At 47.1% G+C, this 55,406-nt stretch carries 72 protein-coding genes, 1 rRNA gene and 1 other annotated feature (1 of these 74 running past the window's edge); of the genes, 3 read left to right on the forward strand and 70 right to left on the reverse strand.

The features are described 5' to 3' along the window. From DMN77_RS20810 to DMN77_RS20820, 3 genes are all read right to left on the reverse strand, one after another. A 16S ribosomal RNA gene (locus DMN77_RS20810) occupies positions 1-93 on the reverse strand; the annotation flags it as partial. A gap of 302 nt (positions 94-395) precedes the next feature. Further along, entirely contained in the window at positions 396-626 is a 231-nt protein-coding gene (locus DMN77_RS20815) for a hypothetical protein (protein WP_068779141.1), read from the reverse strand. A gap of 126 nt (positions 627-752) precedes the next feature. Further along, positions 753-1,367 (reverse strand): stage II sporulation protein M, encoded by a 615-nt coding sequence (locus DMN77_RS20820; protein ID WP_068779140.1) that lies wholly within the window; start codon positions 1,365-1,367, stop codon positions 753-755. Positions 1,368-1,526: 159 nt separating this feature from the next. On the opposite strand from DMN77_RS20820, the gene pdaB reads away from it, so the two are divergent. Next, a complete protein-coding gene (gene pdaB, locus DMN77_RS20825; RefSeq protein ID WP_068779139.1) occupies positions 1,527-2,336 on the forward strand; it encodes a polysaccharide deacetylase family sporulation protein PdaB in 810 nt (269 codons plus the stop codon). 93 nt (positions 2,337-2,429) lie between these two features. On the opposite strand, the gene DMN77_RS20830 is transcribed toward pdaB, so the two are convergent. Beyond that, positions 2,430-3,047, reverse strand: coding sequence for a KinB-signaling pathway activation protein (locus DMN77_RS20830; protein ID WP_068779138.1), 618 nt, complete (start codon positions 3,045-3,047; stop codon positions 2,430-2,432). A gap of 127 nt (positions 3,048-3,174) precedes the next feature. Here DMN77_RS20830 and gerD point away from each other — a divergent pair, with 127 nt between their 5' ends. Beyond that, entirely contained in the window at positions 3,175-3,990 is an 816-nt protein-coding gene (gene gerD / locus DMN77_RS20835; RefSeq protein ID WP_179016224.1) for a spore germination lipoprotein GerD, read from the forward strand. Between the two features lie 52 nt (positions 3,991-4,042). Here the strand turns inward: gerD and DMN77_RS20840 are convergent, their stop codons facing one another. The 66 genes from DMN77_RS20840 to DMN77_RS21160 form a co-directional block, all read right to left on the reverse strand. Further along, positions 4,043-5,155 carry an Mrp/NBP35 family ATP-binding protein gene (locus tag DMN77_RS20840; RefSeq protein ID WP_068779136.1) on the reverse strand — a complete coding sequence of 371 codons (1,113 nt, stop codon included), beginning with the start codon at positions 5,153-5,155 and terminating at the stop codon, positions 4,043-4,045. A gap of 61 nt (positions 5,156-5,216) precedes the next feature. Continuing rightward, entirely contained in the window at positions 5,217-5,990 is a 774-nt protein-coding gene (gene cwlD / locus DMN77_RS20845; protein WP_179016225.1) for an N-acetylmuramoyl-L-alanine amidase CwlD, read from the reverse strand. 314 nt (positions 5,991-6,304) lie between these two features. Next, positions 6,305-7,474: a sulfate adenylyltransferase gene (gene sat / locus DMN77_RS20850; protein WP_068779133.1), complete on the reverse strand. Its 1,170-nt coding sequence runs from the start codon at positions 7,472-7,474 to the stop codon at positions 6,305-6,307. Positions 7,475-7,511: 37 nt separating this feature from the next. Further along, positions 7,512-8,204: a phosphoadenylyl-sulfate reductase gene (locus DMN77_RS20855; RefSeq protein ID WP_068779132.1), complete on the reverse strand. Its 693-nt coding sequence runs from the start codon at positions 8,202-8,204 to the stop codon at positions 7,512-7,514. A 120-nt stretch (positions 8,205-8,324) separates the two neighbouring features. Then, positions 8,325-8,645 (reverse strand): hypothetical protein, encoded by a 321-nt coding sequence (locus DMN77_RS20860; RefSeq protein WP_068779131.1) that lies wholly within the window; start codon positions 8,643-8,645, stop codon positions 8,325-8,327. Between the two features lie 178 nt (positions 8,646-8,823). Beyond that, positions 8,824-9,216 (reverse strand): 30S ribosomal protein S9, encoded by a 393-nt coding sequence (gene rpsI, locus DMN77_RS20865; RefSeq protein WP_068779130.1) that lies wholly within the window; start codon positions 9,214-9,216, stop codon positions 8,824-8,826. A gap of 20 nt (positions 9,217-9,236) precedes the next feature. Then, on the reverse strand, positions 9,237-9,674 hold the full coding sequence (gene rplM / locus DMN77_RS20870; RefSeq protein ID WP_068779129.1) for a 50S ribosomal protein L13: 438 nt from the start codon (positions 9,672-9,674) through the stop codon (positions 9,237-9,239). Between the two features lie 186 nt (positions 9,675-9,860). Beyond that, a complete protein-coding gene (locus DMN77_RS20875; protein ID WP_179016226.1) occupies positions 9,861-10,181 on the reverse strand; it encodes a TFIIB-type zinc ribbon-containing protein in 321 nt (106 codons plus the stop codon). Between the two features lie 66 nt (positions 10,182-10,247). Further along, the gene (gene truA, locus DMN77_RS20880) at positions 10,248-11,066 is read right to left on the reverse strand and encodes a tRNA pseudouridine(38-40) synthase TruA (protein ID WP_068779127.1); all 819 of its coding nucleotides are present in this window, start codon (positions 11,064-11,066) and stop codon (positions 10,248-10,250) included. A gap of 304 nt (positions 11,067-11,370) precedes the next feature. Then, a complete protein-coding gene (gene rplQ, locus DMN77_RS20885; protein ID WP_068779126.1) occupies positions 11,371-11,736 on the reverse strand; it encodes a 50S ribosomal protein L17 in 366 nt (121 codons plus the stop codon). A gap of 44 nt (positions 11,737-11,780) precedes the next feature. Then, entirely contained in the window at positions 11,781-12,725 is a 945-nt protein-coding gene (locus DMN77_RS20890; protein WP_068779125.1) for a DNA-directed RNA polymerase subunit alpha, read from the reverse strand. Between the two features lie 132 nt (positions 12,726-12,857). Then, positions 12,858-13,253, reverse strand: coding sequence for a 30S ribosomal protein S11 (gene rpsK, locus DMN77_RS20895; protein ID WP_009226663.1), 396 nt, complete (start codon positions 13,251-13,253; stop codon positions 12,858-12,860). Between the two features lie 20 nt (positions 13,254-13,273). Next, on the reverse strand, positions 13,274-13,642 hold the full coding sequence (gene rpsM, locus DMN77_RS20900) for a 30S ribosomal protein S13 (RefSeq protein WP_068779124.1): 369 nt from the start codon (positions 13,640-13,642) through the stop codon (positions 13,274-13,276). A 20-nt stretch (positions 13,643-13,662) separates the two neighbouring features. Further along, positions 13,663-13,776: a 50S ribosomal protein L36 gene (gene rpmJ / locus DMN77_RS20905; protein ID WP_068779123.1), complete on the reverse strand. Its 114-nt coding sequence runs from the start codon at positions 13,774-13,776 to the stop codon at positions 13,663-13,665. A gap of 258 nt (positions 13,777-14,034) precedes the next feature. Further along, the gene (infA, locus tag DMN77_RS20910) at positions 14,035-14,250 is read right to left on the reverse strand and encodes a translation initiation factor IF-1 (protein ID WP_068779122.1); all 216 of its coding nucleotides are present in this window, start codon (positions 14,248-14,250) and stop codon (positions 14,035-14,037) included. A gap of 2 nt (positions 14,251-14,252) precedes the next feature. After that, entirely contained in the window at positions 14,253-14,561 is a 309-nt protein-coding gene (locus DMN77_RS20915; protein WP_068779121.1) for a KOW domain-containing RNA-binding protein, read from the reverse strand. 9 nt (positions 14,562-14,570) lie between these two features. After that, positions 14,571-15,323 carry a type I methionyl aminopeptidase gene (gene map / locus DMN77_RS20920; RefSeq protein WP_068779120.1) on the reverse strand — a complete coding sequence of 251 codons (753 nt, stop codon included), beginning with the start codon at positions 15,321-15,323 and terminating at the stop codon, positions 14,571-14,573. Further along, positions 15,323-15,973, reverse strand: a complete 651-nt coding sequence (locus DMN77_RS20925) for an adenylate kinase (RefSeq protein ID WP_068779119.1) — start codon at positions 15,971-15,973, stop codon at positions 15,323-15,325. Before DMN77_RS20925 ends, map begins: the two co-directional genes overlap by 1 nt. A 93-nt stretch (positions 15,974-16,066) precedes the next feature. Further along, positions 16,067-17,365, reverse strand: a complete 1,299-nt coding sequence (gene secY / locus DMN77_RS20930; RefSeq protein ID WP_179016227.1) for a preprotein translocase subunit SecY — start codon at positions 17,363-17,365, stop codon at positions 16,067-16,069. Further along, positions 17,365-17,805, reverse strand: a complete 441-nt coding sequence (rplO, locus tag DMN77_RS20935; RefSeq protein ID WP_127002982.1) for a 50S ribosomal protein L15 — start codon at positions 17,803-17,805, stop codon at positions 17,365-17,367. Before rplO ends, secY begins: the two co-directional genes overlap by 1 nt. Positions 17,806-17,902: 97 nt before the next feature. Next, on the reverse strand, positions 17,903-18,088 hold the full coding sequence (gene rpmD, locus DMN77_RS20940; RefSeq protein WP_068779116.1) for a 50S ribosomal protein L30: 186 nt from the start codon (positions 18,086-18,088) through the stop codon (positions 17,903-17,905). Between the two features lie 13 nt (positions 18,089-18,101). Beyond that, positions 18,102-18,599: a 30S ribosomal protein S5 gene (gene rpsE / locus DMN77_RS20945; protein WP_068779115.1), complete on the reverse strand. Its 498-nt coding sequence runs from the start codon at positions 18,597-18,599 to the stop codon at positions 18,102-18,104. Between the two features lie 26 nt (positions 18,600-18,625). Next, a complete protein-coding gene (gene rplR, locus DMN77_RS20950) occupies positions 18,626-18,994 on the reverse strand; it encodes a 50S ribosomal protein L18 (RefSeq protein ID WP_068779114.1) in 369 nt (122 codons plus the stop codon). A gap of 81 nt (positions 18,995-19,075) precedes the next feature. Beyond that, entirely contained in the window at positions 19,076-19,618 is a 543-nt protein-coding gene (rplF, locus tag DMN77_RS20955) for a 50S ribosomal protein L6 (RefSeq protein ID WP_179016228.1), read from the reverse strand. Positions 19,619-19,648: 30 nt separating this feature from the next. Next, on the reverse strand, positions 19,649-20,047 hold the full coding sequence (gene rpsH, locus DMN77_RS20960; protein ID WP_068779112.1) for a 30S ribosomal protein S8: 399 nt from the start codon (positions 20,045-20,047) through the stop codon (positions 19,649-19,651). A 30-nt stretch (positions 20,048-20,077) separates the two neighbouring features. Beyond that, positions 20,078-20,263, reverse strand: a complete 186-nt coding sequence (locus DMN77_RS20965; protein ID WP_010348808.1) for a type Z 30S ribosomal protein S14 — start codon at positions 20,261-20,263, stop codon at positions 20,078-20,080. A gap of 46 nt (positions 20,264-20,309) precedes the next feature. Next, a complete protein-coding gene (rplE, locus tag DMN77_RS20970; protein WP_068779111.1) occupies positions 20,310-20,852 on the reverse strand; it encodes a 50S ribosomal protein L5 in 543 nt (180 codons plus the stop codon). Positions 20,853-20,885: 33 nt separating this feature from the next. After that, complete coding sequence (rplX, locus tag DMN77_RS20975; RefSeq protein WP_018753983.1) at positions 20,886-21,239, reverse strand: 50S ribosomal protein L24; 354 nt, start codon at positions 21,237-21,239, stop codon at positions 20,886-20,888. Positions 21,240-21,296: 57 nt separating this feature from the next. Further along, complete coding sequence (rplN, locus tag DMN77_RS20980) at positions 21,297-21,665, reverse strand: 50S ribosomal protein L14 (RefSeq protein ID WP_068779110.1); 369 nt, start codon at positions 21,663-21,665, stop codon at positions 21,297-21,299. Between the two features lie 36 nt (positions 21,666-21,701). Then, on the reverse strand, positions 21,702-21,965 hold the full coding sequence (gene rpsQ / locus DMN77_RS20985) for a 30S ribosomal protein S17 (protein ID WP_068779109.1): 264 nt from the start codon (positions 21,963-21,965) through the stop codon (positions 21,702-21,704). A 50-nt stretch (positions 21,966-22,015) separates the two neighbouring features. Further along, on the reverse strand, positions 22,016-22,213 hold the full coding sequence (gene rpmC, locus DMN77_RS20990) for a 50S ribosomal protein L29 (protein ID WP_068779108.1): 198 nt from the start codon (positions 22,211-22,213) through the stop codon (positions 22,016-22,018). Continuing rightward, positions 22,203-22,637, reverse strand: coding sequence for a 50S ribosomal protein L16 (gene rplP, locus DMN77_RS20995; RefSeq protein ID WP_019635775.1), 435 nt, complete (start codon positions 22,635-22,637; stop codon positions 22,203-22,205). The genes rpmC and rplP overlap by 11 nt, the downstream gene beginning before the upstream one ends. Before the next feature lie 2 nt (positions 22,638-22,639). Further along, a complete protein-coding gene (rpsC, locus tag DMN77_RS21000) occupies positions 22,640-23,308 on the reverse strand; it encodes a 30S ribosomal protein S3 (RefSeq protein WP_068779107.1) in 669 nt (222 codons plus the stop codon). A 13-nt stretch (positions 23,309-23,321) separates the two neighbouring features. After that, positions 23,322-23,654: a 50S ribosomal protein L22 gene (gene rplV / locus DMN77_RS21005; RefSeq protein WP_068779106.1), complete on the reverse strand. Its 333-nt coding sequence runs from the start codon at positions 23,652-23,654 to the stop codon at positions 23,322-23,324. Positions 23,655-23,690: 36 nt separating this feature from the next. Next, complete coding sequence (gene rpsS / locus DMN77_RS21010; RefSeq protein WP_068779105.1) at positions 23,691-23,969, reverse strand: 30S ribosomal protein S19; 279 nt, start codon at positions 23,967-23,969, stop codon at positions 23,691-23,693. 72 nt (positions 23,970-24,041) lie between these two features. Beyond that, entirely contained in the window at positions 24,042-24,872 is an 831-nt protein-coding gene (rplB, locus tag DMN77_RS21015; RefSeq protein ID WP_068779104.1) for a 50S ribosomal protein L2, read from the reverse strand. A gap of 28 nt (positions 24,873-24,900) precedes the next feature. Next, the gene (gene rplW / locus DMN77_RS21020; RefSeq protein WP_068779103.1) at positions 24,901-25,191 is read right to left on the reverse strand and encodes a 50S ribosomal protein L23; all 291 of its coding nucleotides are present in this window, start codon (positions 25,189-25,191) and stop codon (positions 24,901-24,903) included. After that, the gene (gene rplD / locus DMN77_RS21025) at positions 25,191-25,814 is read right to left on the reverse strand and encodes a 50S ribosomal protein L4 (protein WP_068779102.1); all 624 of its coding nucleotides are present in this window, start codon (positions 25,812-25,814) and stop codon (positions 25,191-25,193) included. The genes rplW and rplD overlap by 1 nt, the downstream gene beginning before the upstream one ends. A 26-nt stretch (positions 25,815-25,840) precedes the next feature. After that, positions 25,841-26,464: a 50S ribosomal protein L3 gene (gene rplC / locus DMN77_RS21030; protein ID WP_068779101.1), complete on the reverse strand. Its 624-nt coding sequence runs from the start codon at positions 26,462-26,464 to the stop codon at positions 25,841-25,843. Between the two features lie 44 nt (positions 26,465-26,508). Further along, positions 26,509-26,817 carry a 30S ribosomal protein S10 gene (gene rpsJ / locus DMN77_RS21035; RefSeq protein ID WP_006676490.1) on the reverse strand — a complete coding sequence of 103 codons (309 nt, stop codon included), beginning with the start codon at positions 26,815-26,817 and terminating at the stop codon, positions 26,509-26,511. A 466-nt stretch (positions 26,818-27,283) separates the two neighbouring features. Then, the gene (locus DMN77_RS24055; protein ID WP_256872519.1) at positions 27,284-27,409 is read right to left on the reverse strand and encodes a hypothetical protein; all 126 of its coding nucleotides are present in this window, start codon (positions 27,407-27,409) and stop codon (positions 27,284-27,286) included. 79 nt (positions 27,410-27,488) lie between these two features. Continuing rightward, positions 27,489-28,679 carry an elongation factor Tu gene (gene tuf / locus DMN77_RS21040; protein WP_068779100.1) on the reverse strand — a complete coding sequence of 397 codons (1,191 nt, stop codon included), beginning with the start codon at positions 28,677-28,679 and terminating at the stop codon, positions 27,489-27,491. A gap of 100 nt (positions 28,680-28,779) precedes the next feature. Then, entirely contained in the window at positions 28,780-30,858 is a 2,079-nt protein-coding gene (gene fusA / locus DMN77_RS21045) for an elongation factor G (RefSeq protein WP_068779099.1), read from the reverse strand. A gap of 48 nt (positions 30,859-30,906) precedes the next feature. Next, positions 30,907-31,377 carry a 30S ribosomal protein S7 gene (rpsG, locus tag DMN77_RS21050; protein WP_068779098.1) on the reverse strand — a complete coding sequence of 157 codons (471 nt, stop codon included), beginning with the start codon at positions 31,375-31,377 and terminating at the stop codon, positions 30,907-30,909. A 46-nt stretch (positions 31,378-31,423) separates the two neighbouring features. Beyond that, entirely contained in the window at positions 31,424-31,843 is a 420-nt protein-coding gene (rpsL, locus tag DMN77_RS21055; RefSeq protein WP_068779097.1) for a 30S ribosomal protein S12, read from the reverse strand. A 142-nt stretch (positions 31,844-31,985) separates the two neighbouring features. Next, entirely contained in the window at positions 31,986-32,237 is a 252-nt protein-coding gene (locus tag DMN77_RS21060; protein ID WP_068779096.1) for a ribosomal L7Ae/L30e/S12e/Gadd45 family protein, read from the reverse strand. A gap of 205 nt (positions 32,238-32,442) precedes the next feature. After that, positions 32,443-36,057, reverse strand: coding sequence for a DNA-directed RNA polymerase subunit beta' (gene rpoC, locus DMN77_RS21065; RefSeq protein WP_068779095.1), 3,615 nt, complete (start codon positions 36,055-36,057; stop codon positions 32,443-32,445). Positions 36,058-36,112: 55 nt separating this feature from the next. After that, positions 36,113-39,658: a DNA-directed RNA polymerase subunit beta gene (gene rpoB / locus DMN77_RS21070; protein WP_068779094.1), complete on the reverse strand. Its 3,546-nt coding sequence runs from the start codon at positions 39,656-39,658 to the stop codon at positions 36,113-36,115. 613 nt (positions 39,659-40,271) lie between these two features. Further along, positions 40,272-40,871 carry a class I SAM-dependent methyltransferase gene (locus tag DMN77_RS21075; protein WP_068779093.1) on the reverse strand — a complete coding sequence of 200 codons (600 nt, stop codon included), beginning with the start codon at positions 40,869-40,871 and terminating at the stop codon, positions 40,272-40,274. Positions 40,872-41,207: 336 nt separating this feature from the next. After that, positions 41,208-41,573: a 50S ribosomal protein L7/L12 gene (gene rplL / locus DMN77_RS21080; RefSeq protein ID WP_068779092.1), complete on the reverse strand. Its 366-nt coding sequence runs from the start codon at positions 41,571-41,573 to the stop codon at positions 41,208-41,210. 65 nt (positions 41,574-41,638) lie between these two features. Further along, entirely contained in the window at positions 41,639-42,148 is a 510-nt protein-coding gene (gene rplJ / locus DMN77_RS21085; RefSeq protein ID WP_068779091.1) for a 50S ribosomal protein L10, read from the reverse strand. A gap of 36 nt (positions 42,149-42,184) precedes the next feature. After that, positions 42,185-42,318 (reverse strand) — a sequence feature (ribosomal protein L10 leader region). Positions 42,319-42,400: 82 nt separating this feature from the next. Further along, on the reverse strand, positions 42,401-43,093 hold the full coding sequence (gene rplA, locus DMN77_RS21090; RefSeq protein WP_179016229.1) for a 50S ribosomal protein L1: 693 nt from the start codon (positions 43,091-43,093) through the stop codon (positions 42,401-42,403). 128 nt (positions 43,094-43,221) lie between these two features. Then, on the reverse strand, positions 43,222-43,647 hold the full coding sequence (rplK, locus tag DMN77_RS21095; protein ID WP_044482537.1) for a 50S ribosomal protein L11: 426 nt from the start codon (positions 43,645-43,647) through the stop codon (positions 43,222-43,224). A gap of 70 nt (positions 43,648-43,717) precedes the next feature. Further along, complete coding sequence (nusG, locus tag DMN77_RS21100; protein WP_068779089.1) at positions 43,718-44,251, reverse strand: transcription termination/antitermination protein NusG; 534 nt, start codon at positions 44,249-44,251, stop codon at positions 43,718-43,720. Positions 44,252-44,274: 23 nt separating this feature from the next. After that, positions 44,275-44,466, reverse strand: coding sequence for a preprotein translocase subunit SecE (gene secE, locus DMN77_RS21105; protein WP_068779088.1), 192 nt, complete (start codon positions 44,464-44,466; stop codon positions 44,275-44,277). 21 nt (positions 44,467-44,487) lie between these two features. Then, the gene (gene rpmG / locus DMN77_RS21110) at positions 44,488-44,637 is read right to left on the reverse strand and encodes a 50S ribosomal protein L33 (RefSeq protein ID WP_009226622.1); all 150 of its coding nucleotides are present in this window, start codon (positions 44,635-44,637) and stop codon (positions 44,488-44,490) included. A gap of 265 nt (positions 44,638-44,902) precedes the next feature. Further along, complete coding sequence (gene sigH, locus DMN77_RS21115) at positions 44,903-45,526, reverse strand: RNA polymerase sporulation sigma factor SigH (RefSeq protein WP_218653073.1); 624 nt, start codon at positions 45,524-45,526, stop codon at positions 44,903-44,905. 184 nt (positions 45,527-45,710) lie between these two features. Then, positions 45,711-46,232 carry an NYN domain-containing protein gene (locus tag DMN77_RS21120; RefSeq protein WP_179016230.1) on the reverse strand — a complete coding sequence of 174 codons (522 nt, stop codon included), beginning with the start codon at positions 46,230-46,232 and terminating at the stop codon, positions 45,711-45,713. 5 nt (positions 46,233-46,237) lie between these two features. Next, on the reverse strand, positions 46,238-46,990 hold the full coding sequence (gene rlmB / locus DMN77_RS21125) for a 23S rRNA (guanosine(2251)-2'-O)-methyltransferase RlmB (RefSeq protein ID WP_179016243.1): 753 nt from the start codon (positions 46,988-46,990) through the stop codon (positions 46,238-46,240). A 256-nt stretch (positions 46,991-47,246) separates the two neighbouring features. Further along, positions 47,247-47,735 (reverse strand): Mini-ribonuclease 3, encoded by a 489-nt coding sequence (locus tag DMN77_RS21130; protein ID WP_179016231.1) that lies wholly within the window; start codon positions 47,733-47,735, stop codon positions 47,247-47,249. Next, entirely contained in the window at positions 47,732-49,141 is a 1,410-nt protein-coding gene (cysS, locus tag DMN77_RS21135; protein WP_179016232.1) for a cysteine--tRNA ligase, read from the reverse strand. The genes DMN77_RS21130 and cysS overlap by 4 nt, the downstream gene beginning before the upstream one ends. A 41-nt stretch (positions 49,142-49,182) precedes the next feature. Continuing rightward, complete coding sequence (gene cysE, locus DMN77_RS21140; RefSeq protein WP_068779083.1) at positions 49,183-49,842, reverse strand: serine O-acetyltransferase; 660 nt, start codon at positions 49,840-49,842, stop codon at positions 49,183-49,185. A 704-nt stretch (positions 49,843-50,546) separates the two neighbouring features. Then, a complete protein-coding gene (gene gltX, locus DMN77_RS21145; protein ID WP_179016233.1) occupies positions 50,547-52,001 on the reverse strand; it encodes a glutamate--tRNA ligase in 1,455 nt (484 codons plus the stop codon). A gap of 98 nt (positions 52,002-52,099) precedes the next feature. Next, a complete protein-coding gene (gene ispF, locus DMN77_RS21150) occupies positions 52,100-52,588 on the reverse strand; it encodes a 2-C-methyl-D-erythritol 2,4-cyclodiphosphate synthase (protein WP_068779080.1) in 489 nt (162 codons plus the stop codon). 290 nt (positions 52,589-52,878) lie between these two features. Continuing rightward, positions 52,879-53,574: a 2-C-methyl-D-erythritol 4-phosphate cytidylyltransferase gene (gene ispD / locus DMN77_RS21155; protein ID WP_068779079.1), complete on the reverse strand. Its 696-nt coding sequence runs from the start codon at positions 53,572-53,574 to the stop codon at positions 52,879-52,881. A 211-nt stretch (positions 53,575-53,785) separates the two neighbouring features. After that, on the reverse strand, positions 53,786-54,871 hold the full coding sequence (locus tag DMN77_RS21160) for a PIN/TRAM domain-containing protein (protein WP_179016234.1): 1,086 nt from the start codon (positions 54,869-54,871) through the stop codon (positions 53,786-53,788). A gap of 231 nt (positions 54,872-55,102) precedes the next feature. Between DMN77_RS21160 and DMN77_RS21165 the strand changes: the two genes are divergently transcribed. Then, positions 55,103-55,406 carry the 5' portion of a nucleoside triphosphate pyrophosphohydrolase family protein gene (locus DMN77_RS21165; protein WP_068779077.1) on the forward strand. It continues 92 nt past the right edge of the window, so 304 of the gene's 396 nt are visible here — the first part of the coding sequence; its start codon is at positions 55,103-55,105; its stop codon lies beyond the right edge, outside the window.

Here is a 55,406-nt window from a genome sequence, read left to right on the forward strand (position 1 = left end):
CGGAGAGCAAGCTCTCCATCAAGTCCGCTCGACTTGCATGTATTAGGCACGCCGCCAGCGTTCGTCCTGAGCCAGGATCAAACTCTCCAATAAAGTGTTGCTCATTGAAAAGAGCGATTAGCTCATTTTGAATCTGACTTATTTCTTAGATTTCACTTGACGTGAAACCCGCTCACTCGTTGTTCAGTTTTCAAAGATCAACTTCACTTTCGCACGTCGCTGCGTTTCAGCGGCGACTTTTATAATATAACATGTTGTTTCATATTTTGCAATAGTTTTTTTGGCTTTTTAATGATCAATTCGAACTACTGCGTTTTGGCAACTTATTCCGTCAAAAATCGGAACGTTTCATAATTTATCACATTACGAACAGCAAAGTCAAATACAATTTTATCCTATTGCTTGACCCGAGGGAAGCGTGAATTTCTAGCGTATTTGGAGAGCTCTTTGGAGGGGGCGAACCGAGCGTACATACGAAATACAGTTTTATATCTCTTGGCGATCGCGTCGCGGATATCCTGATCCAAACGCTGATCGCTCATATCAAGCAGCATCTCGTCCAGTTCTTTGCGCAGAACATAGTCGAGCTCCTTGCATTCTTTATCATTGAACATCATTCCCAACATAAATACAGCTCCTCTATCGACTCAGTTAATATCTATCTGCCATATCCCTAACTGCACATAACCTATTCGCGGCTTTTGACCGCTTTACTGTTATGCACAGTTTTTGGGAAAATTATGACATCAATATTAACGAACCAAGTAAAAAGTGAGCGTACTTTCAATTACCGCCGCAATCAACAGCAATGCCACCGTCCAAAAAGCTGCTCTAATGAGCGAGTTAAAGAACTCCCGCCATTGGATCGTTCGCTCACTGCGATCCCGGGCCCCCAGCTCTCCAAGACCTTTAAGCACATAGTAACCGAACTGAATCCCAAAGGCAGCAGCCATAATGATGGCCGGGATCTCGATAATTCCATGAGGCAGCAGTCCTTTTACAATGAGATCAAATAAATTGGCCCCATGCTGTGCCGAGGTGGTGACTAGGAAACCAAGAACAAGCCCATTCATCAGCAGGAACACGGCTGGCAATATACCAAACAATGCACCCAAGAAAATAACCCCCAGGCTTTTAAACACATTATTCAGAAAGATAAATTTAAAAAAGCTTAGCTCTGGTACTGCGGATTGGGATAATTGCTCGCTATAATTTCGCAATGTCTCAATATCAGGCATGACCAGGTTAGTGATCCGCTCCGTCTCCACCGCTCCCATCAAAATGCCGACGGCAAAGAAAGCTAGCGAGACCCAAAGCGACTTTTTATATTTTCGTAAATCACGCAGAAACAAGCGAAATGACAGCATGATATCTCCTCCAATAGATAGTTTGATTACTTCAGGAGCACAAGAAGGCTTTGACCCTCTCCTAAACTTTTGGGACAAGAAAGGTCATATTCCCGAAAGGTACAGGCATATATTGTACAAGCGAAATTCATTCTGATAACGAGAGGGGCTAATCAAAGCATGAACAACTTCTTCTATGTCCTTAACGGGAAGAAAATCAAAAGGTTTTTCTTTGTTTTTGCGGCGGCCCTGTTTGCAGCAGGTATCGTCTATGTGGAGCAGAGCCATATCACCGTATTCTCCGAAGAAAGCAGCCCCGCCGCCATCTACAGTGTACCTACGGAGAAGAAAGTGATTGCCCTGACCTTCGATATCAGTTGGGGAGACAAACGGGCAGAACCCATTCTGAAAGTACTCAAGGACAAAAATGTTCAGAAAGCAACCTTCTTCATCTCATCCCCTTGGGGAAAAAGTCATCCGGAAATTGTGAAAGCAATCCAGGAACAAGGATTTGAAATTGGCAGCCATGGACACAAACATGATAACTACAGCGAATTGACCGATGAAGAAATCTCCAAGCAAATTACTACAGCCCATTCTATTTTAACCGAATTAACCGGAAAAGCACCAAACCTGCTGCGTCTTCCTAATGGCGATTTTGACAAACGTGTGTTATCCATTGCTGATGGACTTGGTTACAAAGTAATTCAATGGGATACAGATTCTCAGGATTGGCAAAATAAAGGCGTCGACAAAATCGTTAATCGCGTCGTTAACAAAGCGCATCCAGGTGATATTGTTCTCCTGCATGCCAGCGATTCAGCCAAGCAGACGCATGAAGCCCTCCCTGCTATTATCGATCAATTGCGGCAAAAGGGATATGACTTTGTAACAGTCACTGATTTGCTTCAGGAAGCAGGGGTAAAAGGAACCGAGGTCCGCGATCAGGCCTGGATTCAAGAGCAGATCGATACAGCGGCTGGGATGTAATCGACCAGAACTGTATTTATAAAAAAAGGGACCCTATCTCCGTTCTTACAGAGATAGAAGGTCCCTTTTACATTTTATTCTTTCGAATAATTCCTAATTGATCATTTCTTGACTATGTATCTGTGGAGACTGTTTAGGTTTTAATACGCGGTGCAAAATCAATATCTGATAGGCATTACAGGCAATCAATGGACCGGCAATCCAGGCGGTCGCCTGATCCACCTCAATCTTCAGCACGCCGATCGTCTCTACAATGGTTACGGCAATCATGAAGAATAATGTAGGGATCCATGCGGAGCCATTAGTCATTTTTGCTTTGAAATAGGCCACAGCTATGGCGACAAGCAAAATAATCCCCCCCAATACAACATCGGAGTAAGAACTTTTGTTACCGCCTACAAAAATCCGCAGAAACATTAATTCAAATAAGGCCAGCGCTGTCAATACAAGCTGAACATATTGCCAGGTTCTACGGGAGAACACACCCGTTCCCATATAATTGACCATCATATATGCGAAGAATCCCATTTGGGAATATACGCTTACCATGACCCCAACACCTAACAATAAACCGATATTGACAAAAAGATCTGCCGTCCCGTTCAGCTTCATAGTATCCGTCAACTGCAGAGCCAGACCAATCACGAGCGAACCGGCGGCTCCAACCACCAAGGTCGTCCAGAATAAATGCAACCATCTTTTTAAATTCAAATAAGCCACCTCCCACTACCGAAATATTTTACCAATGATGGCAGCAAAAAACCATCGTTTTCACTCGGATAATTCTTTTTTTTAGCCACATACTACAAACATTGATACTCATAAGGAGGCTGGAACCATGAAGTGGGTGGGTTATTACCGCTGGTCATTATGCATCATACTTACACTTACATTAACGGCATGCGGCTCTGATCAAGGCTCATCGCAATCTTCCCAAGGCGGATATAAAGATACAAAATCGATGGTTATCGACATTTTAAAAACCGACGACGGTAAAAAGGCGATTTATGAAGCGTTAAGTTCACCGCAGACCGAATCCGGCAGCAGTTCAAGCTCTTCCTCTGAGTCCGGCTCTGGATCTGAATCCGGTTCTGGGTCTGGATCAGACTCCGGAGGCTCCTCCGGATCAGGCAACAGTTCGGGTGGTTCGGGTGGCGGAAGTTATGGAATCAAGATGCTCCTGCCTTCCCACACCTCTGAGGAAGTCAGAATGGCTGTAAAGGATACGATCACCTCTCCACAATACAAAAAAGAAATTGAGAAGATTATGACCGATCCTCAATTTGCCGGGAATTTTGCCAAGGCGATTAGCGCTCAAAACAAGCAGCTGCATATGGACCTGATCAAAGATCCGACTTATCAAAAATCGATGCAGGAAATGATGAAATCACCTGAAATCATGCAGATGTTCCTGGACTTGACCAAGACATCGGACTATCGGAAGCAGACGATGACTATCATGCAGGAAGCGATGCAGAGCCCTCTTTTCAAAATGGAGGTTATGGACCTGCTCAAGACGGTGGTTCAAGAGCAGCTCATCCCTAAGGTTGAGAAATCAGGTGAGAACCAGAATCAAGGTGAAAGTCAAGGCGGCAAGAATGGCGGAGAGCAAAAGAAACAAGGCGGTGACAGCGGCTCCGGCGAAGAAAGCTAAGCTTAATCAGTTCCACTTTCGATATATAAAGAAAAGACTGAACCCTTTAGGTTCAGTCTTTTTGACATTTTGCGATGACAGTATCCGCGATCTCGCCATAAATACGTCCGGTTGGTGTATCCTCCTTATAAATCGAAGGAGAGAAGTCTGGTTCCGATGGATGATTGTCCGGCGTTCCAAGCGGAATTTGCGCCAGCAGATTCGTATGCAGTGTCTCGGCTAAGCGTGCCCCACCACCACGACCAAAGATATAGTCCTTCTTATGGCAATCCGAACATTCATAATAGGCCATATTCTCCACCACACCAAGCACTTCATGCTCGGTCTTCAGCGCCATAGCCCCGGCTCTGGCAGCTACGAAGGCCGCCGTCGCATGTGGTGTTGTTACAATAATCTCGCGGCTTTGAGGAATCATCTGATGTACATCCAGCGCTACGTCCCCCGTTCCCGGCGGCAGGTCAAGCAGCATATAATCCAGTTCTCCCCAATGGACATCAGCGAAAAATTGTCGCAGCATCTTCCCGAGCATCGGTCCGCGCCAGATCACAGGTGTGTTCTCCTGGATGAAGAAGCCCATCGACATTACCTTAACGCCGAATCTCTCCACTGGCTGAATAACCCCATCCTCGATCGCCGGAGCTGTCTCGATCCCCATCATATCCGGAACGCTGAAGCCATAGATATCGGCATCAATCAATCCGACCCTTTTACCCAGACGGGCCAGTGCTACCGCTAAATTTACAGCGACCGTGGACTTGCCAACTCCGCCTTTGCCGCTGGCGATTGCGATGAAATGCACTCCGGATTTAGGATCCAGGATCGATAATTGCTCCAGCCCTGCTCCATGTCCCCGTGGCCCTTGTGATGCATTTCCTTCGGTTTCATTGGACGTCACGGCTTGTCCCGCTTCCTGACGCTCATGCTCGGAAGGCTCGCGGAAGCGCATGTGCACGTTGTTGACACCAGCTTCCTGAAGACGGAAACGTACCTCCTCCTCCAGCTTTTGGCGCGTCTTCTCATCCTGCTTCAAGCTGATTACTGTCAAAGAAACCTTCTCTTCCTTGATCATTACATTGCGTATCCAATTCAAATCGATCAAGCTACGGCCCAATACAGGCTCTGCAATAGGTCTAAGTATGGCCTCAAGCTGTTCCTTCGTTAACACAGACAACACCCCGGATCTATTTAGTAATCGAATAATCAGTATAAATATGATATTAATTATATCATTTCCTGGTGTTGTCTGCTTTGCTTCCACTTTCTTTTTTAGAAATATATTTCATAATACCTTGATAAATCGAAGCCGCCACTTTCTGTTGGTACTTCTCATCCCCAAGCAATCTGGCTTCCTCCGGGTTCGATAAGAATCCGACTTCTACCAATACCGCAGGAATTTTTAATTCCTCCAGCAAATACACCGACTTATCGGAACGCTTGGCAACCCTGTCCGTATTATTTAGATTCTTACGCAGCTCATCCTGAATATACTCGGCCAGTGTTACGCTATCCCCATTATTGGTTGAAAAGAAGGTTTGCGCCCCGCTCCAGCGTGAGGAGGGAACACTATTCATGTGAATGCTGACGAACAACCCTGCCTTCTTCTCCTCAATATAACGAACCCGCCGCGTCAAATCCTCCGTTTTGCGCTTCTTATACCCTTTTGTATCCGCACTCGCCAAATCGCGATCTTCTTCCCTCGTCATAAATACGAGCGCACCGGCCTGCTGCAGGTAATCCCGCAAGTACAGCGTTACTGCCAGGTTAATATCCTTTTCAATGACCCCCTGCTTGCTTACCGCACCGCCATCCGGTCCTCCATGACCCGCGTCGAGAGCAATCGTCGTCCCCGCCAGCGGCAGACTCCAATAGCTGGCGGTCTTTATGGCCGGAACTTCATATTTTGCAAATCCAATCAATAATCCAAGCAGTCCAATTCCAAGCAGTCCCCACTTGATATGATTTAACTTCAGCCAGACATTTACTTTATCCTCGGAGTCCATAAAAAAGCCACCTCCATCCCATAAATGACACTAATCATCTATATGGGACGAGGTGGACAAATATTACAAGTTTACGCTTCGATTATATAAGTGCATGTTCAAAAAGGCCGATTTTCAGCACTGAAACTTATCCTTCCAATGTGTGTTTTTCCAAACGCTGCAGTTGGATGAAGGTAAGGATTAAAGAAGCTACACCTTTTTGGAGAAAACGGGCTCGGAAGCATTGGCTCACGGTTCGTACAAGATCATCCGTAACGTTTAAACAGGAAACAGAACTTCGTAAGGCATTCGCTTAGACCCTGGTGTTAAACTACCTATATAACAACCTGATGACTCATTCCTTCGATCAGTACTCTCGCGACTTCGGGACGAGTAAATTCAGGCGGAGGACAAATTCCTTCGCGAAGCAATCCTCTCACCTTGGTTCCGGACAAGGTCAGGTGATCCTCTGCGGGGTGCGGGCACGTCTTACTTGAAGCCATATTGCCGCATTTTGTACAGAAGAAGCTATGCTCAAAAAATAAGGGCGTAATCCCTAATTCCTCTGCCGTAAAATGACTGAATATCTCCTGTGCTTCGTAAGTCCCATAATAATCCCCTACACCCGCATGGTCGCGTCCAACGATAAAATGGGTACAGCCATAATTTTTGCGAACCATGGCGTGAAAGATCGCTTCCCGCGGACCTGCATAGCGCATCGCTGCCGGAAACACGCCAAGAAATGTACGATCTTGTGGATAATAATTGTCCAACAGCACCAGGTAACTCTGCATTCTCACATCCGCTGGCACATCATCCGACTTCGTCTCGCCAACTAGCGGATTAAGGAATAAGCCGTCGACAATCTCCATTGCACTCTTCTGGATATATTCATGAGCCCGATGAACCGGATTTCTCGTCTGGAAGCCGACCACTGTATCCCATCCCTTATCCTCGAATATACGCCGAGTCTGTGCTGGATCGTAATAGAATTCTGTAAAGCGGCCCGGTCTCGGACGATGCAGCACTTGCACCGATCCGCCAATATAAATAGGTGAACGCTCCAGCAGCTTCTTAACACCTGGATGCTCTGGATCTGTCGTCTTAAATACTTGTTTGGCCTCATACAGTTGATCTACCTTATAAATACTTCCTACTTCAAGCACGCCATATACTATGCCATCCTGCTCGCCCACTAAGGCAATCCGCTCTTCAATAGAGAGCTCCGCAGCTTCCTGTTCGCTAACCGACAAGGTAATTGGAATGCTCCATACCGTGCCGTCTGCAAGCCGCATCTGCTTAACCACAGAATGATAATCGTCCTCGTTCAGAAAACCTGTTAAGGGAGAAAATGCGCCAACTCCAATCAAATCGAGATCAGAGATGGTCCAGCCATTGATAAGCACCGATTTCAGCTTCTTTGCATCCTCTAGCAAATGTTCGCGTTCCTCGCCTGTGACCAGTCGGTTGACGAGCGTACCACCATGTGGTGAAATTGCAGTCATACTGTATCCTCCCTACTCATTAGCCTCATCCTATGCATTATTTATGCAATCCGCACTCTGTCTTCTCTGATTCTGCCCAGCGGCCTGCACGCGGATCTTCTCCTGGCATAACCGGTCGTGTACAGTGTTCGCAGCCGATACTTGGGTAATTCTGATCATGCAATGGGTTGTATACGAGATTATGTTCCCGAATGTAGTTCCATACATCTTCGCTGGACCAGTCTGCAATCGGATTGAATTTGACAAGTCCAAACTTCACATCGTATTCAATCTTCTTGGCATTTGCTCTTGTTGGAGCCTGATCGCGTCTGATTCCAGTTATCCAGGCCTCATATTTGGATAAAGTCGTGCTTAACGGAGCTACCTTACGGATGTTACAGCAGGCGTTCGGATTGCTTTTCCATAATTCCACACCATATTGCTGCTCCTGCTCCTCTGGTGTAATTTCCGGGGATACTCTCACGAACTCTAGACCGTATCTCCCCACTAGCCGATCCCGGGTCTCATAGGTCTCCTTGAAATGAAAGTCGGTATCCAGATAGAAGATATCCGTCTTTGGACTAATCTTCTGAAGCATGTCTACAAGCACGACATCCTCCGCGCCGAAGCTGCAGGCAAAGGTTATGTTGGGAAATGTCTCAACTGCCCAAGCGATAATCTCCTGCGGCGTAGCCGACTCAAACTCTACAGCTTTCTCCTCAATCAGTGCCTCTTTCTCCAGTAAATTCATGCTCCGCCCCCTGTCTTGGAATAAGTCCTACTAATCAGATTTGAATTATCAATTTATAGTATAAATATTTCCAGATAGAAGTCAATAAAAAAGCACCCATTTGGGCGCTTTAATTCAATATTAAAATCTGTAGGTGGAGTCCGTATAATGGTCTGATGGCTTCTGGGCCGCGCTAATCATAAGAAGAAGGCCAGTAATCAAGTGCATAATCATACCCAGGATAGGAATCCAGGCGACGACCGAGGTAACGATCCCGACAATCGAACCATATTTCGATTCGTTATTATTTGCCGACAAGACTAATGTAATAATATGTAGTACAAACATGATGAACAGCGGTATGTATGAAGTTCCCACAATAATCAGCCCGCCGATAAGCGGAATACCGAAGAAAATTTCCAGGCCCCCAGTAACCCATTTTAGCGTTCTTGAGTTAGACATAGAATTACCTCCTTTCTATAATAATTTGTTTAACAAGCTGAATATACCAAAGCAACTCGCCAGTTTCCACCATTTTATTTATATTCAGGAATACGGTTAAGGATGATTCCTATACTCATATCTTCAATAAAATGCAAAAAGCCCCTGACCAAATGGCCAGAGGCATATAATGCAAATATTAACGCTTCGAGAATTGTGGTGCGCGACGAGCGGCTTTGAGACCGTATTTCTTACGTTCTTTCATCCGTGGGTCACGAGTCAGGAATCCTGCTTTTTTCAATGCAGGACGGAATTCAGGGTCAGCCTTGAGCAACGCACGGGAAATACCGTGGCGAATTGCGCCTGCTTGACCGGAGATACCACCGCCATGAGCAATAACGATTACGTCATAGCTGCCAAGCGTTTCCGTCAAAGTCAAAGGTTGTTTTACGATCAGTTTAAGAGTTTCCAGACCGAAATATTCATTGATATCACGCTTATTAATGACAATGCGTCCTTCACCCGGTACAAGGCGAACACGAGCTACCGAATGTTTACGACGACCTGTCCCATAGTATTGTACTTGTGCCATGAAACTGTCCTCCCTTTTTATTATCCGCGAAGTTCGTAAACTTCAGGTTTTTGTGCTGCATGTGGATGCTCTGTGCCAGCATAAGCTTTCAATCTCAGCTTCATCTTCTCGCCCATGCGAGTCTTAGGCAACATTCCGAATACAGCCGATTCAATGACGCGTTCAGGTTTCGTGTTCAAAAGATCCTTAGCAACAGTCACTTTCAAACCGCCTGGATGCAGGGAATGACGATAGTATTTCTTGTTATCCAACTTCTTGCCAGTAAGAGCAATCTTCTCAGAGTTGATTACGATCACAAAGTCACCGCCGTCAACGTGTGGAGTAAAGCTTGGTTTATGTTTGCCGCGGATAAGTGCAGCAACTTCGCTAGCCAGACGGCCCAGCGTTTTGCCTTCGGCATCAATGATGTGCCATTTGCGCTCAACTTCAGCTGGCTTCGCCATGTAGGTGGTACGCATGTAATGATCCTCCTTCATTCTCGTTCAAATGGTTCATTTATCTTCGTTCATTGTCAATTACTAATCAAGCATTTCGTAAATTAACGTACTGTGTATTCTTAATCGGGGCTGTGGGATAGCCATTAAGAAACACAACTTCTATTTTACAGGATGAAAAAGTAATGCGCAAGTGTTTTTTGAATGAAATCAGTCAAAAAGATCTCCAAATACATCGAGCACAGACTTCTTCTTCCTATACTTGTTGTTGTACCCCTGATTATGCTTCCCGGCATAAGGATCCTCATAGCCGCGGCCATGATTTGCTGAGTGATTGGTATGCTGCTGCGACTGATCCCGATGATCATACCACTCATTAAAAGCCGGTCTGATCTCACGCACCTCACTCATCAGCTTCTCCAGTTCACCACGATCCAACCATACACCTTTACATTCCGGACAGACATCAATCATAACTCCATCCTTCTCAATCTCTCTCATCCGAACATCATCGCACACAGGACATCTCATACAACATTACCTCCTAATAGTAACGTAATTGACTCATTCTGTATTCATGTACGGACATAGGTACGATTAAGTTTCGTAATTATTCGGATCGGTTAGATCACCTGCAGTGAGATCCGCCTCCTCATAGAGAACCTCCCACAACATCAGCCCTTTACTCTCTGCGGTTGGTCCGGCGGCAGCACGATCGTAGGCCTCTAATATTCTCTTCATATCCTCCGGCTTCCGTTTACCCTCGCCTACCTGAAGCAGAGTACCCACGATAATCCGCACCATATGCTGCAGAAAGCCGCTCCCGGTCATAAATATATGGATGACCCCCTGCTCATGCGAACCGGAGCACTTCCCCGACCGATCTACTTCAATCCAGGCCTTATAAATCGTACGCACATGGCTCGCCTTGGTCGAATGACGAGAAGCAAAGGAAGTATAGTCATGAGTTCCAATCAAATACTTCAGACCCTCCTGCATGCCCTCCACATTTAACCGACCAGGATGATGAACTTGATAACGACGGTTAAATACATCAGGCACCCGATTCGCGTTGATCGAGAATCTATAGGTCTTCCGTTTTGCCGATCGGCGGGCATGAAAAGACAGCGAGACCTCCTGCACATCCGTTACGCGTATATCGGCCGGCAGCCGGCCATTCAGCGCCATTCTCCAGCGATCCACCGGAATCTTCGATTCCGTATGCATATGGAAAGGCTGCTCTCTGGCATGAACCCCAGCATCTGTACGCCCCGAACCGTGGATCTTCACAACCTCGCCTGTCAACCCTAGAATCGCTGTCTCCAGATGATCCTGAATGGTATTGCCATCGGGCTGGGTCTGAAACCCGAAATATTCAGTTCCATCATAGCTGACGGTCATTAACAGGTTACGCATTAAGATCCTCCCTCCGGTAAACAATAAGGTTAGAGGCGGTTCAAAAAGCAGATTCGGCATCGCAGCTTGAATTCAGCCGGGCCTCGGTGTTTACGTACCAACGACGTACTTGTCCCCAAGAATCCGGCTTCTTCCAACTAAAGCGTTTGGTAAAACGCACATTAAATCTTAGGCTTCGGTGCAGAAAAATGATCTTTTTGAACTTGATATAAAAACTTCCCTTTGCACAGAAAAACTCTCCGCTAGCTAAGCCACATAAGCCGAGCCGACAGAGAGTTTCACGTACAATGGGTTATCCCCGGTATTAAGCGCGGTCTACCAGTTCCAAGTAAACCATAGGCGCAGAGTCACCGCGGCGTGGTCCCAATTTCAAGATACGAGTGTATCCGCCTGGACGCTCAGAGTAGCGTGGTGCCAGCTCCGAGAACAGTTTTTGAATTGCATCTTGCTGACCGTCGATGGATTCACGACGAACATAAGCTGCAACTTGACGACGAGCATGCAGATCTCCCTGTTTTGCCTTGGTGATCAGCTTCTCAGCGATTGAACGAACTTCTTTCGCTTTAGCCTCCGTCGTTTGGATACGTTCATATAAGAACAGGTCGGTTACCAGGTCACGAAACAAAGCTTTACGAGCACTGGAATTACGGCCCAACTTTTGGTATGCCATTTGAGTTTTCCCTCCTTCGCTAGAGACGATTCAATAAAAAGAGTTTATTCTTCCGTACGAAGTCCTAAACCAAGCTCCTCGAGCTTCTCTTGAACCTCTTCCAAAGATTTACGACCCAGGTTACGCACCTTCATCATATCTTCTTCCGTCTTCGTGGTCAGCTCTTGCACCGTATTGATGCCGGCACGTTTGAGACAGTTATAAGAACGAACGGACAGATCGAGCTCTTCAATCGTCATTTCAAGAACTTTCTCTTTCTTGTCTTCTTCCTTCTCAACCATGATTTCAGCGTCCTTCGCTTCGTCAGTCAACCCAACGAACAGAAAGAGATGCTCGGTCAAAATTTTTGCTCCGAGACTAACCGCTTCTTCAGGTTTAATGCTGCCATCGGTCCATACTTCAAGCGTCAGCTTGTCATAGTTGGTCACTTGGCCAACACGGGTATTCTCTACAACGTAATTGACGCGAGTAATCGGGGTATAGATCGAATCGACGGGAATGACTCCGATCGGCTGATCGTCTCGTTTATTACGATCTGCTTGAACATAACCACGACCACGTCCCGCATAAATGCGCATATGAAGTCTCGAACCCGGCTCCAGCGTTGCAATATGAAGCTCCGGATTCAGGATTTCCACATCGCTGTCCGCACGGATATCTCCTGCTGTAACTACTCCTTCACCTTCCGCATCGATCTCAAGGATTTTCTCCTCATCCGAATGGATTTTAAGTGAAAGAGCCTTCAGGTTCAGAATGATTTCCGTCACGTCCTCCATTACACCTGGGACAGTCGAGAATTCATGCAGAACACCATCGATTTGGACCGAGGTTACCGCAGCACCAGGCAGGGAAGATAGCAAAATCCGGCGAAGCGAGTTACCCAAAGTGGTGCCATAACCACGCTCTAGTGGTTCCACTACAAATTTACCATAGGTGCCTTCATCGTTAACTTCAACGGTCTCAATTTTCGGCTTTTCGATTTCTATCACGAAAGTACCCCTCCTTCAAACACTCGTTCCTACGCAAACTGCCATGTCTACTGAAGTCTTATCATGTAGTATGCCTAAACAACCATTGTTACCAAAATATGCTGTTGCTATACCACACTAGATGCGGCTTCATTATACACGACGGCGTTTTGGAGGACGGCATCCATTGTGAGGAATCGGAGTCACGTCTTTAATCATGTTAACTTCAAGGCCTGCCGCTTGCAAAGAGCGGATAGCGGCTTCACGGCCGGCTCCAGGACCTTTAACCATAACCTCGACAGTTTTCATGCCATGTTCCATAGCTGCTTTTGCAGCAGATTCAGCTGCCATTTGTGCAGCAAACGGAGTGGATTTACGGGAACCCTTAAATCCAAGACCGCCGGAGCTTGCCCATGAAATTGCGTTGCCATGTGGGTCTGTAATCGTAACGATCGTATTGTTGAAGGTGGAGCGGATATGCGCTACACCAGACTCAATATTTTTGCGATCACGACGTTTTGTACGTACGACTTTTTTTGGTTTAGCCATTGTTCAGTTATCCTCCCTTCTTATTTCTTCTTGTTCGCTACAGTACGACGAGGACCCTTACGAGTACGGGCATTCGTTTTTGTACGTTGTCCGCGAACAGGCAGGCCACGACGATGACGTACACCGCGGTAGCATCCGATTTCGATCAAACGCTTAATATTTAAAGAAATTTCACGACGCAGGTCACCTTCAACCTTGACCGTCTTGTCGATCGTTTCGCGTAGTTTGCTAACCTCATCTTCCGTCAAATCACGAACACGAGTGTCCGGACTGATGCCTGTTGTGCTCAGGATTTTCTGGGAAGTCGTTTTACCGATTCCGAAAATGTAAGTTAAGGCGATCTCAACGCGTTTATCACGTGGCAAATCCACACCAGCTATACGTGCCATTTTACGCTACACCCCCTTCTTTAACCTTGTTTTTGTTTGTGCTTTGGATTTTCACAAATCACCATGACGTGGCCTTTGCGACGAATGACTTTGCATTTTTCGCAAATAGGCTTTACAGAAGGTCTTACCTTCATGTTGACTACCTCCCTAAAGTTTTGCGAAGCAAAACTCTCTTCCTAAGGATTAGCTAGGTTGCAGTGCAATCCTAACTTCTAACATTGTGATCGAGCTCTGCTTGGCAAAGCCCTCTTCACAAAGATGAACAAGTCTTACGTATCGTAAAACTTGTCTCGATAGCAGCCTGTAATACAGACTATTCCATCATACTGTAAAGACTAAACTTCAATCAACCTTAATATAGTACCACAAAATAAAAGTAAAAGATATGGTATCTATTTACGATACGTAATACGTCCCTTGGTCAGATCATATGGTGATAATTGAACCACCACTTTGTCTCCCGTCAGAATCCGAATAAAGTGCATCCGCAATTTACCGGATACGTGAGCGAGAATTTGATGACCGTTCTCAAGCTCTACCTTGAAGGTAGCGTTAGGCAACGGCTCAACCACCGTTCCTTCTACTTCAATGACATCTTCTTTGGACACATTCAGTCTCCTTTCTCTTCGGCATTAGCATTGGCGGATGCTATATATACGCTAACTGCATGACGCAGTTTACCGTTTGTCACCCTACCGCTTTCTTGCAAACTTTGAACAACCTCGCTGCTGATCATGGACTGAAGTTCAAGATGTTGAACGTTCTTACGTTTAGGCTGATCGAATTTGCGTTTGTCTCCATTCGCGATCAACACGAACCGGTCATCCACAATCTCAATGATCACATAAACGTCGCCTGCATCTCTGCCTTTCAGCACCTTCGCCAGCTGGCCAACTTGTGGTACAGAGCGGTGCATCATGATAACCACCTACTCATCCAGCTTGGTAAGGATCTCCATGCCGTCCGCCGTGACTGCTACTGTATGCTCAAAATGAGCACAAAGTGAACCGTCCACCGTAACGACTGTCCAATTATCTTCCAGCGTTCTTACGAATCGCTCTCCCGCATTGACCATCGGTTCAATAGCAAGCACCATACCCGCTTTGAGCCTAGGTCCGCGATCAGGCGTACCGTAATTCGGAATCTGCGGCTCTTCATGCAGTTCAGTTCCTACGCCGTGACCGACATATTCACGAACGACCGAGAAGCCTGCATCTTCAATGTAACGTTGGATTGCATGCGATATCGTATATAAGCGCACATCGGGTTTAACAAGAGCCAGGCCAGCGAACAGAGATCCTTCTGTCACATCCAGAAGTTTCTGTGCCTCAGCGGATATTTCACCAACTGGATACGTCCACGCCGAGTCTCCATGATAGCCACGATATTGCGCACCTATATCAAGCGTAATGATGTCGCCTTCGTTCAATTTGCGTTTGCCGGGAAAGCCATGTACCAATTCATCGTTGACCGAAGCGCAAATGCTGTAAGGAAAACCGTTGTAATCCTTAAAAGACGGCAAAGCGCCTTGACTGCGTATGAACTTGTCGGCGATGTGATCGAGTTCACCCGTCGTAATTCCAGGCTCGATTGATTGCGCCATGAGCCTGTGCGTTTCCGCGACGATCCGCCCTGCTTCTCTCATAAAGCCTAGTTCCGTTTCGGATTTACATATGATCATTACACCTGACCTCGCAGTATAGATACGATCTCTTTGGAAACCGAATCAATTTCCTGTTCTCCATCAACTTGACGAAGCAAACCTTTATCTTCATAAAACTTGAGGAGAGGTGCAGTTTTGTTGATATATTCGTCCAGCCGAGTGCCTACGCTCTCTTCGTTGTCGTCGGAGCGTTGGTACAGCTCACCGCCGCACTTATCACAAACACCTTCCTGAGCAGGAGGATTAAAGATCACATGGTACGTAGATCCGCATGACTTGCAGATACGACGTCCGGTAAGACGCGCCATCAGCTTGTCACGATCTACCTTCAGGTTAATGACATGCTCCAGCTTTCTGCCAAGCCCGTTCAGCAGTTCTTCCAGCGCTTCCGCTTGCGAAAGGGTTCTTGGAAAACCGTCCAATAAAAAACCATTTTCGCAATCGGACTGCTGCAGGCGCTCACGAACAATGCCAACTGTAACATCATCAGGCACCAGGAGGCCTTTATCAATATACTCCTTCGCTTTCATTCCAACAGGAGTACCCTGCTTCATCGCCAGACGAAATGCATCGCCTGTCGAAATATGCGGAATGCCGAATTCATTAACGATAACCTCAGCTTGTGTCCCTTTACCTGCTCCAGGAGGCCCCATGAATAAAACGTTCATGTTTTTTTCACTCCCTCCTAGAATCTCCTTACAAGAAACAGCATAATAGGCGCCAGGAGAGCTAAAGTTCAAACTCGGCCTGGTACCTATCTACTATTTATTAATAAAGCCTTTATAGTGCCGCTTAATCAATTGTCCCTCAATCGTCTTCATCGTATCCAGTGCAACACCAATTACGATCAGAATCGAGGTTCCGCCGATTTGTACAGTCTTAGGCAGGTTAGCCAAAGCGCCCAAACCAACTGGAAGAATTGAAATCACAGCCAGGAACAGAGCTCCTGTCATTGTCAGACGCGTCAATACCCGTGTCAAATACGTTTGTGTCGCTTTACCCGGACGAATGCCCGGAATAAATCCGCCATTTTTCTTCATGTTCTCAGCAAGCTGCTGCGGGTTCATCTGCACGAAGGTGTAGAAGAACGTGAATCCGATAATCATCACAACATAAAGCACCATACCTAATGCATGGTCAATAGCGAGGTTCTGGCTCACCCAGCGTGCCCAGCCATGAGTTGACCAGAAGCTGGCAATGATAACCGGGAATTGCAGAAGCGAGACAGCAAAGATGACTGGAATAACGCCCGCCGAGTTAATCTTCAGCGGAATATGTGTATTCTGGCCACCATACATCTTATTGCCCACCACGCGCTTAGCATATTGCACTGGAATTTTACGAATCGCTTGTTGGATGTAAATTACACCAATAACGATAAGTACGCAGACCAATATGATTGCAATCGCCTTTACCACATTCATGAAGGTTTGTCCTTCAACGATAAATTCGGAGCGGGCAATACTCTGGATATGAGACGGGAACGCAGCGACGATCCCGGCAAAGATAATCAGCGAAATCCCGTTGCCGATCCCTTTGTCCGTAATCTGCTCACCAAGCCACATCAAGAACGAAGTACCTGCTGTCAACACGATAGCGATGACAAGATAATTCGCAAATGTTGCGTTAGGCACCATCTCAGTACCATACAAGCGGTTGAATCCGATCGAAGTCGCAAACGCTTGAATCAATGCCAGAACTACCGTACCGTAGCGGGTAATCTGGGCCATTTTCTTCTTGCCATACTCCCCTTGCTTCGCCCATTCCGCAAATTTCGGAATGACATCCATAGAGAGTAGTTGAACAATAATGGACGCCGTAATATACGGCATGATCCCGAGCGCAAAGATGGAGAAATTCTTGAGAGCACCGCCCGAGAAGGTGTTCAGGAACCCGAACAAGTCGCTTCCTGCATTGTTGACCGTCTCAAACACCCGGGTATCAACACCCGGAACCGGAACGAAGGATCCGATCCGATAGATGATAAAGATAAACAATGTAAACAGAATACGTGTGCGCAGGTCCTTCACGTGCCAAATGTTCTTAATGGTTTTAAACATTAGATCACCTCGGTTTTACCGCCGGCAGCCTCGATTTTCTCTACCGCAGATTGAGAGAACTTATTAGCTTTAACCGTCAATTTGACAGTAACTTCACCGTTGCCAAGAATCTTGATGCCGCTTTTAGCGTTTTTCACGATACCTTGATCCATCAACAGTTCAGGAGTAACCTCTGTACCCGCCGCAAAGCTGTTAAGTTCCTCGATGTTCACAATCGCATACTCTTTCCGCGTCGGATTGATAAATCCGCGTTTTGGCAAGCGACGATACAACGGGTTTTGACCGCCTTCGAAGCCCGGACGAACACCACCGCCGGAACGAGCGTTTTGACCTTTGTGACCACGCGTAGATGTTTTACCCATACCGCTACCAGTACCGCGGCCAACGCGTTTGCGTTCGTGACGGGAACCAGCAGCTGAGGAAAGCTCATGTAACTTCATCGTTCGTTGCACCTCCTTATTTATTGTTGGCATTAGCCCATAACGTTAACCCGCTTTATGCGGATCAGTTAGTACTGAATGCAGTTATCGCTTCAGATTACTCCGCAATCTCTTGAACCTTAACCAGATGGCTTACTTGGTTAACCATGCCACGAATAGCAGGATTATCAGTATGAACCACGGTTTGGTTAATTTTGCGAAGTCCCAATGTTTTCACGGTAGTACGTTGGTTCTCCGGACGTCCGATCAAACTACGCACGAGGGTAATTTGCAATTTAGCCATGAGAATTCCCTCCTTAACCGAGTAGTTCTTCGACGGATTTACCGCGTAATTTCGCAACATCTTCAGCGCGTTTCAGACGGGAAAGACCCTCCAAAGTCGCGTTGACCATGTTGATGGAATTCGAAGAACCTAAAGATTTTGTAAGAATGTCGCCTACGCCTGCAAGTTCGAGAACCGCACGAACAGGACCACCGGCGATAACTCCTGTACCTTCTGATGCTGGTTTCAACAGAACGCTACCAGCGCCAAAACGTCCAGTTACCAAGTGAGGGATTGTAGTCCCTACGATTGGTACGTAGATAAGATTTTTCTTCGCATCGTCAATACCTTTGCGAATCGCATCTGGAACCTCGCCAGCTTTACCGATACCAGCACCAACCCAGCCTTTGCCGTCACCGACAACTACCAGTGCGCTGAAGCTAAAACGACGTCCGCCTTTAACTACTTTAGCAACACGGTTAATGTGTACTACTCTTTCAGTCAGTTCTAAAGTGTTCGGATCTACACGCAAGTGATTTACCTCCTTTTATAAATATTTTAGAATTCAAGACCTGCTTCACGAGCTGCTTCTGCCAAAGCTTGAATTCGTCCATGATACAAGTAACCGCCGCGGTCGAATACCACAACTTTCTTGCCTTGCTCTTGTGCACGCTTAGCGATCATTTCTCCAACTTTACGTGCGGATTCAACGTTAGCGCCGTTCTTGATTTCACCGTTCAGTTCTTTTTCAACTGTCGAAGCGGATACGATCGTTACACCAGCCACATCATCGATCAATTGAGCATAGATGTGTTTGGAGGAACGGAATACGTTCAGTCTTGGACGTTCAGCCGTACCAGTCACTTTTTTACGTACACGCAGATGTCTTTTCAGACGTGCTTTATTCTTATCGCCTTTAGTGATCATGACTTTCATTTCACTCCCTTCGGTTTACCTTCAAACCATTTCGATTATGCTACCCTCAGGCAAGCACAATAAGAAGAAACATTATTTCTTCTTACCAGCTTTACCTTCTTTACGAATAATACGTTCGCCTTCGTACTTAATACCTTTACCTTTGTAAGGCTCAGGTGCACGTACAGCACGAACTTTCGCAGCATATTCGCCTACGCGTTCTTTGTTGATCCCTTTAACGATGATCTTTGTGTTGGCAGGGACTTCAAATTCGATTCCTGCTTCCGGAGTGATTTCTACCGGATGGGAGTAACCCACGTTGAGTACCAGTTTCTCGCCGGATTTGCTTGCGCGGTATCCGACACCAACTAGTTCAAGAGTTTTGGAATAACCTTCAGTTACCCCGCTCACCATGTTGCTCACTACACTGCGAGTAGTACCGTGCAGAGAACGATGCAATTTATTATCAGAAGGACGTTCTACGAGGATTTGGTTGTCTTCAACCGTTACCTTAATGTCCTTATGAATCTCACGAGTCAAAGTGCCTTTAGGGCCCTTCACTGTAATGACGCTATTATTAAGTGTGACATCCACACCACTAGGTACTGTAATTGGTTTGCGACCAATACGTGACATTTGCTGCACCTCCTTGTTTTGTGACGTTAATTACCAAACGTAGCAGAGAACTTCTCCGCCGGCTTTCGCTTGACGAGCTTCCTTGTCGGTCATAACTCCCTTGGAAGTAGAGATAATCGCGATACCCAAGCCGCCGAGAACGCGAGGAACTTCGTTGCTCTTTGTATAGACGCGAAGACCTGGTTTACTGATTCTTTTCAAACCAGTAATAACGCGCTCGTTGTTGGATCCGTATTTCAAGAAAACACGAATGATCCCTTGTTTATTATCATCGATATACTCCGCATCACGGATGAAACCTTCGCGTTTCAAGATCTCAGCGATTTGTTTCTTGATCGTGGATGCAGGCATTTCCACCGTCTCGTGACGAACTGTGTTCGCATTACGAATACGTGTAAGCATATCTGCAATTGGATCTGAAATGTTCATTCATGAAACCTCCTTCCCGTTGTTGATGGTTTACCAGCTTGCCTTCTTAACGCCAGGGATCTGGCCTTTATATGCTAATTCGCGGAAGCAAATTCTGCAGATTTTAAACTTTTGCAATACTGAGTGTGGACGACCACAACGTTCGCAGCGAGTATAAGCCCGCACTTTGAATTTTGGCGCACGTTGTTGTTTAACTTTCATTGAAGTTTTTGCCACTGAACCTGACACCTCCTAAATAATTTCGGAGCTGTTATGCCATTTATTATTTAACAAATGGCATTCCGAGCCCTGTAAGCAGCTCGCGGGACTCTTCGTCCGTTTTAGCTGTTGTAACGATAACGATATCCATACCACGTACTTTGTCTACTTTGTCATACTCGATCTCAGGGAAGATCAATTGTTCCTTAAGACCAAGTGTGTAGTTACCGCGTCCATCAAACGCTTTGTTCGATACGCCGTGGAAGTCACGAACGCGTGGAAGCGTTACGTTGAACAATTTGTCGAGGAAATAATACATGCGTTCGCCGCGAAGAGTTACCTTCACACCGATTGGCATGTTCTCACGGAGTTTGAAACCAGCGATGGATTTCTTAGCGCGAGTGATTACTGGCTTTTGACCAGCGATAAGTTGCATATCATTAACTGCAGAGTCAAGCACCTTCGAGTTAGCAACAGCATCACCAACACCCATGTTGATAACTACTTTCTCAACTTTCGGCACTTGCATCACTGTAGAGTAGTTGAATTTTTGAATCAAAGCAGGTGTTACTTCGTTCAAATAGCGTTCTTTTAATCTAGCTGCCATGAATCATGGACCTCCTTTCTTATCATTCCTGGATTAATCGATCACTTCACCGGACTTCTTAGCTACACGAACCTTCTTGCCGTTGTCCAATACTTTGTAACCGATACGAGTTACTTTTCCGCTCTTAGGATCAACGTGCATTACGTTCGATACATGAATCGGAGCTTCCTTCTCGATAATGCCGCCTTGTGGATTCAATTGGTTCGGCTTTTGGTGTTTCTTCACCATGTTCACGCCTTCCACAAGAACGCGGTTCTCACGAGGATAAGCGGCGATGACGCGGCCTTTTTTGCCTTTGTCTTTACCGGAGATCACGATAACCGTGTCATCCTTCTTAACATGAAGCTTATTGTTGTGGGATTCCAAAATCTTTTTCAATCTAGGCATCTATTTACACCTCCTGTTTCGCACAGCTTAACGTACCACTGGGATACGCTATCTTTATTAGATAACTTCCGGAGCCAAGGAAACGATTTTCATAAAGTCTTTATCGCGAAGTTCGCGGGCAACTGGTCCAAAAATACGAGTACCACGTGGGCTCTTGTCTTCTTTAACAACTACCGCTGCGTTCTCATCAAACGCGATGTAAGAACCGTCTTTACGACGTACGGAACGTTTTGTACGAACAACAACCGCTCTGACTACATCACCTTTTTTGACAACGCCGCCTGGTGTTGCTTGTTTCACAGAACAAACGATCAAATCGCCAATTTGTGCTGTGCGACGACCAGTACCACCCAAAACGCGAATGCACATCAGTTCCTTCGCGCCAGAGTTATCAGCCACATTCAAACGTGTAAATGGTTGAATCATCGTTATATCCTCCCTTCAATCGAAACTACGGTGCTATTAAATAACAATTGCTTTTTCGACAACTTCAACGAGTCTCCAGCGCTTGTCTTTAGACAACGGACGTGTTTCAGCAATTTTAACAGTATCACCGATTTTAGCTGTGTTATTTTCATCATGCGCTTTAAATTTCTTCGTATATTTCATGCGTTTATGATAAAGGTCATGTTTCTTGTAGGTTTCTACTGCTACAACAATGGTCTTATCCATTTTGTCGCTTACGACTTTACCAATTTGCACTTTACGGGCGTTACGTTCGCTCATGGTTAGCCTCCTTCCTGAACATTCGCGCTTGGTCCGAGCCAGGCGCAATATTAGCTAATCCCAAGTTCTCTTTGACGTAATACGGTTTTAGCACGAGCTATTTCCTTACGCACATCACGGATCCGAGTCGGGTTATCAAGCTGGCCAGTAGCCAATTGAAAACGGAGGTTAAAGAGTTCTTCTTTAAATCCTGCAACTTTTTGTTCAATCTCAGCAGTGGTTAAGTTGCGAAGTTCATTAGCTTTCATTTGCTTCACCACCCAATTCTTCACGTTTCACAAACTTAGTCTTGATTGGCAGTTTGTGAGCGGCAAGACGCATAGCTTCACGAGCAATTTCCTCCGATACACCGGCAAGTTCAAACATGATCTTACCCGGTTTCACAACTGCAACCCACTTCTCTACGTTACCTTTACCGCTACCCATCCGAACTTCAAGAGGCTTTTGAGTAATCGGCTTGTCAGGGAAAATTTTAATCCATACTTTACCGCCCCGTTTGATATAACGCGTCATTGCAATACGCGCTGCTTCAATTTGACGGTTTGTAATCCAAGTTGGCTCAAGAGCTTGCAGACCGTATTCACCGAAGTTCAATTCAGTGCCGCCTTTTGCTTGGCCTCTCAGACTACCGCGTTGTTGCTTGCGGTGTTTTACACGTTTTGGTACCAACATGATTAGTTGCCTCCTTCCTGAGCAGCTGGTTGTTTCTTAGCCGTAGGAAGAACCTCTCCACGATAGATCCATACTTTCACGCCAATACGTCCATAAGTCGTATGTGCTTCTGCCGTACCGTAATCGATGTCGGCGCGGAGCGTATGAAGTGGAACAGTTCCTTCACTGTAGCCCTCTGTACGAGCAATTTCAGCACCGCCGAGACGACCGCTGACTGCTGTCTTAATCCCTTTCGCTCCTGAACGCATAGTTCTTTGGATTGCTTGCTTCAAAGCACGACGGAAAGAAACACGACGTTCCAATTGTTGTGCGATGCTCTCAGCAACGAGAATTGCGTCAAGATCAGGGTGTTTAATTTCAGAAATATTGATGTGAACCTTCTTGCCACCTGCGATCTTCGTAATTTCATTACGCAGATTTTCAACTTCCGAACCACCTTTACCGATAACCATACCTGGTTTCGCAGTGTGGATCGTCACATTCACACGATTAGCCGCTCTCTCGATTTCAATGCGAGATACTGCGGAGTCTTTCAATTTATTCTTCAGGTGTTCACGAATTTTAACGTCTTCAAGCAAGAGATCACCGAAATCTTTGCCTGCATACCATTTGGATTCCCAATCACGGATAATCCCTACTCGTAATCCGACCGGATTTACCTTTTGGCCCACACGTTTTCCCTCCTTATTTTTCGGATACCACCAAAGTAATGTGGCTTGTGCGTTTGTTGATCCGGCTAGCACGTCCCATTGCACGAGGGCGGAAACGTTTCATTGTCGGACCTTGGTTTACGTAAGCTTGCGTAATAACCAATTTATTTACATCCATAGAATAGTTGTGTTCAGCATTAGCAATCGCCGAATTCAGAAGCTTCTCCAAGATCGGGGATGCGCCCTTTGGAGTATGGCGGAGAATTGCGATCGCTTCGCCAACTTGCTTACCACGGATCAAGTCAACTACGAGTTGAGCTTTGCGGGGAGCAATGCGAACAGACTTTACATGTGCTTTAGCTTCCATGTGTTGTTACCTCCTCTCAAACGAAGAACTTATCGTTTAGCGTCTCGTTTTCTTGTCGTCATCCGTATGACCTTTGTAGGTACGGGTTGGAGCAAATTCACCAAGTTTATGTCCTACCATGTCCTCTGTTACGTATACAGGTACGTGTTTGCGTCCGTCGTATACACCAAAAGTATGGCCGATGAATTGTGGGAAAATTGTCGAACGGCGCGACCAAGTTTTAATAACCACTTTCTTGTTCGATGCGCTCGCTTCTTCCACCTTTTTCAACATATATCCGTCAATAAAAGGTCCTTTTTTAAGACTACGGCTCATTTAATATCCTCCCTTCATACTGCTTGTTTCGAACTATAATTCACTGCCGTGAAGTGATCCGCGAGGCGCGGATTACTTCGTGCGGCCACGAACGATATACTTATCAGATGCTTTGCCTTTTTTACGCGTCTTGTAACCAAGGGTTGGTTTGCCCCAAGGAGACAATGGCGATTTACGGCCGATCGGAGCACGACCTTCACCACCACCATGAGGGTGATCGTTAGGGTTCATAACAACACCGCGAACTTCAGGACGTTGGCCCTTCCAGCGATTGCGGCCCGCTTTACCGATCTTGATCAATTCATGGTCTGCATTACCTACAGAACCGATTGTAGCGCGGCAAACTTTAAGAATTTTACGCATTTCGCCAGAAGAAAGACGAACGGTTACGTATTTGTCTTCTTTACCGAGCAATTGAGCTTCAGTACCGGCAGCACGAACGAGTTGTCCGCCTTTACCTGGTTTCAGCTCGATGTTGTGGATAACTGTACCCACCGGGATGTTCTCAAGTGGAAGTGAGTTTCCGATTTTGATGTCGGAACCTACGCCAGACTCGATAACGTCGCCTACTTTAAGCCCTTGTGGAGCAATAATGTAGCGTTTTTCACCGTCAGCATAGTTGATCAAAGCGATGTTAGAAGTCCGGTTCGGGTCGTACTCGATAGTAGCAACGCGGCCTGGAATTCCATCTTTGTTCCGTTTGAAGTCGATGATACGATATTTACGTTTGTGTCCACCGCCATGGTGACGCACAGTAATTTTACCTTGGTTGTTGCGACCAGCTGTTTTGCTCAGTGGCGCAAGCAAGGATTTCTCCGGAGTATCTGTGGTGATTTCTTCGAATGTCGATACGGACATTCCACGTCTTGCCGGAGATGTCGGTTTATACTTTTTGATAGGCACTAGATTTCCCTCCTTACTTTAGACAATTTTATACCGATTCAAAAAATTCGAGCGGTTTGCTGTCCGGAGTCAAAGTCACGAACGCTTTCTTCCATTCCGGAGTATAACCGAAATGACGTCCATAACGTTTTGGCTTGCCAGGAACACGCAGAGTATTCACATTGCTCACTTTAACTTTGAAGATCTCTTCAACCGCTTTTTTAATTTCGGTCTTGTTGGCACGAATGTCGACTTCGAACACATATTTAAGTTCGTTCATGTAATCAGCAGTACGTTCTGTGATTACCGGACGCTTAATAATATCACGAGGATCTTTCATTACGCGAGCACCTCCTCTACCTTCTGAACTGCTTCCTTCGTAATGATCAGTTTGTCGTGCGAGAGCACGTCAAGAACATTAATGCCGTCAGCTGCTACAAATTTAACACCAGGGATATTACGAGCGGAAAGTGCTACATTGTCGTCATAGCTAGGAGCTACAACAAGCGCCTTGCGATCAACCTTCAGGTTGTTCAAGATGGCAGCAAATTCTTTAGTCTTAGGTGCATTCAAGCTCAAAGCATCAAGTACGATAATGTCCTGATCGATAACTTTAGCAGACAAAGCCGATTTGATCGCCAGACGACGAACTTTTTTCGGCAATTTGTAAGCATAGCTGCGTGGAGTCGGTCCGAATACGATACCGCCACCAACCCATTGCGGAGAACGGATCGAACCTTGACGGGCACGTCCTGTTCCTTTTTGCTTCCAAGGTTTACGACCACCGCCGCGAACTTCGGAGCGTCCTTTTACTTTATGGGTACCAAAGCGAAGGGAAGCGCGTTGCATAACAACAGCTTCATGAAGCACATGAGTGTTCGGTTCGATACCGAATACTGCATCGTTCAATTCTACCTCGCCAACTTGGCTACCGCTAACATTAAAAACTGCTACTTTTGGCATTTTTTGTTCCTCCTTTCTTCAGTTAATTATTTTTTGATGGTTTCTTTAACTTTTACGAAACTATTTTTAGGACCTGGGATCGAACCTTTAACGAGCAGTACATTACGTTCTGCATCAACCTTCACGATTTCAAGCTTTTGAATCGTTACAGTTTCGCTACCCATATGTCCTGGAAGACGTTTGCCTTTAGGAACACGGTTTGCTTGGATGGAACCCATGGAACCAGGTCTACGATGATAACGGGAACCGTGAGCCATAGGGCCGCGGCTTTGTCCCCAGCGTTTAATTACGCCTTGGAAACCTTTACCCTTCGAAATACCTGTTACGTCAACAAATTCGCCCTCAGCAAAAATATCAACTTTGACCTCCTGGCCAACTTCATATCCTGCCAAGTCAACACCGCGAATTTCGCGAACGTAGCGCTTAGGCGTTGTATTTGCCTTTTTCGCATGACCAGCTTCCGGCTTAGTTACTCTGCTTTCTTTCTTATCGGAGTAGCCAAGTTGGATCGCTTCATAGCCATCGTTCTCTACGTCTTTCTTTTGCAGAACTACGTTAGAGCTTGCTTCAATAACTGTAACAGGAATGACATTACCTTCTGGGGTAAATACTTGAGTCATCCCGAGCTTTTTCCCTAAGATACCTTTCATGTTGACACCTCTTTTCCTCTTTCGTTTCCATTCAAAAATGGATATTACAATTTAATCTCGATATCTACACCGGACGGCAGGTCCAAGCGCATCAAGGCATCCACAGTTTGTGGAGTCGGGTTCACAATATCGATCAAGCGCTTATGAGTGCGCATTTCGAATTGTTCCCGGGAATCCTTGTACTTGTGTACCGCACGGAGAATAGTAATCACTTGTTTCTCGGTTGGAAGCGGAATCGGTCCAGATACACCAGCACCCGAACGTTTTGCCGTTTCAACGATTTTCTCTGCGGATTGATCAAGAATTCTGTGGTCGTAAGCTTTCAAACGAATACGAATTTTTTGCTTTGCCATTTTATTCCCTCCTTCTATCGCCCAATTTGAGATCGGACATACTCCATGGAAATTTTCCAACCACCTAACCCATGGCAAAGGGGCCGGGTGTGTCAGTAACCTCCCACTTCATCGCAACGTCACAGAACAACATTCATTATTATATAGAAAAGCTGTGCTCATTGCAAGCAAAATTTATTATATTTATCTTATTATTCTGAATCCTTTGATTTTGGGGATGACGCATTCGATGTGCCTCCCGTTCTGGCAGCCTGAGACATCAGTTCAAACCGATTTCTTCTATATATAAAGGAATGTTTAATTCGGATTTCCACAGTTGCAAGCTCATTCGAGCTGCGCTGCACAAACTCTATAATATGAAGAAACACATCTCTTCTTGAATCTGATGCTCATTTTCTGACCAAACCAACTGCTTACAACGCAACTGCAACAACCTCCATACTTTTGTTGTCATTCTTAAGGGCTGCTAAAGTTGGTTCATGATTTGTACAGCTATAAATCCGGCTTCCTCTGATAGCTTCTTGACCTCGTGGGCTACCATTCTAGATCCCCGCCCTTGTTCACCGCCACCCGCTGTTCTCGCTGCTCTCACGGTCACATCCTCCAACAGGCCATACATGCAAAAAGACTCGTTCCATAAGGAACGAGTCTCTAAGAAGCATAAGCTTAAATTATTTGCTGATGGATACAACAGCGCCGGATCCAACAGTACGTCCGCCTTCACGGATGGAGAAGCGAGTTCCTTCTTCAATCGCGATTGGGGAGATCAGGGAAACAGCAACTTCGATGTTGTCGCCAGGCATAACCATTTCAGTACCTTCTGGCAGGTTGATAACACCTGTAACGTCAGTTGTACGGAAATAGAATTGTGGACGGTAGCCAGTGAAGAAAGGCTTATGACGTCCGCCTTCTTCTTTAGTCAATACGTATACTTGAGCGGTAAACTCAGTATGCGGATTAACGGAAGCTGGCTTTGCCAATACTTGACCGCGTTCGATTTGGTTACGGTCAACACCACGGAGCAATGCACCGATGTTATCGCCTGCTTCAGCGGAATCAAGCAATTTACGGAACATTTCTACGCCAGTAACGACGGATTTCTTAGTTTCTTCGCGGATACCCACGATTTCGATTTCGTCGCCGACTTTAACAGTACCACGCTCTACACGGCCTGTAGCAACTGTACCACGGCCAGTGATGGAGAATACGTCCTCGACAGGCATAAGGAATGGCTTGTCAACTGGACGCTCTGGAAGCGGAATGTACTCGTCGATGATTTCGAACATTTCAACGATTTTCTTAGCCCAGTCGCCGTCTGGGTTCATGAGAGCTTCACGAGCGGAACCATGGATGATTGGAGTATCATCGCCTGGGAATTCATATTCGTTCAGCAAGTCACGAACTTCCATTTCAACCAATTCAAGAAGTTCAGCGTCTTCAACCATGTCGCATTTGTTCAAGAATACAACGATGTAAGGAACGCCTACGTTACGGGACAACAGGATGTGCTCGCGAGTTTGCGGCATTGGGCCGTCAGCTGCGGATACAACCAGGATTGCTCCGTCCATTTGAGCAGCACCAGTGATCATGTTTTTAACATAGTCGGCGTGCCCTGGGCAGTCAACGTGTGCATAGTGACGGTTAGGAGTTTCATATTCAACGTGGGAAGTGGAGATTGTGATACCACGTTCGCGCTCTTCTGGAGCTTTGTCGATTTGATCGAATGCTACAGCAGCACCGCCATAAGTTTTGGACAACACAGTTGTGATCGCTGCAGTCAGCGTAGTTTTACCATGGTCAACGTGACCAATTGTACCGATGTTAACATGCGGTTTTGTACGTTCGTATTTAGCCTTTGCCATTTTAAACATTTCCTCCTTAAAAATAAGATTAATATGTTGGACTAACCTGGGAGCAAATCCTTATTCAGGTCATCTACTCCCGGCTAGAAAATACAGAAAATTATTCTGCACCTTTGTGTTTCGATACGATCTCTTCGGAGATGTTACGAGGAACTTCTTCATAGTGAGACAATTCCATCGAGAACACGCCGCGTCCTTGCGTACCGGAACGAAGAGTTGTGGAGTAACCGAACATTTCGGAAAGAGGCACTTTCGCGCGGATGATTTGAGCGCCGCCACGTGAGTCCATACCTTCGATACGGCCACGACGGGAGTTCAGCATACCCATAACATCACCCATGTACTCTTCCGGAACAGTAACTTCAACCTTCATGATTGGCTCAAGCAGAACCGGTTGTGCTTTTTCCTTAGCAGCCTTAAGCGCCATGGAACCAGCGATCTTAAACGCCATTTCACTGGAGTCAACGTCATGGTACGAACCGTCTACGATTGTAGCCTTCACGTCCACTACAGGGAAACCAGCGAGAACACCGTTCTTCATTGCTTCTTCGATACCTTGTTGAGCAGGTGCGATGTATTCTCTAGGAACCGAACCACCGACAATCTTGCTCTCGAATTGGTTGCCTGAACCTGCTTCAAGCGGCTCGAACTCAACCCATACGTGACCGTATTGACCACGACCACCGGATTGGCGAACGAATTTACCTTCAACACGCGCAGGAACCTTGAATGTTTCACGGTAAGCAACCTGTGGTTTACCCACATTGGTCTCTACCTTGAACTCACGGCGCATACGCTCGATGATGATATCGAGGTGAAGCTCACCCATACCAGCCAAGATCGTTTGACCTGTCTCTTCGTCCGTATGAGCACGAAGGGTAGGGTCTTCCTCAGTCAATTTACCGAGGGCAACGCTCATCTTGTCTTGGTCCGCTTTTGTCTTAGGTTCAACAGCGATTTCGATAACCGGATCAGGGAAGTTCATCGATTCCAGAATTACTGGAGACTTCTCATCACACAGTGTATCACCAGTTCCTGTGTCTTTCAAACCAACAGCTGCTGCGATATCACCAGCGTATACTTCGCTGATCTCTTTACGGCTGTTAGCATGCATTTGCAGGATCCGTCCAATACGTTCGCGCTTGTTCTTCGTTGCATTCAGTACATACGAACCGGATTGCAAAATACCGGAGTATACACGGAAGAACGTAAGCTTACCAACGTAAGGGTCTGTCATAATCTTAAATGCAAGCGCGGAGAACGGCTCTTCATCAGAAGAATGACGTTCAACCTCGGTACCGTCATCCAAGTGACCTTGAATGCTTGGTACATCGACCGGCGCAGGCAAGTAGTCTACGACTGCATCAAGCATAAGCTGGATGCCTTTGTTGCGATAAGAGGAACCGCACACAACCGGGAAGATCTTAACTTCTACTACACCTTTACGAAGAGCTGCTTTAAGTTCTTCAACAGTGATTTCTTCACCTTCAAGGTATTTCATAGTCAATTCTTCATCAAGTTCTGCAACCTTCTCAACCAATTCTGCACGAAGTTCTTCAACTTTCGCTGCATAATCCGCAGGAATTTCAGTTTCCTCGATATTTTGACCTAAGTCATCTTTGTACATATATGCTTTTTGAGCGATCAAGTCGATAATACCGACAAAATCATTCTCAGCACCGATAGGCAATTGGATAGCTACTGCGTTTGCCTGCAAACGCTCGCGCATATCGTTAACTACGTTAAGATAATCTGCGCCGATAATATCCATTTTATTGACATAAGCGATACGAGGAACGCTATATTTGTCAGCCTGTCTCCAAACCGTTTCAGACTGAGGCTCTACGCCTTCCTTCGCACTGAACACGCCTACTGCCCCGTCCAATACACGCAGGGAACGTTCAACTTCTACTGTGAAGTCAACGTGTCCCGGGGTATCGATGATATTTACGCGGTGCCCCTTCCAAGCAGCGGTCGTAGCAGCGGACGTAATTGTAATTCCGCGCTCTTGTTCCTGCTCCATCCAGTCCATCGTCGCGGAGCCTTCATGAGTCTCCCCAATCTTATGGTTAATACCGGTGTAGAACAAGATACGTTCCGTCGTGGTAGTTTTACCGGCGTCAATATGCGCCATGATCCCGATGTTACGTGTATTTTTCAAGGAGAACTCTCTTGCCATGCAATTTTTCTCCCTTCAAAATAGAAGTTTATTATTAGTTGCTGAATCCTACCAACGATAGTGTGCGAACGCTTTGTTCGCTTCAGCCATTTTATGCGTGTCTTCGCGTTTCTTAACGGAAGCACCCGTGTTGTTGGAAGCATCGATAATCTCTGCTGCCAAACGCTCTTCCATAGTCTTCTCGCCGCGGTTGCGGGAGTAGTTTACGAGCCAACGTAATCCTAAGGAAGTACGTCTTTCCGGTTTAACTTCGATCGGCACTTGGTAGTTAGCACCACCTACACGGCGAGCTTTAACTTCCAGGACAGGCATGATATTCTTAATCGCTGCTTCAAACACTTCCATCGGGTCATTCCCCGTACGTTCTTGAATGATGTTGAACGAATTGTACAGAATGCTTTGTGCAACACCGCGCTTACCATCGATCATAATGCGGTTGATCAAGCGAGTAACAAGCTTGCTGTTATACACCGGATCCGGCAATACGTCTCTTTTTGTAACTGGACCTTTGCGTGGCATAGTTATCCCCCTTTCATTATTAGTCCAAACCTATTTTTCGGAAATATTATTTCTTAGCTTTTGGACGTTTAGCACCATACTTGGAACGAGCTTGCATCCGGTTGTTAACACCAGCGGTATCAAGCGCACCGCGCACGATGTGATAACGTACCCCCGGAAGGTCTTTTACCCGTCCACCACGAATCAAAACAACGCTGTGTTCTTGCAAGTTGTGACCGATCCCCGGAATGTAAGCCGTCACCTCAACACGGTTCGTCAAACGAACACGGGCATATTTACGAAGTGCGGAGTTCGGTTTCTTAGGAGTCATCGTACCTACACGAGTACAAACACCACGTTTTTGTGGGGAACTAAGATCGGTAGCTTCACGTTTAAGAGCGTTATAACCTCTTTGCAATGCTGGCGATTTAGATTTGTACACCTTGTCTTGACGTCCTTTACGGACTAATTGGTTAATTGTTGGCATGTTGTTGCCACCCCCTTCCTCGATTCTTTAACATTCTTTACAAACCTTTTTGTTAAGCCCACAGACCCAGGCGGTTCATAAAAGAACAAATGAAAAGTTTTTGCCGTCAAGGTATCCCTTCAGCAAAAACATTCCTATCAAACTATGGTTTTACAACCGCAGCCATTGCCGCACCAACTTCAATCCCGCAGGCTTTGCCGAGATTTTGCATCGTATCCACCAAAGTGACCTTGACCGCATGTTGAGTGCATAGCGCAATGATCTTCGATTTCAAACGTGGATCTGCATCTTCAGCTACATATACTTCCTCGGCTCGTCCAAGCTCGACGATACGCATCGTTTGCTTGGTACCGATTTTAACATGAGCATCCTGTAATCCTTTATCATAAGACATATCATCGTCCTCCAAAGCACAGGGAATTCCGTACTCACGCACTACGATATATTATCATTCTCGTTAGGCGATGTCAAGCAATTTGTATCAATGTTTTTCTTAGCTGATTTTCTTCTCTTAGAACACGATAACCCGCTTCTCTTCCGTAAATATAAATCGTGATCCGAACGGAATGATTCCGCCCGGATCACGCGTGTTAGTTCTACTACTCTACAGATACAGTTTCCAGATTCTCCTCATTCGCCTCGTTGCCTTCCGGCTCATCGAATTGAATACTGCGATACTGGTTCATACCAGTACCTGCCGGAATCAGCTTACCGATGATGACATTCTCTTTCAGGCCGAGCAGTTTATCCACTTTGCCCTTGATTGCCGCATCAGTAAGGACGCGAGTTGTCTCCTGGAAGGATGCTGCCGACAAGAAGGAATCCGTCTCAAGCGAAGCCTTGGTGATCCCCAGTAATACCGGTTTGGCCACGGCAGGCTCTTGACCAGACAAGATCGCTTCTTTGTTGGCTTTCTCATATTCATGCAGGTCGACGAATGAACCTGGCAAGAGGGTAGTATCGCCAGAATCGACAATACGGATCTTGCGAAGCATTTGTCTAACCATAACTTCAATGTGCTTATCGTTGATTTCTACGCCCTGGTTACGATATACGCGTTGTACTTCCTGCAGAATGTAGTTCTGTACGCCGCGAATACCTTTAATACGCAGAATTTCCTTCGGGTCAATCGAACCGTCGGTCAGTTCATCCCCAGCTTCAATATGCTGTCCTTCGCTTACGCGCAGACGGGAACCGTAAGTAACCGAATAGGTTTTGGTTTCTGCTTCGCCATCCACTTCGATCTCACGGCGATCCTTAGCTTCGCGAATTTCTTTCACGACGCCATCGATTTCACTGATCGTAGCTTGCCCTTTCGGATTCCGTGCTTCGAAGAGCTCCTGAATACGCGGCAAACCTTGTGTAATATCGTCGCCGGCAACACCACCGGTATGGAAAGTACGCATGGTAAGCTGGGTCCCTGGTTCACCGATGGATTGAGCAGCGATAATACCAACCGCTTCACCAATCTCAACGTGTTTGCCAGTAGCCAGGTTACGACCATAACATTTCTTACATACTCCATGACGAGCGCGGCAGCTAAGCACCGAACGGATTTGCAGCTTCGTAACACCTGCATTGACGATCGCATTCGCCTTATCACTATCGATCAGCTCATTGCGGTGAACGATAATCTCACCGGATTCCGGATGTTTGATCGTCTCGAAGGAGTAACGTCCTTCAATACGGTCATACAGGTTCTCGATGATCTCCTTGCCGTCTTCAATCCGGCTAACCGTGATTCCTTTGTCGGTTCCGCAATCATCCTCGCGAACGATTACGTCCTGCGCAACGTCAACGAGACGACGTGTCAGATAACCTGAGTCAGCGGTACGAAGTGCGGTATCGGCCAGACCTTTACGCGCACCGTGTGTGGAAATAAAGTACTCCAAGACCGTCAGACCTTCACGGAAGTTCGCTTTAATTGGCAGTTCATAAATTCGGCCGGATGGCGTAGCCATGAGACCCCGCATACCACCGAGCTGGGTGATCTGCGATTTATTCCCCCGCGCCTTAGAGTCAACCATGAGCATGATCGAGTTGAAGCGATCCATGGATTTCATCAGGACATCGGTAATTTGATCCTTGGCCTTCGACCAGATATCGATAACGCGGTCATACCGTTCTTCATCGGTAATCAAGCCGCGGCGATATTGATTGGTAATCACTTGTACTTTATCTTCAGACTCACGCATAATGTCCTGTTTCGCATCAGGCACGACAACGTCGGCAACCGCGATACTAACACCTGCGCGCGTCGAGTAAGTAAAGCCGGTTTGTTTGATTCTGTCGAGAATTATCGAAGTTTCCGTCGTCTGATAAATCTCAAAGCAACGGCCGATAATTTCCCCAAGATATTCCTTACCTACCCCGCTCATCAACTTCTCACCCATGAGACGCTCTTGAACATTGGCACCCTTCTCATGGATGAAGTAATGATCTGGAGTTCCCTCAAGCAGATTAGTACGAGTTGCCTCGTTAATATACGGGAAGCTGGCCGGGAAGATTTCGTTGAAGATAATCTTACCTACCGTCGTAATCAACAATGCACTTTGTTGTTTTTCAGTAAATGAAGTCTTGTTCAGCGCTTTAGCCGGAATCGCTACACGAGCGTGCAGGGATGCCGTACCGCGTTGATATGCCGAGACTGCCTCATTCACAGAAGACAGAAGCATACCGGTACCTTTGGCTTCCTTGTCATCTACAGTCAGATAGTAGGAGCCGAGAACCATATCCTGAGAAGGCGTTACAACCGGCTTACCGTCTTTCGGGTTCAGGATGTTGCCTGAGGCGAGCATCAGAATCCGGGCTTCCGCTTGAGCTTCTGCGGACAACGGAACGTGCACAGCCATCTGGTCACCGTCGAAGTCGGCGTTATATGCCGTACATACGAGTGGGTGAAGACGAATAGCGCGTCCTTCAACAAGAATCGGTTCAAACGCTTGGATACCGAGACGGTGAAGCGTAGGCGCACGGTTAAGCAGAACCGGATGTTCCTTAATGACTTCTTCGAGCACATCCCAAACCTCTGGGCTAACGCGTTCTACTTTGCGTTTTGCACTCTTGATATTATGAGCCAGGCCTTTGTTAACCAGCTCTTTCATAACAAATGGCTTGAACAGCTCCAATGCCATTTCCTTCGGCAGACCACATTGATACATCTTCAGATAAGGTCCTACGACGATAACGGAACGACCGGAATAGTCAACCCGTTTACCGAGCAGGTTCTGACGGAAACGACCCTGTTTACCTTTGAGCATATGGCTCAAGGATTTCAACGGACGGTTGCCCGGTCCGGTTACAGGACGGCCACGGCGGCCGTTGTCGATCAGGGCGTCAACCGCTTCTTGCAGCATCCGCTTCTCGTTCTGAACGATGATATCCGGAGCGCCAAGATCAAGCAGACGCTTCAAACGGTTGTTACGGTTAATAACACGGCGATACAGATCGTTCAAGTCCGATGTGGCGAAACGTCCGCCATCGAGTTGAACCATTGGACGAAGCTCCGGCGGAATGACCGGAAGCACGTCAAGAATCATCCATTCCGGCTTATTGCCGGAGTTGCGGAATGCTTCGATAACCTCAAGGCGTTTGATCGCCCGGTTACGACGTTGTCCTTGCGCTGTACGCAGTTCTTCCTTGAGGAAGTCCATTTCCTTCTCGATATCGAGATCCTGCAGCAATTCCTTAACTGCTTCCGCACCCATGCCGGCTTGGAATCCATAGCCATATTTCTCACGGTAGCTACGGTATTCTTTCTCGGACAACAGCTGCTTTTTCTCCAGTGGAGTCTCCCCTGGATCGGTAACAACATAGGATGCAAAATAAATGATCTCTTCGAGAGAGCGTGGCGACATATCGAGTGCCAAGCCCATACGGCTTGGAATCCCTTTGAAATACCAAATATGGGACACCGGAGCGGCCAGTTCAATATGACCCATCCGCTCGCGACGAACCTTCGCTCTCGTTACTTCAACGCCGCAGCGATCGCAGACGACGCCTTTGTAACGAACTCTTTTATATTTACCGCAATGACATTCCCAGTCCTTGGTTGGGCCGAAGATCTTCTCGCAGAAGAGCCCTTCCTTCTCCGGTTTTAATGTCCGATAGTTAATTGTTTCAGGTTTTTTAACTTCTCCGCGGGACCAAGAACGAATTTTCTCTGGGGAAGCAAGCCCGATTTTCATATACTCGAAGTTGTTGACATCCAACAAGGAGCATCCCTCCTTAACAAGGTTTATCACCATTGACGGCAAGCCGCCAAAAACTTTATTCTACTCCGACTTCAGCGCCTTCCAGGTTAAGGCTCAGCTTATCCCCTGTTGCATCATCTTCATCATCAAGTTCCTTCATTTCGATCTCTTGCTCGTCCTCGGACAGGATCTTAACATCCATACCCAAGCTTTGAAGCTCCTTGATCAAAACTTTGAACGATTCTGGCACACCAGGTTCCGGTACGTTCTCGCCTTTGACGATAGACTCGTAAGTCTTCACCCGGCCGACCACGTCATCGGATTTGACAGTCAGGATTTCCTGCAGCGTATAAGCTGCACCGTAAGCTTCCAGCGCCCACACTTCCATCTCACCGAAGCGTTGTCCACCGAATTGAGCTTTACCGCCGAGCGGCTGCTGCGTAACGAGTGAGTAAGGACCGGTTGAACGGGCATGGATCTTATCGTCAACCATGTGCGCCAGCTTGATCATATGCATGACGCCAACGGTAACTTCACGTTCGAATTCTTCACCTGTACGTCCGTCATACAAGATCGTCTTACCATTGCGCTGCATTCCCGCTTCTTCCATCGTATCGAAGACGTCATACTCATTGGCGCCGTCAAATACAGGAGTAGCCACGTGAATACCGAGCTGGAGAGCAGCCATGCCCAGATGCACTTCAAGCACCTGACCGATGTTCATCCGTGAAGGAACGCCGAGCGGGTTAAGCACAACCTGTACAGGCGTACCGTCCGGCATGAACGGCATATCTTCCTCCGGCAAGATACGAGCTACGACACCCTTATTACCATGGCGTCCTGCCATCTTGTCACCCTCGGAAATTTTACGTTTTTGGGCAATATATACACGAACGAGTTGATTCACTCCCGGTGGAAGCTCATCGCCGTTCTCACGAGTAAATACCTTCACGTCTACAACGATACCATCCGTACCGTGAGGAACACGCAGCGAAGTGTCGCGGACTTCGCGAGCCTTCTCACCGAAAATGGCATGCAGCAAGCGTTCTTCCGCAGTCAGTTCGGTTACACCCTTCGGAGTAACTTTACCAACCAGGATATCGCCTGCGCCGATCTCGGCACCTACGCGGATAATACCACGCTCATCCAAATTGCGGAGCGCTTCTTCGCCGACGTTTGGAATATCACGTGTAATCTCTTCCGGTCCCAACTTCGTATCGCGAGCTTCGGACTCATATTCTTCAATATGAATCGAAGTGTAGACATCTTCTTTGACAAGCTTCTCGCTAAGGAGGATCGCATCCTCATAGTTGTAGCCTTCCCATGTCATGAAGGCAACGACCACGTTGCGTCCAAGCGCCAATTCGCCCATTTCTGTCGAAGGACCGTCGGCAAGGATATCGCCTTTCTTGATCACATCGCCGCGCTTAACAATTGGACGCTGATTGATGCATGTCCCTTGGTTCGAACGCATAAATTTGTGTAATTTATGTTTAACAAGGTCGCCTTTGACTTCCTTGCCATCCACCATCTCAACGCGACGCAGCCAAATTTCATTCGCTGCCGAGCGTTCAATAATTCCGTCGTATTTGGACACGATACATACACCGGAGTCTTTCGCCGACTTATGCTCCATACCAGTACCAACAAGCGGTGCTTTAGGAATCAGAAGCGGAACAGCCTGCCGCTGCATGTTCGAACCCATCAGCGCACGGTTCGAGTCATCGTTCTCCAGGAACGGAATCAACGCCGTAGCGACGGATACGACCTGTTTTGGAGAGATGTCCATGTAGTCCACCCGGTCACTTGGCATCGTCAAGATGTTATCGGATTGTTTATTGTAACGAACGATAACATTTTCATCTTTGAATCTGTTATCTTCCGTAAGTTCTGCGTTGGCCTGAGCAATAACATAGTTATCCTCTTCATCTGCAGTCAAATAAGAGATTTGCTCCGTAACTTCGCCTGTCTTCGGATCAACCCAACGATACGGAGCTTCAATGAAGCCGTACTCGTTAATGCGGGCGAAAGTAGACAAGGAGTTAATCAGACCAATGTTCGGACCTTCCGGGGTCTCGATTGGACACATCCGGCCATAGTGAGAGTGGTGAACGTCACGCACTTCCATGCCGGCACGTTCCCGTGTCAGACCGCCCGGGCCGAGCGCTGACAGACGACGCTTATGCGTCAACTCTGCAAGCGGGTTCGTCTGATCCATAAACTGCGACAACTGGGAGCTTCCGAAGAACTCCTTAATCGAAGCAATTACCGGACGAATATTAATCAATGCCTGCGGCGTAATCAGGTTTGCGTCCTGAATCGACATTCTCTCGCGTACAACGCGTTCCATTCGGGACAAACCGATCCGGAACTGGTTCTGCAAGAGCTCGCCTACCGAACGAAGTCTGCGGTTGCCGAGATGGTCAATATCATCCGTGCTGCCGATGCCATGAAGCAAGTTCAAGAAGTAACTGATCGACGAGATGATATCCGCTGGCGTAATGTGTTTCACCGATTTATCGATGTTGCGGTTGGCGATCACTTTGACCACCTTGCCATCTTCGATCGGCGAGAATACTTCAATGACCTGCAGAGGAACATCATCCGCATCAAGAACACCATTCGCTACATGATAATCCTTGAAGCCTACTCCGTTCTCGAGATAGGTCAGAATTTCATCAAGCAAACGGCGATCTACCATTTGGCCCGCTTCAGCAATAATCTCACCTGTCGAAGTATCAATCAAAGACTCAGCGAGGCGATGATTGAACAGACGGTTCTTGATATGAAGCTTTTTATTGATTTTGTAACGGCCTACGTTGGCCAGATCATAACGTTTTGGATCGAAGAAACGCGCCACCAGCAAGCTCTTCGCATTATCTAGCGTAGGCGGTTCACCCGGACGAAGACGCTCGTAAATCTCGATCAGGGCCTTCTCCGTAGAGTCGGTGTTATCCTTATCGAGTGTGTTGCGAATATATTCATCATTACCTAGCAAATCGAGAATCTCGGCGTCCGTACCAAAGCCAAGAGCACGAAGCAGTACGGTTACTGGAATTTTACGAGTACGGTCAATCCGGACATAAACGATGTCCTTCGCGTCCGTCTCCAGCTCCAGCCATGCGCCGCGGTTCGGGATTACTGTAGCGGTATAGGCTTTTTTGCCGTTCTTATCTACTTTAGTACTGAAATAGACGCTAGGAGAGCGAACCAACTGGCTGACAATTACCCGTTCCGCACCATTAATAATGAACGTACCGGTTTCCGTCATCAGCGGGAAATCTCCCATGAATACTTCCTGCTCTTTGACTTCGCCCGTTTCCTTATTAATGAGCCGGACTTTGACCCGAAGCGGCGCTGCATATGTTACATCGCGTTCCTTTGCATCATCTACCGTATACTTCGGTTCGCCGAGACTATAATCGATAAATTCCAATACCAAATTACCCGTGAAATCCTGAATTGGAGAGATGTCCTGAAACATTTCCCGCAGCCCTTCTTCAAGGAACCACTCATAGGATTTCTGTTGGATTTCAATCAGGTTTGGAACTTCGAGTACCTCGTTAATTCGTGCATAACTTCGCCGAGTGCGTCGACCATATTGAACAAGATGTCCTGCCAACTTATACTCACCCCTTATGTCTACTCACTTTAAAAATCATTGCGAACCCGTGTTTGTACCTTTATAATAGGTTCTAACGGATTCATCCACAAATAAAGAAAAGCCCTTATCGAACACTTTCGAAAAAAGAGCGTCATTATCTGTGTCATCACTGTCCTAATGGCTCCGTATCAGTAGATTTACCCAAAATGTACATAATATACGTAGAACTATGCGGTTTTATGCATTGTCTTCGTAAAAAACTCTTGACATTTCAGTAAACTAAAGACATAAAGAGCATTCTAATACTGACATTTTATAATAATATCACAATGGAAATGTCAAGTCAAACATTATTTTGGCTTTTTTATGCTTGAAACAGCATATACGATAGATTATTAATTAAGTTGCCATCGTCATTAATCTAACGGAACTGGGCGCCTCTATTACCTCAAATCTGACACTTGCAGATTATAACGGAACTAGCAGGGCTTTATTTCGTGTTCCTACCGAGAAAATTCAAGCCATTTGACCAATTAGGGTATCCCACTTCCCTTAGAAAATAAAGCTCTTTGATTCCAGCCCAATAAGAGCATCTACTTCCGTTAGAGGAAGCCCGTTGCTATTAGATCTCTTACTTGATCGCCCGATAAATACGATAGCCTTTATCCTTCGTAACTTCCTCAATCTGAGTGAACAACGATTCCAGCTTCTGCTTTGCCGAAGGTGCGCCTTGCTTCTTCTGAATGACGATCCATAAAGAACCTCCTGAACGAAGCCGCTCATAAGCCCCTTCAAAAATGGAGTGCACCACTTCTTTTCCAGCACGGATCGGCGGATTCGTCAGGATGACATCGAACTGTGATGTTGCATCCAAAGCAGCGAACAAATCACTCTCCAGAATCGTGACATTCTCGATTTTGTTGTTTTGCGCATTTTCACGCGCCAATTCCACCGCCCGGCCATTTACATCTATCATCGTCACATGACCTTGACTAGCCAGCTTCGCCGCCGTTAACCCAATCGGGCCATATCCACATCCCACATCCAGCACTTCTGCGCTTACCGGAACCTCCATCGCTTCGATCAAAGTACGGCTGCCGTAATCGACGCCCCCTTTGGCAAACACACCGGCATCGCTGACAAAACGCAGCTTATAACCGTGCAATTCCGCTTCCCAGTTTCTCCGGTCATGCGCTGTAGTAGGGCGACTGGTATAGTAATGATCAGACATTCTAACAGTTCCTCCGTAACGTCGTTTCCTTATGTCTCCCGACATCATCTTCCTAGTTTAGCCAATATACTGCAAAAATCAACGTTCTCCCATCCGGGTCAAAGGTCGAATTTCTCTATTCTATCTTTTGCTCGCCCTCTATTTTTGAGTCTGGGGTTCCCTTGCGATCCGGGCGGAAGAACAATTCACCCGAACTCTTTCATCCGGAATATGATTCAGCTTCCCTCCCCAGTGCAATGGCCCGAAGAGCAGAGAGAGCACCAGGTTCAAAAATTAAAAGTATTCAAAAACAAACCCCCTGAATCAAGTTCAAGGGGTTTGCCATAGAAGAAACGATTATTTTACTTCTACAGTTGCGCCTGCTTCTTCCAATTTTGCTTTTACAGCTTCTGCGTCTTCTTTGCTTACTTTTTCTTTCAATGGTTTTGGTGCGTTGTCAACGAGTTCTTTAGCTTCTTTCAAGCCAAGACCAGTGATTTCGCGAACCACTTTGATTACGTTGATCTTGGATGCACCAGCATTATTCAAGATTACGTCAAACTCGCTTTGTTCAGCAGCTTCAGCACCGCCAACAGCGCCACCTACAACAGCTACTGGAGCTGCAGCAGTTACGCCGAATTCTTCTTCAATTGCTTTTACAAGATCGTTCAGTTCAAGAACAGTCATGCCTTTAATGGCTTCCAAGATTGCTTCTTTACTCATGATAGAACCTCCGTATATTTTTATTTTATTGAATTTTCGTTAGTTAACTAACTTGGGGTAGAAGATTAAGCGCTTGCTGCGCCTTCTTCTTTCTCTGCAACGGCTTTGACTGCCAATGCAAAGTTGCGTACAGGTGCTTGAAGCACGCTGAGGAGCATCGAAAGGAGACCTTCGCGGGACGGAAGTTCCGCGAGCGCTTTGATTTGGTCTGCGCCAACAACACGGCCTTCAACCACGCCACCTTTCACTTTAAGCGCATCATTCTTCTTAGCGAAATCGTTAAGAATTTTAGCTGGAGCTACTGCGTCTTCTACACTAAAAGCGATGGCTGTAGGACCAGTCAACACTTCGTCTAGTTCAGTAAGCTCGGCAGCTGCTGTTGCACGGCGAACAAGCGTATTCTTAAGCACTTGGAATTCCACGCCAGCTTCACGAAGCTGTTTGCGAAGTTCCGTCACTTGAGCAACGTTAAGTCCGCGGTAGTCAGCAACTACGGTAGTTGCGCTCTCACGCAGCTTCGAAGTAACCACATCAACGGCTTCTTGTTTTGCTTGAATCACTTTAGCGTTTGCCACACTGAACACCTCCTATAAGTTTGGGTAGAGGCTCTTCTCTTCATGAAAAAAGCCTCCGTAGAATTACGAAGGCTTGATAAGTCATCATAGATTGACGCTCTATCAGAACACCTCGGTAGGAAATTAAGCCTTGCGGCACCTACTGTCTACGGTAAACATATTCAAATTCAGATCCCATCTTAGAACAACTCAATCAGTTTACCAAGAGATTCACCTGAAGTCAATCCCGTTCTCTCTATTACGAGAGTGGCATTACTTGTAAGAAGCTGTACTAATATGAGCACTTGGGCCCATCGTCGAGGAAATCGCGATGTTCTTCAAGTATACGCCTTTGGCAGCAGCCGGTTTAGCACGGTTCAGTGCATCAACAAGAGCTTTAAGGTTTTCGTTCAATTGCTCTGCAGTAAAGGAAACTTTACCAACTGGCGCATGAATTTGACCTTGCTTGTCAAGACGATACTCAATTTTACCCGCTTTGATTTCTTGAACCGCTTTGGCAACGTCAAAAGTAACGGTACCTGCTTTAGGGTTAGGCATAAGGCCTTTACCACCGAGCAGACGGCCCAATTTACCAACTTCGCTCATCATATCCGGTGTCGCTACGCAGACATCGAATTCGAACCAGCCTTGTTGGATTTTGTTGATCATATCTTGATCGCCAACGAAATCTGCTCCAGCAGCTTCCGCTTCCTTCGCTTTTTCACCTTTGGCGAATACCAATACGCGTTGTGTTTTACCTGTGCCATGCGGCAAGACAACAACACCACGAACGGCTTGGTCTTGTTTACGAGGGTCAACGCCCAAACGAACTGCTACTTCAACGGTTTCGTCGAACTTTGCAGTCGCAGCCTTTTTCACCAATTCAACAGCTTCCAAAGGCTCATAAAATGCTTCGCTATTAATCAGCTTAGCAGCTTCCAGGTATTTCTTACCATGTTTAGCCATGAATTTGTCCTCCTTTTGTGGTATTAGCGGAAAATCCTCCCACTAGGGATGAATTGTCATATAACAACTCCATATGGTCAATTCATCCTTGGATGAAAATAGTCGATATTCTCATCCGCCTCCAAGAATTAATCTTGGATTGTGATGCCCATACTGCGAGCAGTACCTTCAACCATGCGCATAGCCGATTCAACGGATGCTGCGTTAAGGTCAGGCATTTTTTGCTCCGCAATTTGACGAACAACGTCGCGTTTAACGGTAGCAACCTTCTTCTTGTTTGGCTCACCGGAACCCTTCTCGATCTTCGCTGCTACACGAAGCAATACTGCTGCCGGTGGAGTCTTGGTAATAAATGTAAAGGAACGGTCTTCGAACACCGAGATTTCTACTGGAATAATCAAACCAGCTTGATCGGCGGTACGAGCGTTAAATTCCTTACAGAATGCCATGATGTTGACACCTGCTTGACCAAGCGCCGGACCTACCGGAGGCGCAGGATTCGCTTTCCCTGCAGGAATTTGCAGTTTCACCACTTTAATTACTTTCTTTGCCATGTGAGACACCTCCTTGCCCTAATAGTGGTAGACGGAGCGTTAGCCCCTCCCACGTGAAACCCTAAGAAACCTATATCTTTTCCACTTGATTGTAATCAAGTTCAAGCGGGGTTTCTCGACCAAACATGTTGACATGAACCTTCAGCTTGCTCTTGTCGACGAGGATTTCTTCAATACTGCCGACAAAGTTAGCAAACGGACCAACTTTGATGCGTACGGATTCTTTAAGATCGAATTCTACAACCGGCTTCGGTTCTTCCATGCCCATATGCTGCAAAATCTGATCCGCTTCCTCAGGAAGCAGAGGTGTTGGCTTGGAGCCCGATCCTGTAGATCCAACAAATCCAGTTACACCCGGCGTGTTGCGAACAACATACCAGGAATCGTCAGTCTGGATCATTTCCACCAAGACATATCCGGGGTAAACTTTGCGCATGACGGTTTTCTTCTTGCCATCCTTGTTCACCACTTCTTCTTCCATCGGAACAAGAACGCGGAATATCTTGTCTTCCATGCCCATTGACTCGACGCGCTTTTCCAAATTGGCTTTGACTTTGTTCTCATACCCGGAATAGGTATGAACGACGTACCATCTTTTTTCCATATCAAGCCACCTAAGGACCCTTCTTAAATTATCGCTTCGATCACAGCAGAAATGCCGATATCAAGTACCCAAAAATAAACAGCGACAACTACTATTGTACCTAGCACAACAAGCGTATAATTCGTCAGCTCTTTACGATTAGGCCAGCGAACCTTTTTAAGCTCAGCCCAGCTTTCAGAGAAAAAAGAAATCAACGACTTGAAACTCCGTTTCATGCGCGACTGCACCTCCAAAGACTATCTGGTTTCGCGATGAGGAACTTGCTCGTTACAAAACTTGCAATATTTCTTCATCTCCATGCGGTCCGGGTGGTTACGCTTGTTTTTTGTTGTCGTGTAGTTTCTTTGTTTGCAGTTCGTACAAGCCAACGTAATAATTACCCGCATGATGTGCACCTCCCGAAGACATTCTTCAACTGAGAAGTCTCATAAATTAGCCCAAACCCGCAAAAGTGAATTTAGGCCTACCTAAAACACTTTATCATATGGCTTTTTCTGTGTCAACGAGTGGTTCGGTCCTGTTAAGCGATTAAATTTAGTATTGGTCACTGTTCTGGAAGATAAACCCGATCAGGCCTACTAAAAAAGGGCGGCTAAACATCTAGCCTCCCTTTATCTTCCAAACTACCAATATCCATCGCCTAAAGAATTATTAAATTCCAACATCGCGAATTTCCAAATAGCGTTCTAATTTTCGTTTTACTCTTTGCAGAGCATTGTCGATCGATTTGACATGACGGTCTAAATCCACCGCGATCTCCTGATACGAACGGCCATCAAGATATAACATGAGAACTTTACGTTCCAGGTCGCTAAGTATTTCAGACATCTTATCCTCCAGGCCCACGAATTCCTCCTGGTTGATAATCAGTTCCTCAGGGTCGCATACCTGCGAGCCGCAGATAATGTCCAGCAGCGTCCTGTCCGAATCCTCATCGTATATCGGCTTGTCCAAAGAGACATATGAGTTAAGCGGAATATGCTTCTGCCGTGTAGCCGTCTTGATCGCAGTAATGATCTGACGTGTAATACACAGCTCGGCAAACGCCTTGAACGAAGCAAGCTTATCACCCCGAAAGTCCCGGATTGACTTATAAAGACCTATCATTCCTTCCTGAATGATATCTTCTCTGTCGGCACCGATCAAAAAATAGGATCTGGCTTTAGCTCGAACAAAACTGCGATACTTGTTGATCAAGTATTCCAACGCTTCACTGTCGCCATTCTGAACGGCTTCGACAATGTCCTCATCACTTTGGATTTCATAGTCAAACATAACCCATCTCTCGAGGTTGACACTCACTATAAATCCCTCCGGCTGCAACGCACGGTGCCCCGTCACTCATTCAAGTAATACGAACAGTATATACGAAGGTGCATGATAGCGTCAACAACAAAAGTGCCAAAAGATGTAAAGATAAACAATGTCAAGGGTATAAAGGCGAAAAAATGATAACGTTTTATTCTCTTCGCCATCGTTCGAACATTTTCCGCAATTCCGGACTCAGCTTGGAGTCGATTGTATTGCGGCTAATGCTGTTGCTCCGCTCCGTAATCTTGGTCTGAACTTCCTTCTCGCTCTGTTCGATCTGAATCAGCAATTCACGCGCCGATACGCGCAGCGCACCCTGGCCAAAAATCACATGCTGCTCTACCATATCACTCGTCGCAACATAGATCTGCCGTCTGGGTCTCGCATACTCGTGACAGAGCCGTTCGATACATTCATCAGCAGTCTCCTTCTCCTTGGTGAAGTGGACCTCCACCTGATTCTGAATGAAGGATTTGCCTAGTCCGGGCACGCGATAAGCATCAAAAACAACGATAACCTGCCTGCCAGAGAAGGCTTGGAAATCGGCCAAGCGCTCCAGCAGGGAATCGCGCGCTGCCTCTAAATCGCTCTTGGACAATGCGGCCAGGTCGGGCCAACCACCGATCATATTGTATCCGTCTACCAGAAGGACATCGCGCTTGTCGCGCATAGGCGCTATCCTTCGGCGCGGCGAATGCGCATGACTTCATACATCATCACTCCGGCAGCAACCGAAGCGTTCAGAGAATTAAGGCGTCCGTTCATCGGCAGCTTGAGCAATACATCGCAGGTCTCGCGTACCAAGCGCCCCATCCCTTTGTTCTCATTCCCGATGACAATCGCCACGGGTCCACCCAATATTTTGCCGCCCCTATATATATCTTCCTTCGCTTCAACATCGGTTCCGACGATCCATACCCCTGCTTCCTTCAGCTGTTCCATGGTCTGTACGAGGTTGGTTACTCTGGCAACAGGAACATATTCGACAGCACCGGCCGATGTTCTCGATACCGTAGCTGTGACTGCAACGGAGCGACGCTTCGGAATAATGACCCCATGAACTCCCGTACATTCGGCAGTACGCAGAATCGAGCCCAGATTGTGCGGGTCCTCGAGCTCATCGAGAATGAGCAGGAACGGTGCCTCCCCTTGCTCAGCCGCCTTGGCAAGTAGATCCTCAACCTCGGAATAGGCATACGGGGCCGCCTGAGCTACTACGCCTTGATGCTGCACACCCGGTACCATCGTATCAAGCTTGCGCTTATCGACAAATTGCACGACAATGCCCTGGGCTTTGGCCTCGGCAATAATCGGCTGGGTTAAGTGCTTCTGGGCGCCCTCTGCGATCCATATCTTGTTGATTGTTCGTCCGGCTCTAAGCGCCTCCATTAGGGAGTGCTTACCGGCAATCCATTCTTGATCCTCCATCATTATATCCTCCCAAGGAGCGCATGGCTCCCGTATATTCATCCGTTGTAACGAAACCGGATATCGCTATTTGCATCAAAAAAGGTCCTTTATCAATCTAACGAAACCAGGTATCGCTATTAAGGTCAATCTAAGCCTTAACCCCCGAATTTCATCAAAATAGCGATACGATGTTTCGTTAGTGTTTAATTCCTCTGCTTTTTGTGGAAATAACGATATGGTGTTCCGTTGGATTCCGTTAGATTCATTTCAAACTTTATCGTTCTTCCTCTAGCAGCTTGAAGCCTTCTGAGATCAGCCCACGCAGGCGGTCATGTGCCCCGGTGTAGTATAAATACCCAACCAGGCTCTCGAGAGCCGTCGCTTGACGGTAATCGATAACGTTAGCATTCTTCGGCACGGTGCCGGACTTGGCATTGCGGCCCTGGCGAACGATATCCTTCTCTTCTTCAGTGAGCTCGGGTTCAAGCAGAGCAAGCAATCTGGCCTGCGCCTTGGCCGATACATATTGGGTGGACTGGCCGTGTAAATGATGCGGCCGTAAATTAGGCTTGGCCATTACATGCTGGCGCACAGCTACCTCAAATACCGCATCGCCAATATAGGCGAGCGCCAACGGCGGAAGCAGCCTGACCGGTTTGGCCGGCTGCTCCGGGAACCAGAGCGGCGCAGGCGAAGCTAAGCCCCCCGCGTCTGCAAATGGTTCTTGCTTCACGCTATTTACCTCGCTGTTGTAATCTGTCATTTACGACGCCACCTCATACCCTGCGGCGTGTCCTCCAGGATGATTCCCTGCGCATCCAGCAGATCGCGGATCTCATCGGCCCGCGTCCAATTTTTTGCTTTGCGCGCTTCTGTACGCTCTGCGATCAATGCCTCGATCTCATCGTCCAGAAGCTCTGCCTCCGCTTCAACGGCAATGCGCAAAACCAAGTTCATTTCCTTGAACAATTGATAGGCCGCTTCCAGATCTGCACGTCTCACATCGCTCTGCTGCAGCAGGCCGTTCACTTCGCTTGCCCAGTCAAACATCGCTGTGATCGCGTCGGCAGTATTAAAATCATCCTGCATCTTTGTATGGAATGCCGCCGAAATTCCCGCCAGCTTCTGCGCTAACGACTCCGAAATTCGCAGCTCTGAGCTTTGCTCTTCCGCACTGTTCAATCGATAGAGCAAATTGCTCGCCGCGTTGGAAATCCGCTCCACACTGCGCTCCGCCTGATCCATAATCTCCGCGGAGAAATTCACCTGATTGCGATAATGAGTCGATAGGATGGCATAGCGAATGGCTTCCGGCCTGTACTGGGCCAGCAAATCCTTAACCAGAACTCCGTTGCCAAGCGACTTCGACATCTTCTCGCCATCGATATTAACATAACCATTATGCATCCAATAATTAGCCAAAGGCTTACCCGTCATTGCCTCAGATTGCGCGACTTCGCATTCATGGTGCGGGAATTCCAAATCCTGTCCGCCGCCATGAATATCCAGCGTATCGCCAAGCAAGAGCCGGGACATCGCCGAGCATTCGATATGCCAGCCCGGGCGACCTTGGCCCCACGGGCTCTCCCAATGAATCTCACCCGGTTTGGCTGCTTTCCATAATACAAAATCAACCGGACTTTCCTTACGAGCATCGACATCGATACGAATACCGAACTGCAGCTCCTCGATATTTTGTCCGGATAACTTGCCGTAATCGGCAAATTTGTTTGTACGGAAGAAGACGTCCCCGCCTTTTTCATAGGCAAAGCCTTTGCGCTCCAGCTCATGAATGAAATTAATGATCGTCTCCATATTCTCAGTAACCCTCGGGTTCGCAGTAGCACGCGGAATGCGCAGCCCCTCCAGATCGGCATAAAACGCCTCGATGAACATGCTTGCCACTTCAGGCACAGGCAGCTTCATTTCCTCCGCTTTGCGAATCAGCTTGTCGTCTACATCCGTAAAGTTCACGACGTAGTTCACATCATACTTCTGGTTCTCCAGATAACTGCGGACCACATCAAAAAAAATAGCCGGCCTGGCATTCCCGATGTGGATATAACCGTATACGGTCGGTCCGCATACATACATTTTAACTTTTCCCGGCTCCTGAGGAACGAACTTCTCCTTCGTACGGGTTAATGTGTTATAAATTTGCAGTGCCATGCTCTCTATCCTTTCGTATCCTGAATATATACATGAATCGCTTATTGCTCCGCTCTTGATTCGTTCGGCATATGTTGCCGCAGCGTCTTGATCTCAGCCCGTAATTGTTCAATCTCCTGCTGCATCGCCCGCATCGCATCTACCACTGGATCGGGCAATTGATGATTCAGGCGATCCAGTCGTTTGCCGTCCTGACGGACCACCTTGCCTGGAATCCCGACCACCGTGCTGCCTGGAGGCACCTCCTTGAGTACAACCGAGTTGGCGCCGATATTCGCCTGGTCGCCTACCTTGAAGGAACCGAGCACCTTCGCACCCGAACCGATAACGACGTTGCTGCCGATCGTCGGATGTCGTTTGCCCTTCTCTTTGCCGCTCCCCCCCAAGGTCACTCCCTGATAGATAACCACATCATCCCCGATTTCGCAAGTCTCGCCAATGACAACTCCCATGCCGTGGTCAATGAACAATCGCTTGCCGATTGTGGCTCCGGGGTGGATCTCTATCCCGGTAAAGAAGCGGCTGATCTGCGATACGGTTCTAGCTGCTGTAAACCAGCGATGTCGGTAGAAGAAGTGAGCAACTCTATGGCTCCATATCGCATGCAGGCCGGAATAGGTAAAGACGACCTCGAACCAGCTCCGTGCAGCCGGGTCATTCTCGAACACCGCCTGAATGTCGGATTTGATTGTGTTAAACATAGCTTCCCCTCTTTTCCTTACGGATCCATCGCGACTGCTGTCCATGCAGTGAGTTTCTCAGGACTAATCAAATTCAGGTGAAGGCAACCGAGTATAAATGTGATCAACATAATAGCATTGCCGGCTTCCCCGAATGTAAAAAAGCGCCCCTGCAGCTTAGAGCTGCAGAGACGCTTCATGCGTGGTTCCACTCTGCTTCGGGTAAGGCGGTCTTCCACAACGCCATAATCCATGACGCTTGAAATCCGGACCCTCTCCCCTTTATGGAGATCCTTAACGCGGATAAAACGGCAGTACCTACCGGCCTCGTGGACCCTTCGATTCTGCAGCTCCCGGGTGCATTTCCGCCGCGCGAGATTGAGATAACTTCCAGCCCAAGGCGATGAATACCGCCTAACGGTTACCTTCTCTGTTCAATTCGCATTCTTGCGTACTTCTCCCGATCTATGCCGATCACTTACAAAGTTTCCTTTGCAAATAAGTTATACATCCACTTCATTTTCTGTGCTGATATTTACTCTATCTTACCCGAAAGGGACTAAAACTGACAATATCTTTATAAAGGCAATTCACCAGGGTCAAAAACGTGCAGCCCCATCCGAGTACCCTGGCTTCATGCAGCTGAGGCGTTTTGAGAACGCACATCCGAAGCCTTGGCTTCGGTGCCGATAACTTTACTTGTGAACTCTGATCAAAATGACAGCTTAAATCCGTGATTGCAGAAGCTCCTTCACGCGTTCCTGTCCAAGCAGATAGATCGTCTGGTTCAAATCACGGCCATGCATTTGTCCGGTCAGGGCAATACGGATTGGCATGAACAATCCTTTTCCTTTGACACCCGTCTCTTTTTGAACCGCTTTAATAGAAGCGGCGATGTTCTCGACGGTGAATTCATCCATCGCCTCGATCTTGGCCAGAAATGCGCTCAGTACCGTAGGTACCTGTGATTCAGTCAACACAGCCGCTGCTTCCCCATCCTCAATCGTTACCTCCGTACGGAAGAACATCTCCGACAGCTCAACGATATCAGATGCGGCCACCATCTGCTCCTGATACAGAGCAACCAGCTTCTTCGCCCATGCTTCCTGCTCGGCAGTCAGCTCTGCCGGCAGTCGTGCGGCCTCCTGCAGATGCGGGATAGCCATCGCAGCGATCCTTTCAGGATCCGCATTCTTGATATAATAATTATTCAAGTGAGCCAGCTTCTGCTTATCGAATACCGCGGGACTGCGAGAGAGACGATTCTCATCAAAGATGGAGATCAATTCTTCCTTCGAGAAGATCTCCTGCTCCCCTTCCGGAGACCAGCCGAGCAAGGCGATGAAGTTGAACATCGCTTCCGGCAAGTAGCCGAGCTTATCGTACTGTTCCATAAACTGAATTACCGATTCATCCCGTTTACTCAGCTTCTTATGGTTGTCACCAACGATCAAGGTCATATGTCCGAAGCGCGGCGGCTCCCATCCGAGGGCCTCATATATCATCAGCTGACGCGGAGTATTGGAGACATGATCCTCCCCGCGAAGCACATGTGTAATCTCCATCAGATGATCATCCAGGGCTACGGCGAAATTATAGGTTGGAATTCCATCCTTCTTCAGAATGACAAAATCGCCGCTAACGTCGGATTCAAACGTGATCGGTCCTTTCACAAGATCATCGAACGTGTAGGTTCTTCCTTCCGGAACGCGGAAGCGGATGCTGCAGCCACGCCCCTCAGCTTCATAGTCTGCGATCTGCTCCGCACTCAGATGGCGACACTTCCCGGAATAGCGCGGAGTCTCGCCGCGAGCCGTCTGCTCCTCGCGCTCTTTCTCCAGCTCCTCTTCCGTACAGTAACAACGATAAGCCAAGCCGCGGTCCAGCAGATCCTGCCAGTGGGTCTTGTAAATATCAAGCCTTTCCGTCTGCCGATACGGGCCATAATTACCGCCTACATCAACGCTCTCATCCCAGTCCATACCGAGCCATTTAAGGTATTTGAATTGGTCTTCTTCTCCGCCAGCAATATTCCGCTTCACATCGGTATCTTCAATACGAACGATGAATTTCCCGCCATGATGTTTGGCAAACAAATAATTGAACAAAGCCGTTCTGGCATTGCCAATATGTAAATGTCCTGTCGGACTCGGCGCATAACGCACGCGAACTTCCGTCATTCCAATCCCCTCCGATTCGTGTAAATAAATACTGCTAACTGTCGGAACTGGCTATATATTAGAATTAGTCAGTTTAATAATAAGTTAACCCTACAACCTCAAGATGATAGCATATCCTTCATCAGACATACAATACATTGTGCCGCAATTCCTTCGCCGCGGCCTGTGAAACCCAGCTTTTCCGTCGTCGTAGCCTTTACGTTGATCTGTTCGGGTCTCGCGCCCAGCGCTCCGGCAATAATCTCCACCATCTGCGGAATATATGGCGCCATTTTCGGGCGCTCCGCGATGATCGTCGCATCCAGATTGCCGAGACGGTAACCGCGATCCTGCGCCATCTTCCAGACCCGTCTCAGCAGCTCAAGACTGTCCGCATCCTTATAGGCCGGATCGGTATCCGGGAAGTGCCGCCCAATATCACCCAGCGCAAGCGCACCCAGAATTGCATCGCTAATCGTATGCAGCAGCACATCGGCGTCGGAATGTCCAAGCAACCCTTTCTCATAAGGAATCGTTACCCCGCCGATAATGCAAGGTCTACCCTCCACTAATTGATGCACGTCGAATCCTTGTCCTACAGCTATCATATTTGCTCTCTCCCCCATTCAAATTGTTCAAAAAGTTCGCTTTAGATTTGGATCACACAGCAACACTGAAAGCTTATTTGACAGCGAATCTGGAATTCAGCCGGACCTAAGCATATGCTTACGAAGTCAGGTTCCGCAGATAACATCTCGGCTGCTTACGTACAGAATGCATATACTCCGTTTCCCGGCCTCTAGCTTCACCCAAAAGCTTCTTAGTGCTGAAACTATACTTTTTGAACACAAAAAAGTAAGCTCCATCGTGTTGAAAAGCGGCCTTTTGAACTCTTGCTTTAGTTATGTTGCAATATAAATTCGGCGTAATCCAAATCCTCCGGCGTGGTGATCTTGATGTTCCGATATCCCCCTTCAACCACTTTAACAGGTAAGCCGAGACGCTCCAGCAGCATCGCATCATCTGTACCAATGAAGCCATTCCGCTCGGCCTGTTCATGAGCATCAAGCAGCTGTGAACAGCGAAAAGCTTGCGGGGTCTGAATCGCCCACAAGCTCCGGCGCTCAAGCGTAGCGGTCACCTGTCCCTGCTCATCGACCTGCTTGATCGTATCCTTTACAGGCGCAGCAAGAACGGACGCACCATAATCAACGGCTGCTTTAATACAGGCCGTGATCTGCTCCTCCGTCACAAAAGGGCGTACGCCGTCATGAACCAGCACATAAGGGCCTTCGATCTGCCGAAGTCCCAAATATACCGACTCTTGACGCTCCGCGCCGCCCGGAATAACCTTTATTTGAGTTGCGATTCCATACTCATCGATCCAGCTCTTGCAGCGTTCAACATCCTGCTCACCGGTCACAAGTACAATCTCTTGAATCGAAGGGTGCCGGTCAAACCTTTCCAAGGTATGAATGATGATCGGTTTGTTCTGCAGTAATAAATACTGCTTACTCTCCTTCGTCCCCATACGAGCTCCCCGACCGGCCGCCACTACGATAGCCCCCACTTGTGGGCTTGTCCCAGTATTCATGCGCTTTTGCCTCACCCTGATCAGAATTATGCAAATAGAGGTAGTTCAAAAAGTCTGCTTCAGAATAAGAAAACCAACCGAAGATGATCGACCGCGATGCAAATATAGGTTATCTCAATCACGGAGTAACCCGCCTTTTTGAACATACATATATAGATGCCCCCAACCAAGCTGCAGGGGCATCCTCACATTTATTCTCATCATACCGAATTTACTGGGCTTTTTCCAACAGTTTCGGCTTGGCAAAGATCATTCGTCCCGCAGAGGTCTGCAATACGCTGGTAACTAGCACCTCCGTGATGCTGCCGATAAAATCCCGCCCACCTTCAACGACGATCATCGTTCCATCATCCAGATAGGCCACGCCTTGTCCATGCTCCTTGCCATCCTTGATGACCTGCACCATAATCTCTTCGCCTGGTAGAACAACCGGCTTAACCGCATTGGCCAGATCATTAATATTCAGCACAGATACCCCCTGAAGCTCGCATACCTTATTTAAGTTAAAATCATTAGTAACGACTTTGCCCTGAAGCACTTTAGCCAGTTTGACCAGCTTGCTGTCCACTTCGGAGATTTCTTCGAAATCCCCTTCATAGATCATAACCTTCACGTCCAGCTCTTTCTGAATCTTATTCAAAATATCCAGACCGCGGCGGCCGCGATTACGCTTGAGCAGATCTGAAGAATCCGCGATATGCTGAAGCTCCTCAAGTACAAATCCCGGGATCACAATCGTTCCCTCAATAAAACCCGTCTTACAAATATCCGCGATACGTCCATCGATAATGACGCTGGTATCCAATATTTTATGATGCTCCAGCTTTTCTTCTTCCTGTACAGCACTTCCCCATTGCCCCGATTTCCACAGAGCGGACAGTTCATCCTTCTTCTCCAGAGCAACATACAGTCCTATGTAGCCAAATAGGGTCGAAGCCGCCAATTGAGCAAATACCTCTAGCGAACCCAACCAGGACAATACCGGGTAGAGCAGTAATGAAAGAAGAAGTCCTGCAGTTAATCCGAGCGTTCCAGCCGCCATCTTATTCATAGGAATTTCCGTCAACCAAGTAATCAGACGCCCAATTTGTGTAGCAAACGTCTCTGCAACAAGCGAGTACATGAATAAAAAAAGACAAGCGCCAGCCACTGCCAAAATAAGCTGTCCTGCAACCATCGGCATGTCAGCGAACCAGGAACGCAACGGTTCCGGGAAAACTCCGGCGAGTCCTGTAGCGGTATATCCGAACCAGGCACCAGCCAGACCGGACAGAATCAGTAAACTTTTCTTAAGCATGTCCTTCTCTTCACCTCCAAAAATTGTATACTCTCTTTATCCAGTATGATCCAATTTTTCACAGTGTAATCCAGAGAGAAAGACTTTTTTTCCTCATTTTTCCGTTTGCCTGCTGCTTGCGAGGATTATATAATTTGCCTCCCCAACCCGTTATTATGGGATTTCTGGTTGATTAGTGAGGAAAATGTGGCATATAATGGACTCAATTCATAATATTGAGGTGGATGGAAAATGAGCGCACCAAGCCTTCATTCTTTTCAAGATCAAGTTTCTGAACTGTTGCTCCGTCACCGCAGTTTGCTGGACGTTATGTCCAAGATGGGACAAACTAATGCCGCAGCGACCCGTTCCGTAACCAAGGCGATTACCGAATGCGGCTGCATCGAGCTGCATGCCACCAAGCAGGATTTTGAGCCTGGTATGAATTTGCAGGATGCCAAAGAGACGATCAGCAAGCATGTTCAGGGCGAGCTATGCGAGAATTGCCGGGATGTGATTACGAATGAGCTTGGTAGAAGCCTGTTCTACATGTCTG

It is taken from the genome of Paenibacillus sp. 79R4 (assembly GCF_013393165.1).
GTDB lineage: Bacteria > Bacillota > Bacilli > Paenibacillales > Paenibacillaceae > Fontibacillus.

Excerpts from the sequence above, each read along its gene's own strand:
- rplD (WP_068779102.1), bottom strand. The coding sequence starts at position 25,814 with ATGCCAAAAGTAGCAGTTTTTAATGTTAGCGGTAGCCAAGTTGGCGAG.
- map (WP_068779120.1), bottom strand. The coding sequence starts at position 15,323 with ATGATCATATGTAAATCCGAAACGGAACTAGGCTTTATGAGAGAAGCA.
- DMN77_RS20820 (WP_068779140.1), bottom strand. The coding sequence starts at position 1,367 with ATGCTGTCATTTCGCTTGTTTCTGCGTGATTTACGAAAATATAAAAAG.
- rplP (WP_019635775.1), bottom strand. The coding sequence starts at position 22,637 with ATGTTGGTACCAAAACGTGTAAAACACCGCAAGCAACAACGCGGTAGT.
- rpsH (WP_068779112.1), bottom strand. The coding sequence starts at position 20,047 with ATGAACATTTCAGATCCAATTGCAGATATGCTTACACGTATTCGTAAT.
- secY (WP_179016227.1), bottom strand. The coding sequence starts at position 17,365 with ATGTTTAAAACCATTAAGAACATTTGGCACGTGAAGGACCTGCGCACA.
- rpsM (WP_068779124.1), bottom strand. The coding sequence starts at position 13,642 with ATGGCACGTATAGCTGGTGTGGATTTGCCACGTGATAAACGCGTTGAG.
- sat (WP_068779133.1), bottom strand. The coding sequence starts at position 7,474 with ATGACTGCAATTTCACCACATGGTGGTACGCTCGTCAACCGACTGGTC.
- DMN77_RS21075 (WP_068779093.1), bottom strand. The coding sequence starts at position 40,871 with ATGTCTGATCATTACTATACCAGTCGCCCTACTACAGCGCATGACCGG.
- rplO (WP_127002982.1), bottom strand. The coding sequence starts at position 17,805 with ATGAAGTTACATGAGCTTTCCTCAGCTGCTGGTTCCCGTCACGAACGC.
- truA (WP_068779127.1), bottom strand. The coding sequence starts at position 11,066 with ATGCGTAACCTGTTAATGACCGTCAGCTATGATGGAACTGAATATTTC.
- DMN77_RS20855 (WP_068779132.1), bottom strand. The coding sequence starts at position 8,204 with ATGAATTTACTGGAGAAAGAGGCACTGATTGAGGAGAAAGCTGTAGAG.
- rpsK (WP_009226663.1), bottom strand. The coding sequence starts at position 13,253 with ATGGCTAAACCAAAAAAAGTCGTACGTACAAAACGTCGTGATCGCAAA.
- gerD (WP_179016224.1), top strand. The coding sequence starts at position 3,175 with ATGAAGTGGGTGGGTTATTACCGCTGGTCATTATGCATCATACTTACA.
- rplF (WP_179016228.1), bottom strand. The coding sequence starts at position 19,618 with ATGTCACGTATTGGTCGCAAACCAATTACAGTACCTAGTGGTGTGGAT.
- ispF (WP_068779080.1), bottom strand. The coding sequence starts at position 52,588 with ATGATAGCTGTAGGACAAGGATTCGACGTGCATCAATTAGTGGAGGGT.
- cwlD (WP_179016225.1), bottom strand. The coding sequence starts at position 5,990 with ATGGACTCCGAGGATAAAGTAAATGTCTGGCTGAAGTTAAATCATATC.
- rpsG (WP_068779098.1), bottom strand. The coding sequence starts at position 31,377 with ATGCCACGCAAAGGTCCAGTTACAAAAAGAGACGTATTGCCGGATCCG.
- rplV (WP_068779106.1), bottom strand. The coding sequence starts at position 23,654 with ATGGAAGCTAAAGCACATGTAAAGTCTGTTCGCATTGCTCCCCGCAAA.
- rplA (WP_179016229.1), bottom strand. The coding sequence starts at position 43,093 with ATGGCTAAACATGGTAAGAAATACCTGGAAGCTGCTAAGCTGATTAAT.
- rplE (WP_068779111.1), bottom strand. The coding sequence starts at position 20,852 with ATGGCAGCTAGATTAAAAGAACGCTATTTGAACGAAGTAACACCTGCT.
- rpmG (WP_009226622.1), bottom strand. The coding sequence starts at position 44,637 with ATGCGGGTAATTATTACGTTGGCTTGTACGAACTGCAAACAAAGAAAC.
- DMN77_RS21160 (WP_179016234.1), bottom strand. The coding sequence starts at position 54,871 with ATGCTTAAGAAAAGTTTACTGATTCTGTCCGGTCTGGCTGGTGCCTGG.
- rpmD (WP_068779116.1), bottom strand. The coding sequence starts at position 18,088 with ATGGCTAAATTGCAAATTACCCTCGTGCGTAGTTTGATCGGACGTCCG.
- cysE (WP_068779083.1), bottom strand. The coding sequence starts at position 49,842 with ATGTTTAACACAATCAAATCCGACATTCAGGCGGTGTTCGAGAATGAC.
- tuf (WP_068779100.1), bottom strand. The coding sequence starts at position 28,679 with ATGGCAAAGGCTAAATACGAACGTACAAAACCGCATGTTAACATCGGT.
- rpsQ (WP_068779109.1), bottom strand. The coding sequence starts at position 21,965 with ATGAGCGAACGTAACGCCCGTAAAGTGCAAATTGGTAAAGTCGTAAGC.
- DMN77_RS20860 (WP_068779131.1), bottom strand. The coding sequence starts at position 8,645 with ATGTCTAACTCAAGAACGCTAAAATGGGTTACTGGGGGCCTGGAAATT.
- rpsL (WP_068779097.1), bottom strand. The coding sequence starts at position 31,843 with ATGCCAACAATTAACCAATTAGTCCGTAAAGGACGTCAAGACAAGGTG.
- DMN77_RS20925 (WP_068779119.1), bottom strand. The coding sequence starts at position 15,973 with ATGAACGTTTTATTCATGGGGCCTCCTGGAGCAGGTAAAGGGACACAA.
- rplC (WP_068779101.1), bottom strand. The coding sequence starts at position 26,464 with ATGAAAGGTATCTTAGGGAAAAAGCTCGGGATGACTCAAGTATTTACC.
- rplQ (WP_068779126.1), bottom strand. The coding sequence starts at position 11,736 with ATGGCATACCAAAAGTTGGGCCGTAATTCCAGTGCTCGTAAAGCTTTG.
- pdaB (WP_068779139.1), top strand. The coding sequence starts at position 1,527 with ATGAACAACTTCTTCTATGTCCTTAACGGGAAGAAAATCAAAAGGTTT.
- DMN77_RS21060 (WP_068779096.1), bottom strand. The coding sequence starts at position 32,237 with ATGTCTTATGATAAAGGATTACAGGATGCTCATGTTAAAATCGGTACC.
- rplN (WP_068779110.1), bottom strand. The coding sequence starts at position 21,665 with ATGATTCAACCATTTACACGTTTGAATGTGGCTGATAACTCTGGCGCG.
- rpsJ (WP_006676490.1), bottom strand. The coding sequence starts at position 26,817 with ATGGCAAAGCAAAAAATTCGTATTCGTTTGAAAGCTTACGACCACAGA.
- sigH (WP_218653073.1), bottom strand. The coding sequence starts at position 45,526 with ATGTTTGACTATGAAATCCAAAGTGATGAGGACATTGTCGAAGCCGTT.
- rplW (WP_068779103.1), bottom strand. The coding sequence starts at position 25,191 with ATGAAAGATCCTCGTGATATTATTAAGCGTCCGGTAATCACAGAACGT.
- cysS (WP_179016232.1), bottom strand. The coding sequence starts at position 49,141 with ATGGCACTGCAAATTTATAACACATTAACCCGTACGAAGGAGAAGTTC.
- rlmB (WP_179016243.1), bottom strand. The coding sequence starts at position 46,990 with ATGGAGGATCAAGAATGGATTGCCGGTAAGCACTCCCTAATGGAGGCG.
- rplL (WP_068779092.1), bottom strand. The coding sequence starts at position 41,573 with ATGAGTAAAGAAGCAATCTTGGAAGCCATTAAAGGCATGACTGTTCTT.
- rpsS (WP_068779105.1), bottom strand. The coding sequence starts at position 23,969 with ATGAGCCGTAGTCTTAAAAAAGGACCTTTTATTGACGGATATATGTTG.
- DMN77_RS21130 (WP_179016231.1), bottom strand. The coding sequence starts at position 47,735 with ATGACAGATTACAACAGCGAGGTAAATAGCGTGAAGCAAGAACCATTT.
- rpsI (WP_068779130.1), bottom strand. The coding sequence starts at position 9,216 with ATGGCACAAGTACAATACTATGGGACAGGTCGTCGTAAACATTCGGTA.
- rplM (WP_068779129.1), bottom strand. The coding sequence starts at position 9,674 with ATGCGTACCACCTACATGGCGAAGCCAGCTGAAGTTGAGCGCAAATGG.
- rplX (WP_018753983.1), bottom strand. The coding sequence starts at position 21,239 with ATGCCTAGATTGAAAAAGATTTTGGAATCCCACAACAATAAGCTTCAT.
- rpmC (WP_068779108.1), bottom strand. The coding sequence starts at position 22,213 with ATGAAAGCTAATGAACTTCGCAACTTAACCACTGCTGAGATTGAACAA.
- rpmJ (WP_068779123.1), bottom strand. The coding sequence starts at position 13,776 with ATGAAGGTAAGACCTTCTGTAAAGCCTATTTGCGAAAAATGCAAAGTC.
- rplR (WP_068779114.1), bottom strand. The coding sequence starts at position 18,994 with ATGATCACTAAAGGCGATAAGAATAAAGCACGTCTGAAAAGACATCTG.
- ispD (WP_068779079.1), bottom strand. The coding sequence starts at position 53,574 with ATGAATACTGGGACAAGCCCACAAGTGGGGGCTATCGTAGTGGCGGCC.
- nusG (WP_068779089.1), bottom strand. The coding sequence starts at position 44,251 with ATGGAAAAAAGATGGTACGTCGTTCATACCTATTCCGGGTATGAGAAC.
- DMN77_RS21120 (WP_179016230.1), bottom strand. The coding sequence starts at position 46,232 with ATGCGCGACAAGCGCGATGTCCTTCTGGTAGACGGATACAATATGATC.
- DMN77_RS20915 (WP_068779121.1), bottom strand. The coding sequence starts at position 14,561 with ATGATGCACCGCTCTGTACCACAAGTTGGCCAGCTGGCGAAGGTGCTG.
- fusA (WP_068779099.1), bottom strand. The coding sequence starts at position 30,858 with ATGGCAAGAGAGTTCTCCTTGAAAAATACACGTAACATCGGGATCATG.
- secE (WP_068779088.1), bottom strand. The coding sequence starts at position 44,466 with ATGAAACGGAGTTTCAAGTCGTTGATTTCTTTTTTCTCTGAAAGCTGG.
- DMN77_RS20875 (WP_179016226.1), bottom strand. The coding sequence starts at position 10,181 with ATGAGATGTCCTGTGTGCGATGATGTTCGGATGAGAGAGATTGAGAAG.
- rplK (WP_044482537.1), bottom strand. The coding sequence starts at position 43,647 with ATGGCAAAGAAAGTAATTAAAGTGGTGAAACTGCAAATTCCTGCAGGG.
- DMN77_RS20815 (WP_068779141.1), bottom strand. The coding sequence starts at position 626 with ATGTTGGGAATGATGTTCAATGATAAAGAATGCAAGGAGCTCGACTAT.
- gltX (WP_179016233.1), bottom strand. The coding sequence starts at position 52,001 with ATGACGGAAGTTCGCGTGCGTTATGCGCCGAGTCCGACAGGACATTTA.